The organism is Hydrogenophaga sp. (assembly GCF_019264445.1).
Classification (GTDB): Bacteria; Pseudomonadota; Gammaproteobacteria; order Burkholderiales; family Burkholderiaceae_C; genus Hydrogenophaga.
Map to the genome: position 1 here is coordinate 1 of NZ_JAHVAB010000020.1, position 48,602 is coordinate 48,602.

Consider the following 48,602-nt stretch of genomic DNA (forward strand, 5'->3'; position numbering starts at 1 on the left):
GGGCCGTCACCCCCTCGAGGGGGCAACACCTGCGGACTGGCGGAGCCAGATCCGCGGTGTTCTGAACCAACCCGCTTCGCTGCGGTCGGATGTGTGGCTTTTGTTGATGCGATAAGGTCCACCGAATGAGTACACCCCCCACTTCCCTCCCGATCCGCTTCTGGTCCCTGGGTTGGTCTTCGCTGGTGCGCGACTGGCGCGCGGGCGAGTTGCGCCTGCTGGTGCTGGCCGTCACGCTGGCGGTGGCGGCGCTCACGGCCGTGGGCTTCTTTGCCGATCGGCTGCAGGGCGGTCTCACGCGTGACGCCAGTGCGCTCATTGGCGGTGACGCTGTGGTGAGCAGCGACCATGCCTTGCCCGGCGCCTTCGAGGCACGTGCCCGCGAGCTCGGCCTGACCGCCACGCAAACGCTGGGCTTTCCCACCATGGGCCGCGCGCGCGACGAGGAGGGCGGCGCCGCCCGCCTGGTGGCCCTCAAGGCCGTCGGCGAGGGCTATCCCCTGCGCGGCACCATGCGCGTGGCCGACGCGCAGGGCGCGCCCGACATCGCCACCCGCGACATTCCCGCCCCCGGCACCGCCTGGGTCGACGAAGCCTTGCTGGTGGCGCTCAACCTCAAGATGGGCGACCCGCTGTTGCTGGGCGACACCTCGCTGCGCATTGCGCGCATCGTGGTGGTCGAGCCCGATCGCGGGGGCGGCTTCATGAGCTTTGCGCCCCGCGTCATGCTCAATGCCGCCGACCTGCCTGCCACCGGCCTCGTGCAGCCTGCCAGCCGCCTCACCTACCGCCTGGCCGTGGCGGGCGACACGGCGCGGGTGACCGACTTCAGCCGCTGGGTGGATGAGGAGTTGAAGAAGCCCGGGGCGCGCGGCATGCGGCTGGAGTCGCTCGAAGGCGGGCGGCCCGAGATGCAGCAGACGCTGGGGCGTGCCGAAAAATTCCTGAACCTCGTGGCGCTGCTGGCCGCGCTGCTGTGCGCCGTGGCCGTGGCCATTGCCGCGCGCGGCTTCGCGCAGCGACACCTGGACGACTGCGCCATGCTGCGCGTGTTGGGGCTTTCGCAAGGCACCATGGCGCGCGCCTACACGCTGGAATTCACCTTGATCGGCCTGTTCGCCAGCACGCTGGGCGTGGCCATCGGCTACGCGGTGCACCACGTGTTCGTGCTGCTGCTGGCCGGGCTGGTGGAAGCGAGCCTGCCCGCGCCCGGCATCGCGCCGGTGCTGCTGGGCCTGGGCATGGGGCTCACGCTCATGCTGGCCTTTGGGCTGCCGCCCGTGCTGCAGCTCGCGCAGGTGCCGCCGCTGCGCGTGATCCGCCGCGATGTCGGCCAGCTCAAGCCCGCCACGCTGGCCGTGCTGGGCCTGGGCATTGCCGGCTTTGCCGCGCTGCTGCTGGCCGCCAGCCGCGACCTGTTGCTGGGCGCCATCGCCGTGGGTGGTTTTGCGGGCGCCGTGTTGCTGTTCGCCGCCGCCAGCTACGCCGCCGTGCGCGTGCTGCGCGCCAGCGTGAACGAGGCCACCGCACCGCGCGCCCTCGTCATGGCCACGCGCCAGTTTTCAGCGCGGCCTGCCTATGCCGTGGTGCAGATCAGCGCGCTGGCCGTTGGCCTGCTCGCGCTGGTGCTGCTGGTGCTGCTGCGCACCGACCTGATTTCGAGCTGGCGCAATGCCACGCCGCCCGATGCACCCAACCGCTTCGTGATCAACGTGCAACCCGAGCAGGGCGATGCGTTCCAGCAAGCGCTCAAGAGCGCTGGCGTGCAGCGCTACGACTGGTACCCCATGATCCGTGGTCGCCTCGTCACGGTCAACGGCAAAGCCGTGGTGCCCGAAGACTTCACGGAAGACCGGGCGCAGCGCCTGGTGGACCGCGAATTCAACCTTTCCAACACCGCCACGCTGCCCGAGCACAACCCGGTGAGTGCCGGCCGCTGGACCGACAACGAGCCCGACGCACTCAGCGTCGAAGAAGGCCTGGCTGAAACCCTGGGCCTCAAGCTCGGTGACCGCCTGGGCTTCGACATCGCGGGCCAGATCACCGAGGGCCGCATCACCAGCCTGCGCAAGGTGGACTGGGGCTCCATGCGCGTGAACTTCTTCGTGGTGTTCCCGGTGGCCGAGGTGCCCAATGTGCCGGTGAGTTACATCAGCGCGTTTCGCGCGCCCGAGGTCGCTCCCGGCGCGACCCAGGGTTTTGACAACGCGCTGGTGCGGCAGTTTCCCAACATCACCAATGTCGACATGAGCCTCACCATTGCGCAGGTGCAGCGCGTGCTGGGGCAAGTCATCAGCGCCGTGGAGTTCCTGTTTGCCTTCACGCTCGCGGCCGGCTTGGTCGTATTGCTCTCGGCCATCACTGCCACGCGTGGCGAGCGCGAGCGCGAGTTCGCCATCCTGCGCGCGGTGGGCGCGGGCTCCAGGCTGCTGCGGCAGGTGCAGCGCATCGAGCTGCTCGGTGTGGGCTTGCTGGCGGGTTTCCTCGCGTCCGTCGTGGCGGTGGCTGTGGGCTGGGCGCTGGCGCGCTTTGTGTTCCAGTTCTCCTGGACGGCCTCTCCCTGGGTGCCGCTGGCCGGTGCGCTGGCCGGTGCGTTGCTCGCGCTCATGGCCGGCTGGTGGGGGTTGCGCAGTGTGCTGCGCACGCCCGTGGTGGAAACGCTTCGCAAGGCAGCCGCATGAACATCCCCGTGTACCAACCCCAGGAACCCACGCGCTTTGACACCCCGTTCGAATGGATCGGCGGCGAAGACAAGGTGCGCGCATTGGTGGACCGCTTCTACGACCTCATGGACATCGAGCCGGGCTACCGCGAGCTGCGCGCTGCGCATGGCAGTGCGCTGGACAACGCCCGGCAACGGCTGTTCTGGTTTCTGTGTGGCTGGATGGGCGGCCCGCAGCACTACACCGAAAAGTTTGGCCATCCCCGCCTGCGCATGCGCCACATGCCGTTTGCCATCGGCATCATCGAGCGCGACCAGTGGCTGGCCTGCATGGACCAGGCGATGGGTGAGACGGGTGTGGACCCCGCCCTGCGTGAGCGGCTGAAAACCAGCTTCTTCCAGACGGCGGACTGGATGCGCAACTCGCCGGGGTAATGGCTCGCGCCGGTCTGATGTTGGCTGTCACCCCGACCGCAGCAGCACCACCAGCGCCCCGGCCCCGCCTTCTGCCGGCCGTGCCTGCACAAAGGCCATCACTTCGCTTTTCTGCACCAGCCAGCGCAGCACGCGTTGCTTGAGCACGGGCGTGCGGCCTGGCGAGCCCAGCCCCTTGCCGTGCACCACGCGCACGCAGCGCAGACCGTTTTGATGGGCCTCGCGAATGAAACGGCCCAAGGCTTCGCGGGCTTCGTCGGTGCGCAGGCCGTGCAGGTCGATCTGGCGCTGGATGCTCCAGCTGCCTTCGCGCAGTTTGCGCACGATTTCAGGCCCCAGGCCGGGGCGGCGGTAGCTCAGCAGCTCATCCGTGTGCAGCAGGGTTTCGATGTCGAAATCGTCAGAGAGCGCCTCGCGCATCACCGAGGCTTCGTCGAGCTGGCGCTGCACGGGCACGGGCTCCACGGGCACCGGACGCGGCTCGATGCGGCCAGGATGCGGAATCGGTTGAACCGGACCGACCGCGAGCTCAAACAGCCGGCGTTCGCGCTCGCGCTGCTCGGCCGCCAGCCGCTCGGCTTCGCGCCGTGCAGCCTCTGCCGCAGCCCGCTCGGCCATGGTGCGCTTGAGCGCCTGGAGCTCGGCGAGCGTGTGGACTTTCATGCGCCGGATTGTCACCCAGCCCACGGGCGCGATCGGCCAATGCCCTCACATCAGCCCCTGCTCGGCCATGGAAGTGGCGTGGTGCCGCGTCACGATGAAATGGTCGAGCACGCGCACATCCACCAGCGCCAGGGCACTGCGCAGGGTATGGGTGAGTTCGATGTCGGCACGAGACGGCTGGGCCACGCCGCTGGGGTGGTTGTGGGCGAGCACCACCGCCGAGGCGTGGTGGTGCAGCGCGCGCAGCACGATTTCCCGGGGGTACACGCTGGCTTGCGTGAGGGTGCCGCGAAACAGCTCCTCGAGTGCGATCAGGCGGTTCTGGCTGTCCAGGAACAGCACGGCAAACACCTCGTGCGGCTTGCCGCCGAGCTGCAGCTGCAGGTACTCCCGCACGGCGCCCGGGCTCTCAAACACCGCGCGTTCCTGCAGTTGCTGCGCAAGCGCGCGCCGTGCCAGCTCCAGCACGGCCACCACCTCGGCGCGTTTGGCAGGCCCCAGGCCCTTGATCTGCTTGAGCGCATCCGCGCCGGTGTGCAGCAGGCCGCCGATGCCGCCAAAGCGGTCCAGCAGCTCCTGGGCCAACTGCAGCACGTGTTTGCCCGCAATGCCGGTGCGCAGCAGCAGGGCGAGCAGTTCGCCGTCGCTCAGCGCCGCCGGGCCGCGCGCGAGCAGCTTTTCGCGCGGGCGTGAGTCGCTCGGCAGGCCCTTGAGCCCGGGGGTGGCAAGGCCATCCATGTGTTTTTCTCCCTGGTTGTGCCTGCTTTTTACAATAGGGGCTCTTGCGGTACCCCCGCCCGTTGTCCCCTCACGCCATTCCCTCGCCATGCCCCAAGTCCAAGAAGGTTCCTTTCTCACGCTGCACTACCGCATGTCCGGTCCGCAGGGGCAGGTGATCATCAACACCTTCGACGGCCAGCCCGCCACGCTCAGCCTGGGCGCCGGCGAGCTTTCGCCCGCCATCGAGCAGCGCCTGATCGGCCTGGAAGAGGGCACGCGCACCGTGATCGAGCTCGACGCGGGCGAGGCGTTTGGCGAGCGGCAGCCCGAGATGGTGCAGTGGGTCGCGCGCAAGCTGCTCAACGAACTGGGCGACCCGCATGAGCAGTACGCCGAGGGCGATGTGGTGCAGTTCCCCACGCCCGACGGCCTGGGCAGCTACGCAGGCTCGGCCGTTGAAGTGCGCGAAGACGGGGCTGTGCTGTTTGACTTCAATCACCCGCTGGCGGGCCAGCCCGTGAGCTTCGAAGTGCAATTGATCGGAGTGCTTTGATGGCCGACTCTCAAGAAATCCTGCTGGCCGAGCCGCGCGGTTTCTGCGCGGGCGTGGACCGGGCGATTGAAATCGTCGAGCGCGCGCTGACCAAGTTTGGCCGGCCCATCTATGTGCGCCACGAGATCGTGCACAACACCTACGTGGTCAACGACCTCAAGGCCAAGGGTGCGATCTTCATCGAGGAGCTGTCCGATGTGCCTCCAGGCGCCACGCTGGTGTTTTCGGCGCATGGCGTGAGCAAGGCGATCCAGGAAGAGGCCCAGCGGCGCGGTTTTCATGTGTTTGACGCCACCTGCCCGCTGGTGACCAAGGTGCACGTCGAAGTGGCCAAGCTGCATCGCGAGGGGTTCGAGTTCATCATGATCGGCCACAAGGGGCACCCCGAGGTGGAGGGCACCATGGGTCAGCTCGACAGCGGCATTCACCTCGTGGAAGACGTGCACGATGTGGCCCGCGTGGCGCCCGCCCAGACGCAGCGGCTGGCCGTGGTGACGCAGACCACGCTGTCGGTGGACGATGCGGCCGAGATCTTGAGCGCGGTCAAGGCGCGGTTTCCGAGCGTGCGTGAGCCCAAGCAGCAAGACATCTGCTACGCCACGCAGAACCGGCAGGACGCGGTCAAGCTGCTCAGCCCGCAGGTCGACATCGTGATCGTGGTGGGCAGCCCAACCAGCTCGAACAGCAACCGCCTGCGGGAACTGGCGGTCAAGCTCGGCACGCCCAGCCACATGGTCGACAGCGCCGATGAACTCCAGCCCGAATGGTTCGAAGGCAAACACCGCGTGGGACTGACCGCAGGCGCTTCGGCGCCCGAAATCCTGGTGCGGCAGGTGATCGAGCGCATCAAGGCGCTGGGGGCGATCTCGGTGCGCACCATGGACGGACTGACCGAGACGATCAAATTCCCGTTGCCCAAAGGCCTTCGCATCGATGGCGAGAGCGCCACGCCGCTGGGACACCTGCGCTGAGCGCCCCGCGCCCGCAGAGGGCGCAAAACTACAATCGCCGCATGCTAGACATCGTTCAACTGAGAAAAGACCTCGACGGGATCGTGGCGCGCCTGCAGACCCGCAAGCAACCGCAGCCGTACCTGGATGTGCCCGCCTACAAGGCGCTGGAAGCAGAGCGCAAGGCGCTGCAAACCCGCACCGAAGAGCTGCAGAGCCAGCGCAACAGCCTGTCCAAGCAGATCGGCATGCTCAAGGGCAAAGGCCAGCACGCCGAGGCCGAGGCGGCCATGGCGCAGGTGGCGGCTTTCAAAGCCGAGCTCGAAGCCTCTGCCGCGCGCCTGGAGGTGATTCAGGCCGAGCTGCAGAACCTGCTGCTGGCCGTGCCCAACCTGCCGCACGAAAGCGTGCCCGTGGGCAGCGACGAGAGCGGCAACGTGGAACTGCGCCGCTGGGGCACGCCCCGCAGCTTCGACTTCGAGCTGCGCGACCACGTCGACATCGGTGAAAGGCTGGGCCTCGATTTCGAAACCGGTACCAAGCTCGCCGGCTCGCGCTTCACCTTCATGCGCGGGCCCATTGCGCGCCTGCACCGCGCGCTCGCGCAGTTCATGCTGGACGTGCAGACGCAGGAACACGGCTACACCGAGTGCTACACGCCGTACATCGTCAACGCCGAAACCCTGCATGGCACCGGCCAGTTGCCCAAGTTTGAAGGCGACCTGTTTGCGGTGAAAAAAGGCGGCCAGGAAGGCGAGGCTGTGCCCGACACGCAGGCGCTTTACCTCATTCCGACCAGCGAAGTGACCCTGACCAACACCGTGCGCGACACCGTGCTGGCCGAGAGCGAACTCCCCATCAAGCTCACCGCGCACACACCTTGCTTCCGCTCCGAAGCAGGCAGCGCCGGGCGCGACACGCGCGGCATGATCCGCCAGCACCAGTTCGACAAGGTCGAGATGGTGCAGATCGTGCACCCCGACCAGAGCTATGCCGCGCTGGACGCCATGACCGGCCACGCCGAAGCCGTGCTGCAGAAGCTCGGCCTGCCCTACCGCGTGATCGTGCTGTGCACCGGCGACATGGGCTTTGGCTCCACCCGCACGCATGATCTGGAAGTGTGGGTGCCTGCCCAGGCGACCTACCGCGAGATCAGCTCTGTGTCCAACTGCGAGACCTTCCAGGCCCGCCGGCTCCAGGCCCGCTTCAAGACCGCTCAAGGCAAGAACGAACTCGTGCACACGCTCAACGGCTCCGGCCTCGCCGTAGGCCGCGCGCTGGTGGCCGTGCTCGAGAACTACCAGAACGCCGACGGCAGCGTGACTGTGCCCGAGGTCTTGCGCCCTTACATGGGCGGGCTGGACCGGCTGGTTCCGGCATGAATACGCCTGCCTGACGCGCAGACCCCATCCACCCCACCGCAGAGACAGCACCACATGCGCCACCACTCCAAGCGTCTCGAACGGCTCAAGCAACTGATGATTCTCGAGACGCCTCCGGAGGCGGCCTACGACGACCTCACGCGTGCGCTGGCGGACGGGCTCGGTGTGCCCATTGCGATGGTGAACATCCTGGACCAGCACCGCGACTGGTTCAAGTCGGTGGTGGGTTTGCCGTTGCGCGAGTCTTCGGCAGCGACCTCGTTCTGCGAGGTGTTTCTACAGACCGAGGACGACCTGGTGGTGGCCGAGGACACTGCGCAGGACCCGCGCTTTGCGGCACATCCGATGGTGACCGGCGAGCCGCACATTCGGTTTTACGCCGCTGCGCGACTGGTGGTGGACGGGCAAACCATCGGCACGCTCTGTGCCTACGACACCCAGCCCCAGACGGTGAGTCCGGAAAAAGTGGCCGAGCTCAAGGTGCTCGGCGATGCGGTCATGGAACTGCTGCGCAAGCGTGACGTGTCACCAGAGTGATCGTTGACGTGGTCTTGCAGGACAAATAGCGTTCAAGCTTTGTTGCTATGAATCCGATAGTGGTGATTCCAGTCACCACTGTCCTCATAGCGCATGTTCCGTCACAACGTCTGCCTTTCTCTTTCAAGCTCCCGCGTCCGGGCAGCCCTGATCATGGCTGCCACGGTATCTTTGCTGGCCGCGTGTGGCGGCTCCTCACAGTCCCGTACGCCTACCGCGTCGGCTCCCACCTCACCGCCCGTCACGTTCAGCGTTGCCGGGCGTGTGAGCGGTCTCACGGGGTCGGGGTTGAGCCTTTCGCTCAACAGTGGTCCGGCGCTCGCCATCGCGAGCGATGGGGCCTTTGCGTTTCCCGCGGAAGCCAGCCAGCGCTTCACCGTGACCGTGACGTCACCCGCCGCCGGGCAGACATGCACCGTCTCCAACGCCACGGGGGCGAGCGCACAGACGGACGTTGATACGGTGCGCGTGCACTGCTCGTCCACGTCCTACGCCGTGCGCGGCACTGTCAGTGGACTGGCCGCGGGACAGCAGCTCACCTTGACCAACAACGGCGCCGACCCTGTGGTCGTGGCGGCCAACGGTGCCTATGCGTTTGCGGTGCGGGTCGCGCAAAACGGCGGCTATGCCGTGGCGGTGGCGAGTCAACCGGCGGGCCAGACCTGCACCGTGCGCAACGCGACGGGCGCAGGCGTCCTTGCCGACATCACCGATGTGGCGGTGCTGTGCGCCAGCACCAGCCACCGGGTGGGTGGTTCCGCTGCGGGTCTGGCGGCTGGCGCCTCTGTCACCCTGCTCAACAACGGCGCGGACGCCACCGTGTTGTCGAACAATGGGACCTATGCCTTCGCCGCGCGGGTGGCCGACCAGGCCAGCTACAGCGTCACGGTGGGCACCCAGCCCGATGGCCAGACCTGCACCGTGTCCAATGCCCGGGGCGACAACGTCGGCGCTGATGCAGGCAATGTGAACGTGCAATGCGATGCCGTGACGCACACCATTGGCGGCACGCTCAGCGGTTTGCTGGCCAACCAGCAAGTGACCTTGTTCAACAACGGAGCGGATCCGCTCACCTTGACGGCCAACGGTGCCTTCCAGTTCGAGACGCCGATTGCTGCACAAAGCGCCTACGCGGTCAGCCAGGGCGCCGCCACCTCGGGAGTGAGCTGCAGCCTGAGCAATGCCAGCGGCAGCAACGTGACCGCCAACGTGAGCAACGTGGGCCTGAGCTGCTCAACCTCGGCGGTGTCATTCCTCTACATCCCTGACTACGGCAATGCCCGCGTGCTGGGCTACCGCATCGATCGCGCCACCGGTGTGCGCACAGACCTCCCCGGTGCGCCATACGCCGCAGGCTCCAACAACCGCTGGCTGGCCATGAACCCGGCGCAGAGTTTTCTCTACAGCGCCAACGTGGGCAGCAGCAACGTCTCGGCCTACACCGTCGACAGCACCACCGGTGCGCTCACGGCGGTGGCTGGCAGCCCCTTTGCTTCGGGCGCGCAGCCCACGGCCATTGAAGTCAGCCCGGATGGTCGCTTCGCGTACACGGCCAACAGCCAGAGCGCCAACGTGAGCGGCTACAGCATCGACCAGACCACGGGCGCTCTCACGCCATTGCCTGGCAGCCCCTACGCGGCAGGCACCATCCCGACAAAGATCGCCATCACGCCCAACAGCCGTTACCTGTACGTGACCAACCAGAACAGCAACAACCTCTCGGCTTACAGCATTGACGCGACCACAGGCGCGCTCACCGAACTGGCGGGGAGTCCTTACGCACTGGCCGGGCAGCCTTATGGCATCGGCATGCACCCCTCGGGCGATTTCGTGTACCCGGTGGTTTATCAAGCAAAGCTGCACGCCTTTCGCATCGACCCGGCCACCGGTATCCTGACCGACACACAACCCGGCGGGTATGGCACCAGCGGGTCGGACTGGGAATGGCTGTCGTTCACCACCAATGGTGCGGGCACGGTGGGCTACGTGGCGACCAACCAGGGCATCCGCGCTTACGACATCAACACCACCACCGGCGCGCTGGCCGAACGCAGCCCGTTTGCGCATGCCGGCAGGTACCAGCACGTCACCACCAACCGCGCCGGCAGCCGCCTCTATGCGGGCGACTTCCACGCGATTTACACGCACATCCTGGACATCAACCCCACCACCGGCGACCTCTCGCCGATCACCGGCAGCCCGTTCTCTGTGGGAGCCCGGCCTTACAACATGGTGGTGGTCGAACGCTGAAGCATCCACGGAACCGCCGCACTCCATCGTGTTTCGGTGGGGAGCGGCGTGGATGGGCACAAACAAAAAAGCGGCCCGGAGGCCGCGATTTTGCTAACTAACTGGCGGAGAGGGTGGGATTCGAACCCACGGTAGTATTGCTACTACGCCTGATTTCGAGTCAGGTACATTCGACCACTCTGCCACCTCTCCGGGTGTTGGTCTGAATTGCAAGACGGCGAGTATAGCAGGGCCACAACGGCCAGCCGCTGCCCACCGAGGCGGGTGCAACCGCGCAGACCGGGTGAGACAATGCGCCACCGTTGTTCGCTGGTCTTCCATGCTCGTCGATACCCAACCCGCCACCTACCAGCACGTTCCCGCCTCGCCTGAGGTGCGGGATCACTGGGTCAACTCACAGCTCATTGGTGTGCTCATGGACAACATGGGCCCGTCGCTGCTGGCGGCGGTGCTCTCGCTGCCTGTGCTGGTGTACCTCATGGCCGGCCAGTCCAACACCATCGCCCTGGTGGTGTGGACGGTGTTGATGGTGGTCATGCTGGTTCTGCGCTATCGCCTCATCGGTATCTATCGGCTGCGCCACGACAGCCTGGAAGGCCCGCAGCGCATGGCTTTTGTGCGGCGCTACCGGTGGTCCTGGACGGCGATGGCATTGTTGTGGGGTGGTCCGGTGTTGTTGAGCTACCAGCATTCCACTCAGGCCACGCAGTTCGTGTGTGGGCTGGTGGTGTTGGGGCAGGGGCTGCTCACGCTCACCGCATTCAGCTCGTACTTGCCGGTGTTTCGCCAGTACGCGAACGCCCTGATCCTGTCGGTGTTTGTGGGCTTGGCCTGGAACACGCTGTTGAAACTCCACAGGCCGGAGGCGGTGCAGATCGGCTTGGTGTTGATGGCCCTGCTGTTTGTTTTCTGGGGGCTGCTGCTCATGGCAGGGCGGCGTTTGCACGAAGTCCATCGCTCCAGTTTCGAACTGCAGTTTTCCAACCAGGAGTTGATTGATTCGCTGACGTTGCAAACGCGTGCGTCTCTGCGAGCCGTGGCAACCAAGAACCGCTTTCTGGCATCTGCAGCGCACGACCTGCGTCAGCCTGTGCACGCCCTGAGCCTTTACGCCGACTGGCTGGCCACCGAACCCGAAATGGCGCGTGACATCGCTCCCCGCATCCTGCAGTCAACGAGAGCCATCAACGAGTTGTTCGACTCCCTCTTTGACCTGACACGCATCGACGCCGGAAATTACAAAGTGCGCTTGCAGCACGTCGATGTGCAGACCCTTTTCGCCGATCTGGCGATGCAGTTCGAACCGGTGGCTGTCGGCAAGTCGCTGCGGCTGCGCACGCACAGCAAGCCGTGCACGATCTGGTCCGATCCGGTGGTGCTGCGCCGCATTCTGGGCAATCTGGTCTCGAATGCGTTGCGCCATACCCAGCACGGCGGTGTGTTGCTCGGGCTGCGGCACCGAGAGGACATGCTGGTGTTCGAGGTGTGGGACACCGGTGTCGGCATCGCCAGAGAACACCAGCAGGCGATCTTTCAGGAGTTCTTCCGCGTGTCACAGCACCAGGGCACCGAAGACAGTCTGGGCCTCGGGCTCACCATCGTCTCCAAACTCACGTCGCTGATGGGCTACCAGCTGGCATTGAACTCAGTGGCCAATCGCGGCAGCGTGTTTCGGGTGATGCTGCCCGACTTCACTCAGCGCGAGCCGCTGGCGACGCATTCCGCGAAAGAGCCGAACGTCGGCTTCTGATGGTGTCAGAGGTCGAGCAGACCTGCCGTACGGGCCAAGTGGCTGGCCTGCGAACGGCTCTTGACATTGAGACGGCGGAACAGGCGCCACAGATGCACCTTGACGGTGTGCTCGCTGATCTGCAGCTGCTCGGCAATGTCGCGGTTGCTCAGGCCGCGGTCCAGCATGACCAGCAATTGCTTCTGGCGTTTGGAGAGTTTCTCTGGAATCGTGGGCGCGTTCTCGTCTTCCACTTCGTCGGCCAGAAACTCGCGGAGCACTTTGGCGATCTGCGCTGCGCCTGCGGATTTCTCCACGTAGGCGTCAGCACCGGCTTCCCTGGCCAGGTCCTCGTAGTCCGACGAGGGCGACGCCGACAACACGATCAAGGACGTGTCGGGAAGCATCTGTCGCACTTCCCTCACGCCTGACACGCCGTTGGTGTCCGGCAATTTCAGATCCAGGCAAACCAGCTCGGGCTCGCCGTGCTCTGCGATGGCCTTGCTCACAGCGGCCAGGCGCTCCAGTTCGACCACCTGCGTCGATGCGCGCAGGCGTCGCAGCAGCATGACGACGGCTTCGCGCATCAGCGGGTGGTCGTCAATAACAAAAATACTCATGTCTGGCGGGTCGGTGATAACGGAGGGGAAGCGGACAGCATATAGGCAATGTGCATGTTTGGCGATAGCCATTAGCGTGCCAATGCGGCCGTTCCTTTTACTTTAAATACCAAACACCCGGGGGTATTCGGACCAAGCGGCTCGAACCCTTGGCCGACAACGGTCGGAAGACAGCATTCTGGGCTCGCCGAACAGGTGATTGTCCCTCAAAGCGCCAAGGTGGCCAGGTAAAGCCTGGCGCTCAAGCCTGCAGCGCCGCGAAATGCGCCAGCGCTTGCGTGAGTGCTTCGCCGTCTTCCTGCAGGGTGAGTTGTTCCCGAAGGCTCGGCAGGGCCTGGCTTCCTTCTCGCTGAAGGCGTGCGATGGCCTGGGCGGCTTCCTTGCCGGAGGCAAAGCCGGTGCTCTGCAGCAGCAGGGTGCCCGTGCCATCGACGAGCTTGAAATAGAACAGGCCATCGCCCTCGCGGTACTGCTTGAACGCGGGCGCTGTCACCTTGGCCGCTTTCACCGGCGCCGCCGCCACCCTGTTGTCGAGCTGGCGCAACCCAACCGCTTCACGCAGCCGGGTGGTGAAGGGGGTGGCGATGGCACGGGCTTTCTCGGCGCCGGCCTTGAGCGTCTTTTCGATTTGCGCGGGATCCTGAATCAGCTGGTCGTATACCTCGCGCATGGGGGCAATCTCGCGGTCCAGGCGCTCGAACAGCGTCTGTTTGGCGTCGCCCCACGCGATACCCTCGGCATAGGCCTTGGCCAGCGACGCAGTTTCTTCTTCCGAGGCAAAGGCCTGAAAGAGCTGGAACAGCGCCGAGCCCTCGGTGGACTTGGGCTCGCCCGGGGCGCGCGAGTCGGTCACGATGCCCATGATGAGCTTGCGCAGCTGATCGCGCGGCACGAAAAGCGGGATCGTGTTGTCGTAGCTCTTGCTCATCTTGCGGCCGTCCAGGCCCGGAAGGGTGGCCACGTGTTCTTCAATGGCCGCTTCGGGCAAGGTGAAGTGCTCGCCGTAGAGATGGTTGAAGCTGGACGCGATGTCGCGTGCCATCTCGATGTGCTGGATCTGGTCGCGGCCCACAGGCACCTGATGGGCGTTGAACATGAGAATGTCGGCCGCCATGAGCACCGGATACATGAAGAGGCCGGCTGTGACGCCAGCGTCGGGGTCCACCCCGGCGGCATTGTTCTTGTCGACGGAGGCCTTGTACGCATGCGCGCGGTTGAGCACGCCTTTGCCTGTGACGCAGGTGAGCAGCCACGTGAGTTCGGGAATCTCCGGGATATCGGATTGCCGGTAGAACGTCACCTTCTGCGGGTCGAGCCCGCAGGCCAGCCAGGTGGCCGCGATCTCGAGTGTGGAGCGCTGCACGCGCGCGGGCTCGCCCACCTTGATGAGGGCGTGGTAGTCGGCCAGAAAGTAAAAGCTCTGCACTTCGGGCAGGCGGCTGGCGCGCACGGTGGGGCGGATGGCACCCACGTAATTGCCCAGATGCGGTGTGCCCGAGGTGGTGATGCCGGTGAGGACGCGTTGGATTTTCTTCATGAAGGAATCAGAACAGCAGCATTCGAAGGGGGGTGAGCAGCACCTCGATGGCGCTGTTGGTGAGCATCATGAGCGGGCGCAGCCAGAGTGTGCCCACCACGCCTGTGATGACCAGGGCCATCACGATGAAAAATCCCCACGGCTCCACGCGGGAGACCAGCGCCGCCTGCTTCCAGGGCAGCAGGCCCACCAGAATGCGGCCGCCATCCAGCGGCGGCAGCGGGAAGAGGTTGAAGGCGAACATGACGAGGTTGACCAGCAGACCGGCGCGGCACATCTGCAGGAAAAAGTCTTCCTCCACACCGGAGGCGACCAGCACATAAAGCAGCACCGTCCAGGCGATCGCCTGAAAGAGATTGGCGCCCGGGCCGGCCAGGGCGACCCAGATCATGTCGCGCTTGGGGTTGCGCAGGCGACCAAAATTCACGGGCACCGGTTTGGCATAGCCAAACAGGAAGGCGCCCGACGTCGCGAAGTACAGCAGCAGCGGCATCGCAATGGTGCCCAGCGGGTCGATGTGCTTCACCGGGTTGAGCGTGATGCGGCCCATCATCGCCGCGGTGTGGTCGCCAAAGTGCCGGGCCGCGTAGCCGTGCGCCGCTTCGTGCAGCGTGATGGCGAACAGCACCGGGATGGCGTAGATGGCGACGGTTTGAACGATCTGGGCGAAATCCATGGCGGGAGCTCGAAGCAAACGCGTATTGTCCCAGACAGCCGGCTGGCGGCGACTGGCGTCTGCTCAGAGACCGAGTCGGGCCAGCGCACCCTGGCCGGTGCGCAGCACCTCCGGCTCACCGCCATCCCCCATCGGGGTGAGGTCGATCACCGTGGTGGGCTCCAGGGCACAGGCCCCTGCGTCGATCACGCCGGCGAGGTCATGTTCCAGGCGGTCCCGAATGTCATGGGCGTCGTTGAGCGGGTCAGACTCGCCCGGGAGGATGAGCGTTGTGGCGAGCAGAGGAGCGTTGTGCAGGTCGAGCAGGGTCTGCAGCGTCTTGTGGTCGGGCACGCGCAGGCCAATGGTCTTGCGCGCGGGGTGGCTCACGCGGCGTGGCACTTCTTTGCTGGCTTCCAGAATGAAGGTGTAAGCCCCGGGTGTGCCCAGCTTGAGCAGGCGGTACTGGCGGTTGTCGACCTTGGCATAGCTCGCGAGTTCACTGAGGTCTCGGCACAGCAGGGTCAGGTGGTGCTTGTCGTCGACCTGGCGGACGCGGCGCAGGCGGTCTGCTGCGGCCTTGTCGTCCAGGTGGCAGACCAGCGCGTAGCTGGAGTCGGTGGGCACGGCCAGCACGCCGCCGCGCTCTAGCAATTGCACGGCCTGCTTGAGCAAGCGGGGTTGCGGGTTGTCGGGGTGGACGTCGAAGAATTGAGACATGGCGGTGACGCAGGGGTTGTGCTCAGGCTTCGGGGGGTTCGACCGGCAAGCGGCGATCGCGCGCGGTGAGCCAGCTTGCGGTGGCGCCGCACAGCACGATCATGGCGATGCCGATCAACTCGAGCTGGCCAGGTACGTGGCCGAAGACGAGCCAGCCGCAGAACATGGCAAAACCGATCTGGCCATACAGGTAGGGCGTCAACGTGGACGCCTGCGTGCGTTTGAAGGCCAGGATCAACAGGAAATGGCCCACGGTGCCCATGAGGCCGATCAGGCACAGGATGGCAAACGTGCCCGCGTCTGGGATCGTCTTCCACACCACTGGAAGCACCAGGCTGGAGAGCAGCGCACCGACCCAGCCAGTGTAGAAATGCATCGTCATGGGGTCTTCGGTGCGCGCCATTTTGCTGGTGAGGATCTGGAACCAGGCGTAGGTGAACACCATCACCAGGGGCAGCAGGCTGGCCCAGCCGATCACGTTGCCGCCAGGCTGCACCACCAGCAGCGCGCCAGCAAAACCGCCAGTGACCAGCACCCAGCGCAGCGCCGACACGCGCTCGCGCAGGAACAGCGCAGCCAGCAAAGTCACCACCAGTGGCGTGATCATGACGATGGCCGTGAACTCGCCCACGGGCATGTACTGAAGGGCGACAAAAGAGATGGCGCTCACCGCCAGCAGCAAGCTGCCACGCAGCACCTGAAAACGGGGGTGGGCCGTGCGCAACAAGCTGCGCCCGCGCAGCGGCAGCATGACAGCGGTGACCACCACCGCGTGGAACATGTAGCGAAACCACACGGCCATCAACACAGGGACAAAAGCGCCCACGTATTTCACCGAGGTGTCGAGCACGGCGAAGAACGCCGTGGCCAAGATCAGAAAAAGAATGCCCAGCGCGGCCTGCGTGGGAGGGTGTCTGGAGGGGTCGGACATCACTGCAGGATGCGCGACTGCAGCAGCTCCCAGACCGGGGTGACGCTGCCCGGCAGGTAGGGCAGCTGGCCCAGGTCGGCGTGGCTTTCCTCGGGGCTGTGGAAGTCGCTGCCCCGCGAGGCAACGAGGCCGAACTCCTGGCAGAAGCCGGTGTATTTGGCGAAGTCCGCCTGGCCGTGTGCGCCGGTCATGACTTCCACACCTTGACCACCGTGCGCCTTGAATTCGCTGAACAGGGCGAATTCCTCGTTGGGGGTGAGCTTGTAGCGCCCGGGGTGGGCGATCACCGCGACACCGCCGGCGTGCGTGATCCAGCGCACCGCGTCGGCCAGCGAGGCCCAGCGGTGTGGCACGAAACCGGGCTTGCCCTCGGTGATGTATTTGCGAAACACCTCGTTGGTGTCCCGGCACGCACCGATTTCCACCAGGTAACGCGCAAAGTGTGAACGGGAAATGAGATCGGGGTTGCCCACGTACTTCAGTGCGCCTTCGTAAACGCCCTTGATGCCCACGCGCGCGAGGTCGTCGCTCATTTCGCGTGCGCGCTGCTCGCGCCCGCCGCGGGTGGTTTGCAGGCCGGCCAGCAGCTCGGGGTGCTTGTGGTCCATGCCCAGGCCCACGATGTGCACCGTGATGCCAGCGAAGGTGACGGAGATTTCTGCACCCGTGAGGTAGGGCAGCCCAGCTGCGCGTGCTGCTTCCAGTGCGCGATCCTGTCCGCCGAGCTCATCGTGGTCGGTGAGCGCCCAGAGCTCGACGCCGTTGGCCTTGGCGCGCTGCGCCAGTGCTTCGGGCGTGAGCGTGCCATCCGAGACGACAGAGTGGCAATGGAGGTCGGCGTTGATGTAGGAGGTCACGGGGTCATTTTAGGTGGCGGTGCCGCAGGCATGTGTCAACGAGGTTTCACCCCGTGTTGCGCAGGCCGGCGGCAATGCCGTTGATGGAAATGTGAATGCCGCGGCGCACGCGCTCGTCGCGATCGGCCTCGTTTTCCCCCGCGCGGTAGCGCCGCACCAACTCCACCTGCAGGTGGTGAAGCGGGTCGATGTAGGGGAAGCGGTGTCGAATGGAGCGTTGCAGCGCCGCGTTGTTCACCAGCCGCTGCTTCTCACCGGTGATCAGCGCCAGCGCGTCGGCTGTGCGTTGCCACTCGGCCTCGATCGCGGTGAACACCTGCTTGCGCAGGCGCTTGTCGGGCACCAGCTCGGCGTAGCGCGAGGCCAGGGCCAGGTCGCTCTTGGCGAGCACCATGTCCATGTTGGAGAGCAGCGTGCTGAAGAAGGGCCACTGCTTCACCATCTTTTGCAGCAGCGCTTTCTGCGCAGCCAGGCCCTTGGGCCCGTCTCGGTGGAGGAAGGCGTGCACCGCCGAACCAAAGCCGTACCAGCCCGGCAATGTGAGGCGGCACTGGCCCCAGCTGAAGCCCCAGGGGATGGCGCGCAGGTCCTCGATCTTCTGCGTGGCCTTTCGGGAGGCTGGGCGCGAGCCGATGTTGAGTTCGGCAATTTCCCGGATGGGGGTGGCGGCAAAGAAGTAGTCGGCAAAGCGTGGGGTGTCGTACACCAGGGCGCGGTAGGCGGCCATGCTCTGGCGCGAGATTTCATCGGCTGCCGCCAGAAAGCTCGCGGGTGCGTTGCGCGTGGGCTTGAGCAAGGTGGCCTCCAGCGTGGCGGCCACCAGCGTCTCCAGGTTGCGACGGCCGATCTCGGGGTTGGCGTATTTGGAGCCGATCACCTCGCCTTGTTCGGTCAGGCGGATCTGGCCGCGCACCGTGCCAGGAGGCTGCGCGAGGATGGCCTGGAAGCTGGGACCGCCACCGCGGCCCACGGTGCCGCCGCGGCCATGGAACATGCGCAGCTGGATCGGGGCTGCGCTGCCTTTGTTGAGCGCGTCGAACAGTTCCACCAGCGCAATCTCGGCGCGGTACAGCTCCCAGTTGCTGGTGAAGATGCCGCCGTCCTTGTTGCTGTCGGAGTAGCCGAGCATGATGTCCTGCTCGCTGTAGCCGTCCGCCGCACCGCGCTGCACCATATCGCGCACGCCCGGCAGGTCCAGGTAGTCGCGCATGATGGGCGCGGCGTTGCGCAAGTCTTCAATGGTTTCGAAAAGGGGCACGACGATCAGGTCGCAGCGCGCGTCATCGGCCAGCGTGCCGCGCATCAGCCCGGCTTCCTTTTGCAGCAGCAGCACCTCCAGCAGATCGCTCACCGTCTCGGTGTGGCTGATGATGGCGTGGCGAATGGCCTGCGCACCGAAGCGCTCGCGCCCGCTGCGCGCGGCATCAAAAATCGCGAGTTCGCCCTGTGTGTGCGCCGAGTAGTCGACGCCCGGCACGCGCAGCGGCCGCGCGTCATTGAGTTGGCGCAGCAACACAGTGCGCTTGCCGGATTCGTCCAGCGCCGAGTAATTCGCCTCGATGCGCGCGGCCGCCAGCAACTCGGCGACCACTTCCTCGTGTTTGTCGGAGCTTTGCCGCAAGTCCACCGTGGCGAGATGAAAGCCAAACACCTGCACCGCGCGCATCAGCGGCTGCAGCCGCGCGCGTGCCAGGGCTTCACCATGGTGCGACTTGAGTGACGCTTCGATGGTGCGCAAGTCATCCAGCAGCTCGGCGGCTCGTGTGTACGCATCCTGGGGTGCGACAGCGTGGCGCGCGGCCTCGCCGCCCGTCAGCCGCTTGAGCGTGGCGGCGAGGCGTGCGTACATGCCGGTGAGCGCACGGCGATACGGCTCGTCCTGGCGGTGGGCATTGGTATCGGGCGAGCGCGCGGCCAGCGCCTGCATGGCCGGGCTCACCGGCGTCAGCATGGCCGAGACGGAGAGCTCAGCGCCCAGGTGGTGCAGTTGCGTGAGGTGGTGCCGCAGCACCATGTCGGCCTGGCTGTGCAAGGCCAGCTCCAGCGTCTGGGCGGTGACGTTGGGGTTGCCGTCGCGGTCGCCCCCAATCCACTGCCCCATGCGAAGAAAAGGGGCGATGGAGGCGCTTTGGTGTGCGTCGCCGAGACCCTCTTCCAGCTCGCGGTACAGGCGTGGGATCTGGGTGAGGAAGGTGGCTTCGTAATAGCTCAGCGCGTTCTCGATCTCGTCGGCCACGGTGAGTTTGGTGAAGCGCAACAGGCGCGTTTGCCAGAGCTGCGTGACGCGGGCGCGGATTTGCGCTTCGATGTCGGCGCGCTCGCGCGGCAGGCACTCTTGCGCGTCGCGCTCGCCGAGCAGGCGGGCAATGGCACGCTCGGCGTCCAGGATGCTCTTGCGCTGCACCTCGGTGGGGTGGGCGGTCAGCACGGGCGAGATGTGTGCGCTGGCCAGCGTGCGCACCACCTCGGCCGGCGCAATGCCCGCCTTGTGCAGTCGCTGCAGCGTGCGTGCCAGGCTGCCCTCCTGGGTGTCGCCGGCGCGCTCGTGCACCGCACGGCGGCGGATATGGTGCCGGTCTTCGGCCAGGTTGGCCAGGTGGCTGAAGTACGTGAAGGCGCGGATCACGCTCACGGCGCGGTTACCGCTCAGGCCCTTGAGCAGCTTTTTCAGGGCTTTGTCGGCGGACTCGTCGGCGTGGCGGCGGAACGCCACCGAAAGCTGGCGGATCTGTTCGATCAAGTCGTATGCGGCTTGCCCTTCTTGCTCACGGATCACGTCGCCCAGAATCCGTCCGAGAAAACGGATGTCGTCAATCAGCGGCTGGTCCTTGTCAGCGCGGCCAGCCGTGCTTTTGGAAACCTGGGTGGCGGAGGCGGTGCGGGGGGACTTTCGCGTCATGATGCTGGGGCTTGGGTGGGGCAGGGCGCCGGGGCAAACGGGCCATGCTAGCATCCAAAAACACCGTTCCCGTTACCAGCCGGGTACCAATTGGCCCGCGCGATTCGGCCCCTTGAGGCACCTCCCCAACATGTCTGATTCCACCTCCGCCCTGGCCATCACCATCGCTACCCGCGAAAGCCGACTCGCGCTCTGGCAGGCCGAACACGTCAAGGCCCTGCTGGAGGCACGCGGTCACCGGGTGTCTCTGCTGGGGATGACCACGCTGGGCGACCAGATCCTGGACCGCAGCCTGTCCAAGGTCGGCGGCAAGGGGCTGTTTGTGAAAGAGCTGGAGCTCGCACTGGAAGACGGCCGCGCCGACATCGCCGTGCACTCGCTCAAGGATGTGCCCATGGACCTGCCGCCGGGTTTTGCGCTGGCCTGCGTGATGGAGCGCGAAGACCCGCGGGATGCCTGGGTGTCGCCGCACTGCGCGGGGCTGAGCGACCTGCCCTCGAACGCCATCGTCGGCACCTCCAGCCTGCGCCGCCTTGTGCTGCTGCGCGCGGCCTTGAGCGCGTTGGGTCGTGATGACGTGCGCATCGAGCCGTTGCGCGGCAACCTCGACACGCGCCTGCGCAAGCTGGACGAAGGGCAGTACCACGCCATCGTGCTCGCCGCAGCAGGCCTCAAACGACTGGACCTGGGCGATCGCATTCGCCATATTTTTGAACCCGCCGACTCATTGCCCGCCGCAGGGCAGGGTGCCCTGGGTATCGAGGTGCGCGCCGATCGCACCGACCTCATCCAGGCACTGGCACCTTTGGTGCACCAGCCCACCTGGCTGCGCGTGGCCGCCGAGCGCACCGTGTCTCGGGCCATGGGGGGCAGCTGCTCGATGCCGCTGGCGGCATACGCCGACTGGCGCAGCGACGGCATGTTGCAACTCCATGCAGCCTGGGGAGACCCGGACGGTCGACACGCGCTGCTGCAGGTGGACGACCGGGCTGCGGTGAACACGCTTGCCGAGGCCGAGGCCTTGGGCCAGCGCGTGACGCTCGCCTTGCGCGCGGCGGGTGCCCATCCGCCGCCTGCGGAGACCTGACACCTTGACCGACGCCTCCGCCCCCATCCCCGGTCATGCGGGTCGGCTGGAGCGGCTCATCGTGACACGGCCTGCACCGGAGGCCGCTGCCTGGGTCGACGTGTTGCGTGGCCACGGGTGGCCTGCGCAGGCGCTCCCGCTCATCTATATCGCTCCCCCTGAAGACGAGCACGACCTTGCCACACTCGAGCATTGGCGCAGGCACTGGATGCAGGCAGACGCCATCCTGTTCGTGAGCGGGGCCGCGGTCACACATTTCTTCGCCCATGCGGAGGCACCCGTTGGCGCCCCGTTGCGCACGCGTTTCTGGGCGCCCGGTCCGGGCACGGCCCGCCTGCTCGAAAAAGCGATTGCCCCTTGGGGGCTGGGCGCCGAACGGATCGACTCACCACCGCTGGACGCGGCGCAGTTCGATTCCGAACACCTGTGGCCTGTCGTTGCCCCGCAGGTGGATCAAGGTCGACTGGTGTTGATCGTGCGTGGAAGTTCCGGGCATGGGCCGCGTGCACAAGATGCCACGGGTGTGGCCGGCGCGGGGCGCGACTGGCTGATCCAGCAATGCCTGGCCGCCGGCGCGCAGGTGCAGGGCTGTGTGGCCTATGCGAGGCGCAGCCCGCCTTTGTCCACGCTGGACCACGACCTCCTTGCCGCTGCCTGCGGTCCCCACAGCGCCTGGCTCTTCAGCAGCTCCGAGGCCCTGATCCCCTTGCAGGCGCAGCGGCCTGCCGCCGGCTGGGCGCAGGCCACCGCCATCGTGACGCATCCGCGCATCGCGGCGGCAGCCCGGCTGGCCGGCTTTGACCGCATCGTGCCGACGCGCCCGGCTCTGGACGACGTGATGCGCACTCTAGAATCAGGCTGGACCCGACCATGAGCGCCGATACCCCCCCACCCCTTTCTGCTGCCTCGCCTGCCGAGGCCAACTCCCCCCCGGCGACCGTGGTGTCCCCACGCCGCCCGGGCTCCGTGCTCCCTTGGATCGCGCTGCTGGCGGCCGCGCTGGCGCTGATGATCACCGGCCTGCTGTGGCAGAAACTGAGTTTTACCCAACAGGAACTCGCGCGCCGCAGTCAGGACACCGCAGCACAGGCCGTGGAGGCCCGCACGTTGGCGGCCCAGGCCGAAGCCCTTGCGCAAGAGTTGCAGGCGCGGCTGGCGGTGGCCGAATTGCGCCTCTCCGAGGTCACGCTGCAACGCAGCCAGCTCGAAGAACTCATGCTGTCGCTGTCGCGCTCGCGCGACGACAACCTGGTGCAGGACCTCGAGTCGGCGCTGAGGCTGGCGCAGCAACAGGCCCAGCTCACCGGCAGCGCGCAGGCGCTGGTCTCGGCCCTGCAGGCGGCCGACCAGCGCATCGCGCGCGCGGCGCAACCGCGCCTGAACCCGGTGCAGCGGGCCATTGCCCGCGACATTCAACGCATCCAGGGCGCGTCGCTGGCCGATATTCCTTCGCTGGTGCTGCAGCTCGATGAAATGGCCCGCCAGGTGGATGAATGGCCGCTGCTGAACCAGGTCGGACTGCCCGGGCCGGGCAGCAAAGGTGCGGCCGCCAAAGGCCGCAAACCCACTGTGGCCGCGGCCGCCGAGCCGGCTGGTGCACCCGAAGCACTCTCCGACAGCGGCGAACCCGCGGCTTCCGCTGCCGCAGATCAGGGTTGGCGCCGCGTGTCGGGGTGGTGGGCTTCCCTCTGGGAGCGCATCTGGGCAGACCTCACGCGCAGCGGTCGCGAACTGGTTCGCGTGAGCCGCATCGATCGGCCCGAGGCCGTGTTGCTTGCGCCTGACCAGGCGCTCTTCATGCGGGAAAACATCAAGCTCAAGCTGCTCAACGCGCGCCTGGGTCTGCTCGCCCGACACATGCAGGCCAGCCAGGCCGATCTGTTGGCCGTGGAGGCCGCGCTCGCCCGCTATTTCGATACCGCCTCCCCGCGCGTGTCCAGTGCACAGGCAGCGCTGGCCCGCTTGCGCAAAGACCTCGTCGACAGCGAGCTGCCCCGGCCAGAGGACACCCTCACGGCCTTGACCGCAGCTGCGGGAGGCCGCTGATGCCCGCCCGCTTTGGTGGCGCCATGCGCAGCGTGTTCTGGTTGCTGGGCCTCGCCGCGCTGGCCGTGGCGCTGGCCCTGCTGGTGGGGCACAACAACGCCACGCTCACGCTGTTCTGGCCGCCGTACCGGTTCGATGTCTCGTTCAACTTCGTGGTCTTCTGCCTGATCGCCGGGTTCGTCCTGCTCTATGCCGCGTTGCGTGCGTTCGCGATGTTGCGCGACCTGCCGGCGCAGGCGCAGCGCTGGCGCAGTCAGCAGGTGGAGCGATCGGTGGTGGGTGCGGTGATGGATGCGCTCTCGCATCAGCTCGCAGGTCGCTTCGTGCGCGCGCAGGCGGCAGCTCAGCAGGCGTTGGACCAGCTCAAGGGCGTACCGCCAGGGCATTGGCCCCGGCGAGACCAGCTGCAGTTGCTCGCCCATCTGTTGCTCGCCGAGAGCGCGCAGTCGCTGCAGAACCGGGAGCGTCGTGACGACAACCTGCAGGCAGCGCTCAACCCCAAACTGACAAAAAATGCGCCCGAGGCATACGAAGGCGCGCTGCTGCGCGCGGTGCGCTGGGCGGTGGAAGACCGCGATGCCGATGCAGCGCGCGCGCGCCTGGCCGAACTCCCGCAAGGCGCAGGTCGGCGCATCCAGGCGCTGCGCCTGAAGTTGCGCGTGGCCCGGCTGGGCGGTGAGAGCGCTGAGGCACTGGAGACGGCGCGCCTGTTGGCCAAACACCGTGCGTTCTCACCCGAAGCCTCGCGCAGCATCGTTCGCGGTCTGGCGCTTGATGTGCTGCGCGAGGCCCACGACATGGCGCAGCTCCAGGCTTGCTGGAACGGGCTGGATGCGCCAGAGAGGGCGATGCCGGAACTGGCGCTGGCCGCTGCGTACCGCGCCCATCAGTTGAGCGCCATCGCGGGCAGTGACCCCGACGGCGCTGAAGCGCACGCCCGTGTGTTGGCCTGGCTCGAACCGCTGTGGTCGGAGTTCGGTTCACTCGATCCGGCGCAGCAGCGCCAACTGGCACTGGCGATGGAGCCCGCCCTCGGTGCGCTCGATGCTGCAGGCCTGGCGCAGCTGGAGCAACGCCAACGCCAATGGCCGCAGAACCCGTTCTTGCAATACCTGGCTGGCCAAGCCTGCATGCGACGCCAGCTGTGGGGCAAGGCTGCACAGATGCTGGGCCAGGCGAGTCACAGTTTGAACGACCCGGCCCTGCTGCGGCGCACGTGGCGCGGCCTGGCGCAGCTCGCTGAAGAGCGGGGCGACGTGGAAGCGGCACACGTTGCATGGAAGCGGGCTGCGGCACTGGACTGAGCCAGCGCCCTTCCAGTCAGCAAGCGAAAAAAAGCCGGTCGGGTTGTTCCCGGACCGGCTTTTTTGTGCCTCAACCAGGCTGCTGCCTGTCGGGCAGCAGCCTCTTGAATCAGGCGTTCTCGAAGGGCAGTTTCATGTCGCGCAGATCCTTGCGCGTTTCCACCAGCACCAGCGGGCCTTCGTCCAGCACCACGGGCGGCTTGGGCTCGCGTGGCACATGGATGGGCTTGGGCTCGGCCGCAATGGCCGCTTGTGCCTGCGCGACCTTGTCGGCGTTGGAATTGACCCACTCCAGACCACTGGACTGGGCGACCTGGTGCAGGGCATCGAGCGACAGGGTGAATGGTTGCACCTTGGGCAGGCCATTGGCACGTGGTGCCTGCGCCGTGGCAGCGGGCGCTGCTGCGCGCGGTGCGCGAGGCGCAGCAGGCGCTGCCGTCTCGGTCGGCGCCGCTGTCACAGCCACTGGCGTGGGTGCCGGCGTTGGCGCTGCCACCGCTTCAGCTGCAGCGGCGACCGGCTCGGCAGCGGTCACCACGGCTGGCTGCACCACCACCGGCGCAGCAGCTTCGGCCAGGGGCTGTTCGGCCGGTGGCATGCTGAAGTAACTGCGGGTCGGCGCTTCGTAGGTTGAGGCCTCGGCGGTGGTGTCTGCCAGCGGCGCGGGCACGGCTTGCGCAGGCGTTTCGGCCTGTGCTTCTTCGCCTTCGGCGGCTGCGCCCTCGCGCGGGCCGCGTTCACGGCGGTCACGGCCATAGCGGTCGCGGCTGCGGCGTTCGCGGTTGCCACGAGGCGTACCGTTGTCGGCATCGCCGTCGCGCACGGCGGTTGCATCGTTCACGCCTTCAGCCACTGCTGGCTCGGCTTCAGGCGCGTCCGTGCGCGCATCCGCGCCTTCGGCGCCCGGCTGGCGGCGGCGGTTGTCACCGCGTGGGCGGCGGTCGCGCTCGCGGCGCGGCTGGCCTTCTGCCGCTTCTGGTGTGTCGCCCGCCTGCGCTTCCAGTGGCAGCGCGTTGGGGTTGACGCCTTCCGTCACCGGTGCGTCGCGGCGGCCGCCGTCGCGGCGATTGCCGCCCTGGCGGCCTTCTCCACGGCCTTCACCGCGCGCTTCGTTGCGGTTGTCGCTCCGGCCTTCCCCACGTCCCTCGCCTCGACGGCCTTCACCGCGGGGCTCGTTGCGCCCCTCGACGCGACCTGCATCGGCACGCGTCTCGACCGCACGGCCTTCACCGCCGCGGCCTCCGCTGCGTGCACCACCTTCGCGGCCTTCACGCTGGCCACGTCCGTCGGCACCGTTGCGGCCACCACGGCCACGCCCATCGCGGCCACCTTCGCGGCGGCCTTCAGGTCGGTCTTCACGCGCACCTTGCTTGGTGGCAGGTGCGGCCACCGCTGGCGCGGCAGCAGGTTTGGCCGGCGTCGGCTCGGCACCGAAAAGGCTCTTGAGCCAGCCGAAGAAACCCTTCTCGGCCGGGGCAGGTGCGGCCGGTGCCGGCGTGACGGCCACCTGGGCTGCGGCGGGGGCAGCAGCGGGTGCGGGGGTCTCGGCGCGCGGCGCGGCCACGGGGGCGGGACCATCGGGCAGCACGCCCTTGATCACGGGCTCCTGCTTGTTGGTGCGCTCCTGGCTGCGGCGCGTGAAGCTGGCGACGTCGTCCACTTCATCGGCCAGCTTGTAGCTCGCGTCGAGGTTGTCCAGACGGGGGTCGTCGTGCTTGAGGCGTTCGAGCTTGTAGTTGGGCGTGTCCAGCGACTTGTTGGGCACCAGCAGCACGCTGATGCGCTGCTTGAGCTCGATCTTGGTGATTTCGGTGCGCTTTTCGTTCAGCAGGAAGCTGGCCACCTCGACAGGCACCTGCACCAGCACGGCGGCCGTGCTGTCCTTGAGCGACTCTTCCTGAATGATGCGCAGGATCTGCAGCGCCGAGCTCTCGGTGTCGCGGATGTGGCCCGAGCCACCGCAACGCGGGCAGGGGATGGAGGCGCCTTCATTGAGCGCGGGCTTGAGGCGCTGGCGGCTCATTTCGAGCAGGCCGAACTTGCTGATGGCGCCAAACTGCACGCGGGCACGGTCCTGTCGCAGCGCATCGCGCAGGCGGTTTTCCACTTCGCGGCGGTTCTTCGACTCTTCCATGTCGATGAAGTCGATCACGATCAGGCCGCCCAGGTCGCGCAGGCGGGCCTGGCGCGCCACTTCGTCGGCGGCTTCGAGGTTGGTGCGGGTCGCCGTTTCTTCGATGTCGCCGCCCTTGATCGCACGCGCGGAGTTCACGTCCACCGCCACCAGCGCTTCGGTCTGGTCGATCACGATGGCGCCGCCCGAGGGCAGGTTCACGGTGCGGCTGTACGCGGTCTCGATCTGGTGCTCGATCTGGAAGCGGGAGAACAGCGGCGCGTCGTCGCGGTAGCGTTTCACGCGGTGCCCGTGCTCGGGCATCACGTGGCTCATGAACTGGTGCGCCTGTTCAAAGATGTCGTCGGTGTCGATCAGGATCTCGCCGATGTCGCTGTTGAAGTAGTCGCGAATCGCGCGGATCACCAGGCTCGATTCCTGGTAGATCAGGAAAGCGCCCTTGCCACCCTTGGTGGCGCCGTCAATGGCGTTCCAGAGCTTGAGCAGGTAGTTCAGGTCCCACTGCAGTTCGGCGGCATCGCGGCCGATGCCGGCGGTGCGGGCAATGATGCTCATGCCGTTGGGGTATTCGAGCTGGTCGAGCGCTTGCTTGAGCTCCTGGCGGTCCTCCCCTTCAATGCGACGGCTCACGCCACCACCACGCGGGTTGTTGGGCATCAGCACCACATAACGGCCCGCCAGGCTCACGAAGGTGGTGAGGGCCGCACCCTTGTTGCCGCGCTCTTCCTTCTCGACTTGCACCAGGAGTTCCTGGCCTTCCTTGATCACGTCGTTGATGCGGGCCTGATTGACCGGCACGCCTGCGGCGAAATACTGGCGCGAAATTTCCTTGAAGGGCAGGAAGCCATGGCGCTCTTCGCCGTAGTCGACGAAGCAGGCCTCCAGCGAGGGTTCGACCCGCGTGACCACGGCCTTGTAGATGTTGCCTTTGCGCTGTTCGCGCCCTTCGATCTCGATTTCGTAGTCCAGCAGTTTCTGCCCGTCCACGATCGCCAGGCGGCGCTCTTCGGCCTGCGTGGCGTTGATCAGCATGCGTTTCATGATGCGTTTCCTTTGTTCAAACACAAGGACGCACGGACCACGGGCCCATGCGCCGACCTGCCGTGAACCAGCGGAAAGCGCGAACGAGGGGAGGAATTGCCGGAGAGCCGTTGACCCGCGGTTCGGGTAAGGCGTTCAACACAGGCGGGCACCGGGGTGCCGCGTCGAACCGCCAGGTCAGGGCGTAGGCGCGTGGAGGTGGGTGAACAGGGAAGGCTCGATGGCTGTCAATGACATGGATCTGGCCGGTGTCTCTCTGGCTTCACTTCGTCCTCACCCAGCCACGCATGGCGGGCTGGGCGATTGGGGTATTCCGTTTTCGGGTTCGCGTTTGTTCAGCGGATTCGCCCGCCGCTTCGGCCGGTCTGTTGCCCTGCCTGGATTCGAATGTGAATGCATCAGGCAATGGCGCTGGATCCGGGTGCTGCGGGTGGCAACCCACCCGTGGCGGACGCCTTGCCTCGCAAGCTGCGGTCCCTGCCTTGGGTGACTGCCTTAAACTCAAGGCAAATCAATCACTTACGGCACACGACGGGTGTGGCGCATTATAGTCAGCTCCCCGCCACTCGTGGTGGCCTTATTCGCACCCATGCCCAGCACCCCGCCCACCGGGCAGATCCGCCACATCACGGTTGACGAGGAGTCGGCCGGGCAGCGGCTGGACAACCTGCTCGTTCGCCTGCTCAAGGGCGTCCCGAAGTCCCACATTTATCGAATCATTCGCTCTGGCGAGGTGCGTCGCAACAAGGGACGTGTTTCGGCCGATGACCGTGTGAACACCGGCGATGTGTTGCGCATTCCACCGATCCGGCTGTCCGAGCGCGCTGAAGAAAAGGCCGCCAACCCGGCCCCGCCGCGCGAATTCCCGGTGGTGTTTGAAGACGACGCTTTTCTGGCCATTGACAAGCCTGCGGGTATTGCCGTGCATGGTGGCAGCGGCGTGAGTTTTGGCGTCATCGAACAAATGCGTCAGGCGCGACCGCAGGCGCGATTGCTGGAATTGGTGCACCGGCTGGATCGGGAAACCAGCGGTTTGTTGTTGATTGCCAAGAAGAAGAGCGCGCTCAAGGCATTGCAGGACCAATTCCGGGAGCGCGAAACCGGAAAGACCTATCTGGCACTGGTCAAGGGTGTGTGGCCGGCGCGCCTGAAGGTGCTGGATCAACCGTTGCACAAATACCTTCTGCCCGATGGCGAGCGCCGCGTGAAGGTGACCACGCCCGATGACCCGGATGGCATGCGCTCGGTGACGCTGGTGAAGGTCGCCCGGCGGGTGCCGGCACCTGCCAGCCTGTTAAAGGCCGCGCCCGACGGATTCAGTCTGCTGGAGGTCACCATCAAAACCGGGCGCACGCATCAGATTCGCGTGCACCTCGCCAGTGCCGGTTTTCCCATTGCGGGGGATGACAAATACGGTGATTTCGAACTCAATCGCGATTTGGCCAAGGCTGGCTTGAAACGCATGTTTCTGCATGCCTGGCGCTTGAGATTGACACATCCTGTCACGGCTTTGCCGTTGGAATTGCAAGCTGAATTGGCCAGTGAACTGCACAAATGGGTATCTGTTGAATAGAATGGAAGCCTGCGTTGTTGGCAGCATTCCGACTCTGCGGACAGATCAAACACTTACAAGGACGATTGAAATGGCAAGCTATTCCGAACTCATGGCGCAAGCCCAGAACCTGATGGCGCAGGCCGAGCAGGCTCGCAAAGACGAACTCGCCGCGGTCATTGCTGACATCAAAGCCAAAATGAAACAGTTCGGCATTACCGCAGCCGATCTGGGTGGCACTGCCAGCACCAAGAAAACCGGCAAATCCAAATCCAGCGCACCGGCCAAATACCGTGGCCCGAACGGCGAACTGTGGGCCGGAGGCCCTGGACGCAAGCCGGAATGGGTGCGAGCGGTGCTCGCTTCGGGCAAGAGCCTGGACAGTTACCTGATCTGAGCGGCTCCGTTTCCTGATGCAAAGCCCGCTTCTGGCGGGCTTTGTTTTTGTATTTGATACCCTTGCTCGCATGTTCCAGATACTGGTCGTCTGCATGGGCAACATCTGCCGTTCGCCCATGGCCCAGAGCGTGCTGCAGGCGGATGTGGCACGGCGCGGCCTCGCGCATGCCGTGCAGGTGGATTCAGCGGGTACGTATGCGGGTCATCAGGGCGAGAAGCCGGATCGCCGCGCCATCGCGCTGGCCAAAGGCCGTGGGTACGCACAGATCGAGAAGCTGCGGGCGCGCCGTGTGCGAGAGGACGACTTCGAGCGGTTCGACCTGATTCTGGTGATGGACGACCTGAACATGGATCGCATGCGCTTTGCGTGCCCACGCGAACACCAGCACAAGTTGCACCTGTTTCTGGAATACGCGGGCGTCGAGGGCCTGCGCGAGGTGCCGGACCCTTACCGCGGCAACGCGCAGGACTTCGAGCGGGTGCTCACGCTGTGCGAGCAGGGCAGTGAAGGCGTGCTCAACCGCGTGGTGTCCGCACTGGGTTGAACACGGGCTTGAGCACTTGCTTGTGCGCGCAAGCCAGTGCCCCTGAAGGGGCTCAGTCCTTCTGCCAGATCACTTTCTTGCCGGAGGCCTCCCACGCTTCGTAGTGGCGTGCATAGAGGTCTTCGATGCGGTTGCGCTTGACTTTGAAGGTCGGGGTGATGACGTCGTTGTCCACCGTCCATGCGGTGGTGACGACCACGATGCACTGCAATTGCTCGTGGGGGTCCAGCGTGGCGTTGATGCCCTTGAGGTGGGCGGCCAGGGAGGTTTCGAGTTCGGCTCGGGCAGCGGCATCGCCGCTCACGCGCGCCACCGCTTCCGCGCCGAGCATGACGATGCCCAGCGGTTGCCCGAGGTTGGCACCGGTCACCACGCAGGCTTCGACCGCCTCGTGCATCACCAGCTTGTCCTCAATGGGTGCGGGCGCCACGTATTTGCCCTTGCCGGTCTTGAAGAGGTCCTTTACCCGGCCGGTGATGCGCAGCAGCCCTTGCTTGTCGATCGTGCCCTTGTCGCCGGTGCGCAGCCAGCCGTCTTCGGTGAAGGCCTCGCGGCTTTTCTCCGGCTCCTTGTAGTAGCCCTGCATCAGCGCCTGGCTGAGCATCTGCACTTCGCCCGTTTGCGGGTCCAGGCGGTGTTGGACGCCCGCGTAGGTCGGCCCCACCGTGCCTTGCTGGTTCTTGCCGGGTTCGGTGATGTGGGAAAGCGCGAGGTTCTCGGTCATGCCGTAGCCCTCGTTGATGTTCAGGCCGAGCTGGCTGTACCACTGCATCAAGGCCAGAGGCATCGGCGCGGCGCCGCCGGCCGCGAACTTGCACTGGTCCAGGCCCAGTGCCTTCTTGACCTTCTTGCGCACGATGCCGCCCAGGATGGGTATGCCGAGCAGGCGGTTGAGTTTGGCCGGGGGCATCTTGGCGTGAATGCCCTGCTGGAACTTGACCCACAGCCGCGGGACCGAGAAGAAGATGGTGGGGCGCGCGCGCTGCAGATCGGCGGCGAAGGTGTCGAGCGACTCGGCGAAGAACACGTGCATGCTGGTGCGCAGCCAGCCATGCTCGACCAGCATGCGCTCGACCACATGGGCCAGTGGTAGGTACGACAGCATGCGGTCGTCGCCGGAAAGCGGAATGCGCTTGACGCCCGAGTCGATGGCCCAGGCGAAGTTGCCGAAGCTGTGCATCACCCCCTTGGGCAGGCCGGTGGTGCCCGAGGTGTAGATGAGGGTGGCCAGTTCGTCAGCGGTGCGCGTGGGCTCGCCAGCCATGGGCTGGTTGCGCCCGCAGATGGCGTCCCAGCCTTCGTAGGCTTCGATGGCGTCCAGCGGTGAAAGGGCATAGCTGATGCAGGGCATGCCCGCGGGCACGCCAGGCTTCATGCCTTCCCAACCATCGAGCTTGCCGATGAAGCAGGCCTTGGTCTCACTGTGCGTGAGGATCTGGCGCACCGTCTCGGCGGCGAGCGTGGGGTACAGGGGCACCGACACGTGGCCCGCCATCCAGATGGCGAGGTCGCTCATCATCCACCACGCGCAGTTCTTCGAGAGGATGGCGACCTTGGAGCCTGGCTCCCAGCCTTGCGATTGCAGGTGCGTGGCCATGCGGCGCACCTGGTCGCCGATCTGTGCCCAGGTGAAGTCCTGCACCGCGCCATCGCCCATGGGTTGCGTGAGGGCCACCCGGTTCGGGGCGGTTTTTTCCCAGTGGTACAGGCGTTGCAGGGCCAGCAGTTCGGGCGCGACTTGGGTCATCGGGAATGTCTCCGTTGTTGTGTGAGCGAAGGGCGAATCTACCAAGCCCTCCGCTCACTGTTTAGAGGGTTTCACCTGTTCGGAGCCCCCATGCCAGAGATGGTTCAGTCGGTGAAGCGCACCGCCAGGCTGGGCAGTGGCAGGCCGAACTGCGCGGACCATTGCTCGCCGGGCAGCACGGGCCAGGCGTCGGTCCAGGTGCCGGTGGTGACCACGTCACCGGCTTTCACATCGGGTGCACCGGGGCAGTCGCGCAGCGTCTCGATGAAATGCCTGAGCGCGTGCAGCGGGCTGTCGAGCACGTTGCTGCCTCGGCCGCTTTCAACGGCCTGGCCGTTTTTGTGCAGCGTCACTTCGGCGTGGGACAACAGCGTATGGAGCGCGTGCGCGTCGCTGGCCAGTTCGAGGATGGGGACGCGTCGACCTATCAGCAGGCGGGCATGCAGGCCGCCATCGGCCACGGTGTCCGCGGGCAGAAACTTCCAGTCGGGCAGGTGGGACTGCACCACTTCGAAGCCGGGTGCGATCCAGTCGATGGCGTCGAAGATGTTGTCCAGCGTGGCCTGAGGCTTCGGCGTGGCCTTCAGGCCGAACACGGTTTCGGGTTCGATGCGGGGCTGGCACGCCCGCGCGAGCGAGACCTGACCTTCGTCGTCGGCCTGCGTGAGCGTGGTGTCCCAGACGGTGCCCCAGATGGGCGCGAACACGTTGTAGCGCGGCCAGATGGTGCGGTTGGTGAAACCCACCTTGTAGCCGCGCGGGTGTTCGCCGCGCGCCATGCGCAGCCGCCGCACCTCCAGCGCCTTGGCATAGGCCGCTTCGAGGTCAAAGCTGTTGTTCGCAGTGAGTGGGGCGGACCAGAGGCGGCCCTCGTCCAGGTGGTCGAGCAGGGTGTGAGGTGTCATGGCGCCATCGTACTCAGGGTGCTGGCTGTGCGCGGCCAAACAGCCGGTGCACCTGCGCGCGGATCCACTGGTGTGCCGGGTCTCTGGCCGTGCTGGCGTGCCAGACCAGACGAACGTCGTACGTGGGCGCGGCGGCGCGCGGCAGTTCCCACACGCGCATGTCCAGCCGCTGGCCGACGTTGGCTGCGTACATCTGCGGCACGATGGTGAGCAGGTCTGTGTTGAGCGCGAGCTCGGGCAGGGCGCCGAAGTGGCGTGCGCGGATGACCACGCGGTCGCTGAGTTTCAGGCGCACCAGCATCTGCTCCACGCTGCCATGAAAGGTGGCGGTGGGCGCGGCCACCACGAGCGACGACTCCGCGAGCTGCTGTGCGCTGAGCGTGCGCCCGGCCTTGCCGCTGGCCGGTCGCCAGCGCGGCGAGGTCATGGCCACGTAATGCTCGCGAAAGAGCAGGTCGGCGCGCACGCCGCGGTGGCGCGGTTGCAGGATGCCGATGGCGAAATCGATCTCGCGCGATTCGAGCGCCGCCGGCACGTCCTCTGCAGCCACCGACACGTTGGTGAGGTGCGATTGCGGCGCCTGCTGGCGCAGGGCCGCAGCCAGCGGTGGCAGAAACATCATTTCCCCCAGGTCAGAGAGCGACAGGCGCCAGCGCATGTCGCTGTGCGCGGGGTCGAACGCGTCGCGCACCGTGACGGCGGTCTCCAGCATCTGCAGCTGGGCCTGCACTTCGGGCGCGAGCCGCTCGCACAACCGCGTGGCCTGCAGGCCGCCGGGTGAGCGCACAAACAGGTCGTCCTGAAAGTAGTCGCGCAGCCGCGACAGCGCATTGCTGGTGGCCGGTTGTGACAGCGACAGCGCCTTGCCCGCTGCGGTGACGGAGCCGGTGCGGTGGATCGCCGCAAGCACGCGCAGCAGGTTGAGATCGAGTTGCCGGAAGTTCATCGTGGGCCTCTAAGGGTTGTCCCGAATTATCCATTTCGTGAATGCACCACATCCGATCAATCCATTGGTCAGATGGTGCCCCAAGCACTAGATTGCGGGCACAACACAAGGAGACCCACGATTGGAACGTTCATTTCACAGCGAGATTGAGGCGCTCAAGCTCGGCCAGGGCGAGACCTTTCAGGGCGAGGGCATCCTGGCGGTGACGAAGGCGCTGCTGCAGTCGGGCGTGACGTACGTGGGTGGCTACCAGGGTTCGCCGATCTCGCACCTGCTCGATGTGATGGTGCAGGCCAAGCCCTACATGGACGAGCTGGGCGTGCACGTGGAAGCCTGCACCAACGAGAGCTCGGCCGCGGCCATGCTGGCCGCTTCCATCATGTACCCGGTGCGTGGCGCGGTCACCTGGAAGTCGGTGGTGGGCACCAATGTGGCGTCGGATGCGCTGTCCAATTTGGCGTCTCCCGGTGTGATGGGCGGTGCGGTGATCGTGGTGGGCGAGGACTACGGCGAAGGCGCCAGCGTGATCCAGGAACGCACGCACGCCTTCGCCATGAAATCGGCGCTGTGGCTCATGGACCCGCGCCCGAACCTGCCCACCATCGTGCGCATGACCGAGAAGGCGTTCGAGCTGTCCGAGGCATCGAACACGCCGGTGATGATCGAGCTGCGCATTCGCGCCTGCCATGTGCAAGGCAGCTTCGTGGCCAGTGACAATATCGCGCCAGCCATTTCCAGCCGCCACTTGCAGCAGCAGGCGGCGGGGTTCAGCTACGACCGCCTCTCGCACCCACCTTCCACCTTCCGGCACGAAAAGCACAAGTACGAGGTGCGCATGCCGGCGGCGCGCCGCTTCATCGAGGAAGCGGGCCTGAACGAGCGCTTTGACGGCCGGCACGGCGCGGTGGGCCTGATCGTGCAGGGTGGCCTGTACAACACGACCATCCGTGCGCTGCAGCAGGCGGGCCTGGCCAATGGCCTGGGCGAGACCGATATCCCGATGCTGGTGCTCAACGTCGTGTACCCGCTGGTGCCCGAGCAGATCGCGGCCTTCTGTGCGGACAAGCGCGCGGTGCTGGTGATTGAAGAAGGCCAGCCGGAATTCATCGAGCAGGACATTGCCACGCAGCTGCGCCGGGCCGATCTGCAGACGCGTCTGCATGGCAAGGACCTTCTGCCCATGGGCGGCGAGTACACGGCAGAGATTCTGCTCAAGGGCCTCACGGCTTTCGCGGCCGAGCACCTGCCTTTGCTGGATCTGTCGCCCGCCAACCGCTTCAGCACCGAGCTGGCCGAGGTGCGCGAACGCGCGCTGGCCGAGCTCGGCGGCGGCGTGCCGGCGCGCCCGCCCAACTTCTGCACCGGCTGCCCGGAGCGCCCGGTGTTTGCCGCGCTCAAGCTGGTCGAGCGCGATGTGGGCAAGCTGCACATCTCGACCGACATCGGCTGCCATTCGTTCGCCACCTTCGAACCCTTCTCGTTCGGCAACTCGATCCTCGGCTACGGGATGAGCATGGCGTCCAGCGCGGCGGTCAAGAACTTCTCGGCCAAGCGGCCCGTTGCGATCATGGGCGACGGGGGCTTCTGGCACAACGGCCTGCTCTCGGGGGTGAGCTCGACACTGCTCAACCAGGGCGATGGCGTGCTGGTGATCATGAAGAACGGCTACACCTCGGCCACCGGCACGCAGGAAACCATGTCCACGCCCGCGTCGGAGGCCAAGCGCGTGGCCGAAGGCTCGAGTGCCACCGCCGGCGAGATGACGATCGAGAACACGCTGCAGGGCATGGGCGTGAAGTGGGTCAAGACAGTGCACAACTACCGCGTCTCGAAAGTGCGCGACCTGCTCAAGGAGGCGGTGAACTCGCCTTTCAAGGGGCTGAAGGTGGTGATTGCGGAAGGCGAATGCCAGCTCGAGCGCCAGCGCCGCCTCAAGCCCATTCGCGCGCGCCGCCTCAAGGAAGGCCTGCGCAGCGTGCGCACACGCTACGGTGTGGACGAAGACACCTGCACCGGCGACCACTCGTGCATTCGCCTCTCGGGCTGCCCCACGCTCACCGTCAAGCCCGCCAGCGATCCGCTGCGGCGCGAGCCGGTGGCGCACGTCACCAATGGCTGCGTGGGCTGCGGCCTGTGTGGCGAGGTGGCCGACGCGGCGGTGCTGTGCCCGTCGTTCCACAAGATCGAGATCGTGACCCACCCCGGCTGGTGGGACCGCGTCACCGACCGTTTCAACCGCTTCTTCATCGGCCTGCTGCAGCCGGCCTGACCCATGAATTCACAAGACAACGCCTACGGCATCTTGATCGCTGCACTCGGTGGCGAGGGCGGCGGTGTGCTGGCCGACTGGCTGGTGCAATGCGCGCTGCGCCACGGGCTGCCGGTGCAGGCCACTTCGGTGCCCGGTGTGGCCCAGCGCACGGGTGCCACGAGCTACTACATCGAGCTGCTGCGCGAGCCGGCGCCTGCCGGCGCCACGCCTGTCTTTGGCCTCACGCCGGTGGCGGGCCGTGTGGACGTGGTGGTGGCCAGCGAGCTGCTGGAAGCCGCGCGCATGGTGGAGCGTGGCTTCGTCACCGCGCGCACCACGCTGCTGGCATCCACCCACCGCATCTACACCACGGTGGAAAAGATGCACATGGCCGATGGCCGCCAGAACCCGCAACGCCTGGCCGACGCGGCGCGTGCACTCGCACGCAAGACCGTGCTGTTCGACATGGAGGCCGTGACGACCCAGGCCGGCACCGTGATCTCTGCGGTGATGTTTGGCTCGCTGGCAGGTGCCGGCGTGCTGCCCTGGCCGCGCAGCGTGTGTGAAGACGTGATCCGCGCATCGGGCAAGGGCGTGCAGGCCAGCCTGGCTGGCTTTGCCGCCGCGTTTGACGAGGCCGCAGCGCCTTCGAGCGCGTCCCCCGAGATGTCGAAAGACGCGCTGCAGGTGCTGGCCGATGGGGGCCTGCCGCAGGCACTGCAGGGCGAATGGGCGCAGCGCCTGCAGCCCTGGCCCGCGGCGGTGCAACTGCTCGCCGCGCATGGCGCACTGCGCTGCCGCGACTACCAGAACGGCGCTTACGCCCAAGCCTTTCTGGACCATGTGCAAGCGCTCGTGAGCGCTGCCACGCCCGAGGCCAGTGCCGCGCTCGAAGAGGCGGTGCGCCACCTGGCGCTGTGGATGTGCTTCGAAGACGTGATCCGTGTAGCCGACCTGAAGACGCGGCGCAGCCGCTATGCGCGCGTGACCAGCGAATCGCAGGCCCAACCGGGCGACATCGTCCGCGTGACCGAACACTTCAAGCCCGGCGTTGACGAAGTGGCGGCCGTGCTGCCGCGTGCGCTGGGCGAGTGGCTGGTGGCGCTGGCGACGCGGCGTGGCTGGATGGGCAAGGCGCATGTGGGTTTGCACATCCGCTCTACCAGTCTCTGGGGCTACCTCATGCTGCGCAGCCTGGCGTGGCTGCGGCCTTTGCGGCCGCGCTCCCTGCGTTACGCGCAGGAGCACGAAACCCTGTCGGTGTGGCTCGCAGCCATGCGCCAGGTGTTGCGCGAGTCGCCAGCGTTCGCGCTGGTGCTCGCCGGCTTGCCGCAAGTGCTCAAGGGCTATGGCGACACGCAGGCACGCGGCCGGCTGAACTACGCCCGCCTGTGGTCCACCCACGTGGTGCCAGCCCTGAGCGGTGCGCCTGGCGCACCGCAGGCCGCGAGCGACTTGAGCGCAGCGCTCAAAGCCACGCTGGCTGACCCTGAAGGCAAACTCAACCAGGCGCACCGCGCGCCCGCCTCGAACACGCACCCGGTGTTCTGGGCCGCCAAGGCGCCGCACCGGGAAACTACGCTCACCCCTCGCGCATGAATGCCTGCACCATGCGCCTTCCCTTGAAAAACGTCATTACCCAGGAGACAAACATGAAATCCCGCAACCGTTCTTCCCTTCGCGCCGTGGCCATTGCCACCTTGCTGCTGGGTGCACTCGGCGCACAGGCGCAGGACAAGGCCGTCGAACTCAAGTTCGCGCACTGGCTGCCGGCCTCGCACCCGCTGGCCAAGCTCGGTTTCGAGCCCTGGGCGAAATCGGTGGAAGCGGCGTCCAAGGGGTCCATCAAGGTTGCGCTGTTCCCGGCGCAGCAGCTGGGCAAGGCCGCTGACCACTACGACATGGCGCGCGACGGCATTGCCGAGATGACCTGGGTCAACCCGGGCTACCAGGCCGGCCGTTTCCCCATGATCGCTGCGGGCGAGTTGCCCTTTCTGATCGGCAAGCCCGGCCCAGGCTCGGCCGCGCTCGACCAGTGGTACCGCCCCTACGCCGCGGCCGAAATGAAGGACGTGAAGTTCTGCTTCGCCCACGTGCACATCGGCACCTTCCACGCCAAGAAGCCGATCACCGAACCCGGCCAGCTCAAGGGCATGAAGATCCGCTCGGCCAACGGCACCGTGGCACAGACCATGACGCTGCTGGGCGCCACCAACGTGCAGGTGTCCGCGCCAGAAGCGCGCGACGCGCTCGACAAGGGCGTGGCCGATGCCATCACCTTCCCCTGGAATTCGATCGTTTCCTTCGGCATCGACAAGGCCGTCAAGTTCCACAGCGACATGCGCTTCTATGCCTCCGACTTCGTGTGGGTGCTCAACAAGCCCTGGTACGACAAGCTCGCCGCAGGCCAGAAGAAAGTGATCGACGACCACTGCAACAACGAGTGGGCCGGCAAGGTGGGCGCCGCCTGGGGCGACGAGGAAGACTCGGGCCAGGGCAAGCTGGAGAAGACTGCGGGCCACACCATCGTGCCGATCTCGCCCGCGCAGATCGACGTCTGGAAAAAGGCTGTGGAGCCCGTGTACGGCCAGTGGGTGAAGGCCGCTGACGCCGCCGGCAACAAGGGCCAGGCCGCACTGGACGACCTGCGCAAGGAACTGGCCAGCCGCAAAGCCAACTGATGAAGCGCCTGTTCTCGGCCATCGAAACGGTGGCCGCGCTGTTCCTGCTGCTGATCGCGTTGTTGACCGCAGGCAATGTGCTGCTGCGCTACGTGTTCAGCGTGCAGATTCCTGACTGGTTCGATGGCACGCAGATGCTGCAGGGCATCGCCATGTTCTGGGGCATCGCCCTGGCCACTTACTACGGCACGCACATCGGTGTCGACATCTTGTGGGAACACCTGGGCCCGCGCGGCAAGCGCCGCGTGGACCTGCTCGCCACCGCCATCACCGCTGCCTTCCTTGTGCCCCTGGCCTGGATGGTGTGGGTGAAAGTGGGCGGCACCGGCAGCCAGGGCACCATGGACCTGCGCCTGCCGCTGCAGTGGTTCTACAGCGTGGGCGCTGCGGGCGCCACGGTGGCCGCGGTGCTGGCGGCGGTGCGGCTGGTGCAGCTCTGGCAAGGCCGTGAGGCCAGCCCTGAGCCGGTGGACGACGACGCACCAGGAGCAGCCCATGGATCGTGATGTGGTGGCCCTGCTGGGCTTCGTGGGCATGTTTGCCCTCATGGCCATTCGTGTGCCCATCGGCATTGCCATGGGCATTGCGGGTGTGGGCGGCTTTGCGCTGCTCTCGGGCACCAAGCCCGCGCTCAACCTGCTGGCCAATGTGCCGCTGTCGGTGCTCACCGACTACAACCTCAGCGTCATCCCGATGTTCATCCTGATGGGCGCTTTTGCGTCGCACTCGGGCATGAGCGCCGAGCTGTTCAAGGCCGGACGGGCCTGGCTCGGGCATCGGCGCGGCGGGCTGGCGCTGGCGTCCATTGCCGCGTGCGGCGGCTTCTCCGCCATCAACGGATCTTCCGTGGCCACGGCCGCCACCATGACGCAGGTGGCACTGCCCGAAATGCGCCGAGCAGGCTACAACCCGGGCTTCTCCGCCGGGCTGATCGCCGCTGGCGGCACACTGGGCATCATGATCCCGCCCTCGGTGATCATGGTGCTCTACGGGATCATGACCGAGACCGACATCACCAAACTGTTCGCCGCCGGCATCATCCCCGGGATCATGGCGATTGCGTTCTACAGCGTGGTGGTGGCCATCGTGGCCCGCCTGCGGCCCGATGCCATGCCGCGCGGCGAGCGCGTGGGCTGGGCGGAGCGGTTCCGGTCGCTGCGTTCCCTGTGGGCCGTGGTCCTGCTGTTCGTGTTCGTGCTCGGCGGTATCTACGGCGGCCTGTTCACGGTGCAGGAAGGCGCGGGCGTGGGGGCCATCGGCACGCTGCTCATCGGCCTGCTGCGCGGGCGCCTGGGCTGGAAGCAGATCAAGGCCGCCCTGATCGGTGCGCTGCGGGTGTCGTCTTCCATCATGCTGATCGTGGTGGGTGCCTACCTGTTTGGCTACTTCCTCACCATCACGCAGTTCACGCAGAACGCGGTGGAAACGCTGGTGCACCTGCCGGTCGGGCCGTATGGCGTGCTCGCGCTCATCATGGTGGGCTACCTCATCCTGGGCGCGGTGATGGACGAGCTCGCCATGATCCTGCTGACGGTGCCCATCGTCTTCCCGGCCATGATGCAGCTGGGCTTTGACCCGGTGTGGTTTGGCGTGATCGTGGTGATGGCGGTGACCTTCGGCATGATCTGCCCGCCCGTGGGCATGAACGTGTTCGTCATCAGCTCGATCGCGCGCGACGTGCCCCTGGGCGCGATCTACAAGGGCACCATGCCCTTCATCGCGGTCGATGTGGTGCGCTTGTTGATCCTGTGTGCGTTCCCGGCCCTGTCGCTGTGGTTGCCGGGGTTCATCGAATAGCGCGCTGGCGTGCGGCATGGCGCCCTCGGGCGCTATGCTGCGCCCATGAACACCTCCTCCCTCGAACTCCTTGAGATGGTGAGTGGCGACGATCCCGCCGCCACGCCCGTCGCCTCCATCATCGTGCTGCATGGCCTGGGTGCCGACGGCAACGACTTCGTGCCCATTGCCCACGAGCTCGACCTGAGCGATGTCGGCCCGGTGCGCTTCGTGTTCCCGAGCGCGCCGGTGCGCCCGGTCACGATCAATGGCGGCTACGTCATGCGCGCCTGGTACGACATTTACCCACCCAGCACCCAACCCGCCGTGCCGCGCCGTGAAGACAGCGAAGGCTTGCGGGCCTCGCAGGCCCTGGTGCAGGCCCTGCTGGAGCGCGAAGCCCAGCGCGGTGTGCCCGCGCACCGCACGGTGCTCATGGGGTTTTCCCAAGGCTGCGCCATGACGCTCATGGCCGGCCTGCGCGCGCCGCAGCGCCTGGCCGGGCTGGTCGGTCTCTCGGGCTACCTGCCGCTGGCCGAGACCACCGCCACCGAGCGCAGCGCAGCCAACCGCGAGGTGCCCATCTTCATGGCACATGGCGAACACGACCCGGTGGTCACCATCGACCGCGCCACCGCGTCGCGCGACCTGCTCCAGACCCTGGGGTACGGCGTGCAATGGCAGGCGTACCCGATGGAGCACTCGGTGTGCGCCGAAGAGGTGGATGACCTGAACGCGTGGTTGCTCAAGGTGCTGTCGGCTGGCTGAACCTGTTGTTTTGTGGTGGGTGAGCCTTTTGGTGTGAATAAATTGAAGTTAAAGTCGCCGGCTCGTTAAAAAACGAGTTCTTTGGTGTGAAGTGTGTACTTAAAAAACCCTGACACTCAGGACATAAAAAAACCGGCTCAAGGGCCGGTTTTCTTTTGGGGCGATGGTGCTGGTGCCTTGGGTGGCTTCGGCTTCGGCGGTGTGTTCAGCATCCGCCGCAGGACGTCGTCTTCCGAAGGTTTATCAGTGTTCGTCGTCATCGTCTACCAGTGGCTTCCGAGACTGGGCTGCTTCAGGCGCGACAACGCTGCGCTTGATCTTTCGTTTCAAGATGGCCAGCCAATCATCGAAGTCTTGGTAGCTGTCTGGGCTTAGAACTTCTGGCCACTGGATGGTCACATCGCCCTCGGCGAGGGCAAAAACTTCTTGTCGCATTCCGGCTCCTTTTGGCGGCAAAGCCGCTTTGCCCGGAGGCACTGGCGGATGGACTAATCCGGCCGGTGCCGGTGGGGTTTGGGGTGCAGACGATTGTACCGGAACTACCTTTTCACTAACAGCCCCGGCTGGCGCGTCGCTTTCGTGCTTTTTTTCTACAGCCTCTTCCATAAGGCCGGCAAATTGCACGGACCGCTTGTAGTTTGTCAAGAATCCGTCCACTGTCGACTCGTTGAACCCGTGATCGAAGATCAATGTAGAACGCATTGACTCCGGCATCTCCGCGCCAAAAAGATCCCAGCAAAGTTTGTACGCCTTCGGAGACAAGCATGCATCCCGGATCGCTTGCCTGCGCTCAATCGAAGAAGGGTTATCGACCAATATTCGGTACGCGCGATCCGTGATCTTGATGGTTTCTGCCTTATCGGATGACTCTGCAATATCAGCAAGACCATAGTAGCGAAGCGCCGCAACCGTCTTCTGCGCAGTGCTGCTGGTGGGGCTGTACTCCCACTTGTCTTTCACAACAGCCCCCAGATTGGCTGGAGTGCGTTTCGTGTACTCATACAGCTTCCGCGTCAGCTCAACGGCAGCCTCAAGATTCATGTACGGGTAGGCAGGTCCACGGGCCATTGCAGTTCTCCTAAAAGTCCCGCCATGATACCGCCAAAACCATCGCTTTGCGTATTTTTCGCAAAGCGATGTTGCGCTTAGGCGCGAAACTGGTATAGTTCGGCGTCGAAGGAGATCAATATGCGGAGAGCTTTCGGCCCCGGTGATCTGGCTGCTGCAGCCGGGGCGGAAAAAGGAAAACCCTCGTAGTGCTCATCCCGGAAAGAAGGGGCGCTACGAGGGTCTTAGGCAGCCGACTACTACGAGCAGCTTTGTCTGCACTTCACCAAGGCTGGCGCCTTGGGCAAGCGACCAGCACTGCGGAAACAGTGCTGGATTTGATGGCAAGTTCTGTGGCCCTGAAAGCCATCCTGAACCGTTCATCACTCTTGAGCGAGTGAGGGCATTTTACCCTCTGGTGGACATTCAGACAAGGATGGGCTTCGCCGTTCTTGAAGGAGATGGCCATGCGCTATCGCCGTGTCAAGGATGTGTTCGTGCGCGCCTATCGCCGCTTCCGCTTTGGGAAGTGGGAGGACGTGTGCCAGCACTTCCGCAGTCACCCGGGCCAGCTTGAGCTGTTCCCGTTCTAAACGGTAAACCGTTTCCCCGCCCCGGACTCACGTCTTGGGCGGGTTTTTCATGAGCTTGATCAGCAGCGTCTCAAACGTCGGTCGCTTGCTGCTTCCCACCAATCCGCCGATAGGTCAGGCGCTTACCGGTGATGCCCTTAAGCGCTGCAGTGGTGCGGTCGGTGTCGCTGAAGCCCTGCGACTGGCGCGTGTTCCAACGGAAGTCGAACTCGTTGCAGTAGCGCTGTAGGTGCTTTTCGCTCACGCTGTGAAACGTGCCGATTAGGCCACGCTTGAGGATGGCGAAGGATGCCTCGACAGTGTTGGTCGTCACATCGCCGCGAGCGTATTCGCCTCGGCCATGGCTCACGGATTCATGCTGTGCAAACGTTTTGCCGATGGCCTTGTACCAGCGGGCTTCGTCGGTCACAAGGCGGGCCTTCTCGCTGATCTGAGATTGAAGAACTGCGCCAAGGGTTTTGCCGTTGACGGTGGGGATGTGGAAAGAACGCTTGTTGCCGTCGCGCTCAACAAGAGAGACGACCATCATCTTGTGACGGAAGCCGCCGCGAGCGGTTTTCTTCTCGCCGCTTTCGGTGGTGGCTGTGCCCCAGAACGTTTCATCAGCCTCAACAACACCCGACGAACCGGGGCCGCCAAGCATCGTGGAGTTGTCCCCCGTCATGGCTTCGCGGATGCGATGCGACATGAACCACGCGGTTTTGTAGGAAACACCAAGCATGCGCTCGAGCTGCTTGGCGGAAATTCCCTTCTTGCTGGCGCACATCAGATGGACAGCCTGGAGCCAGACATTCAGGGCGATCTTTGAACGCTCGAACACGGTTCCCACGGTGACGGTGAACTGCTCATAGCAGTCCTTGCACTTGAACAAGCCCGGGCGGTACGACTTGCCTTCAAGCGCCAGAGGGGCGCGAACCGAACCGCAGTGGGGGCACACAGGCCCGTGAGGCCAGCGCAGAGCCTCAAGGTGCTCGCGTGCCTTGTCTGCGTCTTGGAAGTGGGGCTGGTTCAGGATTGCTTCGGCCATGGTTTGCTTTCGGTATGGCTGAAGTATCGGATAGTTCTAAGGGTTCGTCAAGTACATACTTCACTCTTTGGTTTTAACTTTATTCATTCATCAGGAGGTTTTCATGGATTCACGTTCGTTGTTCTCGGTGGCCTTGTTGGGCCTGGCAGCCATCGCCGCTGCCCCCGCCGCTGCCGAGGGCTTCATTCTGGAGGCGGCGGTCGGCTCCAGCAAACTCACCTCAGACAACAGCACGCTGCAAGACCGGGCCACCGCCATTGGCATCGTGGGGCGCTGGGGCGGCGGCAAGGGCCTGGGCATGGAAGCCGGCGTGCGCGGTCACGGCGAATGGGCGGTGAACGACGCGGCAGGCACCTACCGTTTCGCCGGCACCAGCTTGCTCGCGGGCGTGACATATGACATTCCGCTTGGCCCTGTGACGCTGGGCGCGCGCGTGGGTGGGCACGCCTGGCGCGTCAATGGTCAGGTCATCGGCGTGGGCAGCACCGTGCTGACCAAAACCGAAGACTCGGGTGCGGGCCTTTACTACAGCCTGGGCGCCAGCTACGCCGTGAGTGAACGCCTGTCGATCGGCACCTACTACAACGTGTTCAACCTGGAAGACGGCATCCGCGTCAAGGCGGTGGATGTGCGCCTGAGCTACGCCTTCTGAAATCCGGAACTGGCTGGGCAAAGTAAAGCTTTTTGACGCTTCCCAGGCGGGCGCGGTCCCCAGAATTCAAGTGCTACGGGGTGTGACCGATATGGATTGACATCCTTCGGGATCCCTGTTCAACCACGTCACTTCTGGAGTTCTCATGAAACTGAACCGCGTCCTCATGCTGGCTGCGCTGGCCGTCTCTGCCTCCTTCGCCCATGCCAACGACCCCAAGGCCACCATTGCCGACCTCGACGGTCGCCTGAGCAAGATTGGTGCACCTCGCATCGATGGCACCGACAGCGTGGCTGGCAAGACGGTGCCCGCCCTGTTCTTCGGCGAGCGCAAGATCAACAACAACTTCGACGTGGTCGACGGCATCCGCAAGACGCACCAGGCCACGGCCACCGTGTTTGTCAAAGAGGGTGACGAGTTCGTGCGCGTCAGCACCAACGTGCTCACGCCCGAAGGCAAGCGCGGCGTGGGCACGCAGCTGGCCCGCAATGCCGCCTACGACTCCGTGAGCAAGGGTCAGCAGTACTGCGGCCCCATCGACGTGCTGGGCACCGCCTTCGACGCCTGCTACAACCCCATCAAGGACGCCGGTGGCAAAGTGATCGGCGCCAGCTACATCGGTCACAAGAAGTGATGGCGGCGGCGCGATGAAAAAACTTCCCAATCCATTTGGCTGGCTCCGTCGACTGACGGTGGGTCAGCAGCTCTTCGGCGCGTTTGCGTCCATCCTGGTGTTGACGGCCGCTCTGGGCGCCACTGCTCTGGTGGGGTTGAAGAGCGTGGATGGCGAAGCCATCGCGCTGTCTGAAAAATGGCTCAAGGGCGTGGGCGCGTTGTCGGACGCACGCTCGCTGGCGGTCGAGTACCGCGAGTTCGAGATCAAGCACAGCCGCACCGCAGACGGCAGCTACCACGCCGAATACGAAGACAAGATGAAAGAGGCAGGCAAGTCGCTGCAGGCCTTGTTCACCGGCTACCAGGGCCGCGTCTCGGGCGATGAGGAAACCGCGCTCACTGCGAAGTTGATCGGCACCTGGACCGCTTACCAGCAGGCCAGTGAAAAGGTCATCAAGCTGGGGCGCGACAAACAGCAGGCGGACGCCGCAGACATCGCCGACGGCCTCTCCAGCATGGCGTTCGAAGAAGTGGTCTCGTCCCTCAACGGATTGATCCAGTTCAACTACGACGGTGGAGAGTCCTCTGCCGGGCACGTCAAAACCGTTTACGACCAGGCAAGGTGGGCCGTCATCGGGTTGCTGGGCATGTCGTTGGCGATCGGCGTTGGCCTGGCAGCCATGATCACCCGCAACATGCTCCGCCAGCTCGGCGGTGAGCCGCGAACCGCGGTCAACATTGCACGAGCTGTGGCCGAAGGCGATCTCACCACGCCGATCCACCTGAAGACCGGCGACACCGACAGCTTGCTGGCCTGGTTGCAGACCATGCAGGAGGGCTTGTCCAAGGCCGTCACCGATGTGCGCCGCAGCTCCGACTACGTGTCACACGCCAGCGGTGAGATTGCCTCCGGCAACCAGGACCTCTCGGCCCGCACGGAGCAGCAAGCCAGCGAACTGCAGGAGACCGCGGCCACCATGGAACAGCTGGGTACGACCGTGCGCAACAACGCCGACAACGCACGCCAGGCCAGCGACTTGGCCCAGCGCGCGTCCAGCGTGGCGGTGCAGGGGGGCGATGTCGTGGGCAGCGTGGTGCAGACCATGAAAGGCATCAACGAAAGCAGCCGCAAGATCGGCGACATCATTGGTGTGATCGACGCCATCGCGTTCCAGACCAACATCCTGGCGCTCAATGCGGCCGTGGAAGCGGCGCGTGCAGGCGAACAGGGTCGCGGGTTTGCGGTGGTGGCGGGTGAGGTTCGCAACCTGGCCCAGCGCAGCGCCGAGGCTGCCAAGGAAATCAAGACATTGATCGGCGCCAGCGTCGAGCGTGTCGAGCAGGGTTCGGCGCTGGTGGACCAGGCCGGCACCACCATGAAGGAAGTGGTGGCGTCCATCCGCCGTGTGAGTGAAATCGTCGGCGAGATCTCTGCCGCGAGTTCCGAGCAAAGCTCAGGCGTCGCCCAGGTTGGGCAGGCCATCACGCGCATGGACCAGGGCACGCAGCAGAACGCCGCGCTGGTGGAGCAAAGCGCCGCCGCAGCCGACAGCCTGAAGCAGCAGGCGCTGCAGCTGGTGGAATCGGTGGCGGTGTTCAAGACGCGAAACGCCCGGGCCTGAACTGAGGGGCGCACGGCGCCATTGCTTGTGCGCAGCGCGTCAAGGCGCGCGTTGGAGCGGTGGCACGGTCAGGTGGTGTCGCGAAGCCAGTAGCCTGGCTTGGCGTAGACCTTCTTCAGGTGCTCGATGAAAAAACGCACCTTCGCCGGCAGGTGCCGCTGCTGGGGGTAGACGGCCAGGATGTCGTAGGCGGGCAGGGCGAATTCGTCGAGCACCGTGACGAGTTCGCCGCGCTGGAGCTGGGCCTGGATTTCCCAGGTGGAGCGCCAGCCCAGGCCCATGCCTTCGCTCACCCAGCGGTGCAGCAGCTCGCCGTCGTTGCAGTCCAGGTTGCCTTCCACGCGCACCGTCACGGTCTTGCCCCCTTGCTGAAAGTACCAGCCCCGTTGCTGCCCGCCTTGCAGGTTGAAGGCCAGGCAGTTGTGCTGTTTCAGGTCGTCCAGTGTTTTCGGTTTGCCGTGCTTGCGAAAGTAGGCCGGCGTGCCGCAGACCACGCGCTGGTTGGTGGCGAGCTGGATGGCCACGAAGTTCGGGTCGATCGCGCCGCCAATGCGCAGGCCCAGGTCGTAGCCCTCGCGCACGAGGTCGACCACGCGGTCGGTGAGGTTGAAGGAAAGCTTCACCTCCGGGTTGGCTTTCAGGAAGGCGCTGGCGTGTGGCGCCACATGCAGGCGGCCAAATGCTGCCGGGGCCGAAACGACGAGGTGGCCGCTGGCCCGGTGTTTCTGCGCCGATACGGTGGCTTCGGCGCTGGCCCATTGCGTCAGCAGCGTGCGGCACTCGTCCAGAAAGCCCGCGCCCTGGTCGGTGAGGGCGAGGCGGCGCGTGGAGCGGTGAATGAGCTGCGTGCCCAGGCGGCGCTCGAGCGCGTCGATGCGCCGGCCCAGCATCACCGGTGTGATGCCGGCATGCAGCGCGGCGGCGGCCAGGCTGCCGTGCTCCATGGCCAGCACGAAAGCCTCGATTTCCTTGAAGCGGTCCATGGCGGCATGGTAATGCCGCAGACGGCCCATTGCATACCTGGGGTATCGAATCAACGTACCGCCACTGGCATTCTCAAGAGAGGAGCTTCTCCCTAGCATCCCTACCAGTCCATCAACCCAGGTAAGGAATCGCATCATGGCCCGTATGACTGCGGCACAAGCCGCCATCTGTGTGCTGGAGAAGGAAGGCATCTCGCAGGCCTTCGGTGTGCCCGGCGCTGCCATCAATCCGTTCTATGCCGCCATGCGCCAGCGCGGCAGCATCGGCCACATCCTGGCGCGCCATGTGGAGGCCGCGTCGCACATGGCCGAGGGCTACACGCGCGCCCGCGCCGGCAACATCGGCCTGTGCATCGGCACCAGCGGCCCCGCCGGCACCGACATGATCACGGGCCTGTATTCCGCGCAGGCCGACAGCATCCCCATCCTGTGCGTCACGGGCCAGGCGCCGCGCGCGCGGCTCTACAAGGAAGACTTCCAGGCGGTGGACATCGAGAGCATTGCCAAGCCGGTCACCAAGTGGGCGGTGACGGTGCGCGAGCCCGCGCTCGTGCCGCGCGTATTCCAGCAGGCGTTTCACCTCATGCGCTCGGGCCGCCCCGGCCCGGTGCTCATCGACCTGCCGTTCGACGTGCAGATGGCCGAGATCGAGTTTGACCCCGACACCTACGAGCCGCTGCCCATCTACAAGCCGGCGGCGAGCCGCAAGCAGATCGAAAAAGCGCTGGACATGCTGGCCGCGTCCACCAAGCCACTGATCGTGGCCGGCGGCGGCATCATC

Annotated in this window: 42 protein-coding genes and 1 tRNA gene; 26 read left to right on the top strand and 17 right to left on the bottom strand. The window is 65.7% G+C overall.

Annotation, left to right across the window (positions count from 1 at the left end; genetic code table 11):
- Positions 1 to 125: 125 nt before the first annotated feature.
- Together KXJ60_RS02275 and KXJ60_RS02280 are read left to right on the top strand one after the other, a co-directional pair.
- Complete coding sequence (locus KXJ60_RS02275) at positions 126 to 2,681, top strand: FtsX-like permease family protein (RefSeq protein ID WP_291123787.1); 2,556 nt, start codon at positions 126 to 128, stop codon at positions 2,679 to 2,681.
- A complete protein-coding gene (locus KXJ60_RS02280; protein WP_291123788.1) occupies positions 2,678 to 3,097 on the top strand; it encodes a group II truncated hemoglobin in 420 nt (139 codons plus the stop codon). Before KXJ60_RS02275 ends, KXJ60_RS02280 begins: the two co-directional genes overlap by 4 nt.
- Before the next feature lie 27 nt (positions 3,098 to 3,124).
- Here the strand turns inward: KXJ60_RS02280 and KXJ60_RS02285 are convergent, their stop codons facing one another.
- Together KXJ60_RS02285 and radC are read right to left on the bottom strand one after the other, a co-directional pair.
- Positions 3,125 to 3,760, bottom strand: coding sequence for a Smr/MutS family protein (locus tag KXJ60_RS02285; protein WP_291123789.1), 636 nt, complete (start codon positions 3,758 to 3,760; stop codon positions 3,125 to 3,127).
- 45 nt (positions 3,761 to 3,805) lie between these two features.
- Positions 3,806 to 4,498 (bottom strand): DNA repair protein RadC, encoded by a 693-nt coding sequence (gene radC / locus KXJ60_RS02290; protein WP_291123790.1) that lies wholly within the window; start codon positions 4,496 to 4,498, stop codon positions 3,806 to 3,808.
- Positions 4,499 to 4,586: 88 nt separating this feature from the next.
- On the opposite strand from radC, the gene KXJ60_RS02295 reads away from it, so the two are divergent.
- The 5 genes from KXJ60_RS02295 to KXJ60_RS02315 all read left to right on the top strand — a co-directional run bounded on the left by KXJ60_RS02295 (position 4,587) and on the right by KXJ60_RS02315 (position 10,152).
- Entirely contained in the window at positions 4,587 to 5,033 is a 447-nt protein-coding gene (locus tag KXJ60_RS02295; RefSeq protein ID WP_291123791.1) for an FKBP-type peptidyl-prolyl cis-trans isomerase, read from the top strand.
- The gene (ispH, locus tag KXJ60_RS02300) at positions 5,033 to 6,004 is read left to right on the top strand and encodes a 4-hydroxy-3-methylbut-2-enyl diphosphate reductase (RefSeq protein WP_291123792.1); all 972 of its coding nucleotides are present in this window, start codon (positions 5,033 to 5,035) and stop codon (positions 6,002 to 6,004) included. Before KXJ60_RS02295 ends, ispH begins: the two co-directional genes overlap by 1 nt.
- Positions 6,005 to 6,045: 41 nt before the next feature.
- Positions 6,046 to 7,365: a serine--tRNA ligase gene (serS, locus tag KXJ60_RS02305; RefSeq protein ID WP_291123793.1), complete on the top strand. Its 1,320-nt coding sequence runs from the start codon at positions 6,046 to 6,048 to the stop codon at positions 7,363 to 7,365.
- A 54-nt stretch (positions 7,366 to 7,419) separates the two neighbouring features.
- Positions 7,420 to 7,902 carry a GAF domain-containing protein gene (locus KXJ60_RS02310; RefSeq protein ID WP_291123794.1) on the top strand — a complete coding sequence of 161 codons (483 nt, stop codon included), beginning with the start codon at positions 7,420 to 7,422 and terminating at the stop codon, positions 7,900 to 7,902.
- Between the two features lie 288 nt (positions 7,903 to 8,190).
- On the top strand, positions 8,191 to 10,152 hold the full coding sequence (locus KXJ60_RS02315; protein WP_291123795.1) for a beta-propeller fold lactonase family protein: 1,962 nt from the start codon (positions 8,191 to 8,193) through the stop codon (positions 10,150 to 10,152).
- A 102-nt stretch (positions 10,153 to 10,254) separates the two neighbouring features.
- On the opposite strand, the gene KXJ60_RS02320 is transcribed toward KXJ60_RS02315, so the two are convergent.
- Positions 10,255 to 10,344 (bottom strand) — tRNA-Ser (locus KXJ60_RS02320).
- 127 nt (positions 10,345 to 10,471) lie between these two features.
- Between KXJ60_RS02320 and KXJ60_RS02325 the strand changes: the two genes are divergently transcribed.
- A complete protein-coding gene (locus tag KXJ60_RS02325; RefSeq protein WP_291123796.1) occupies positions 10,472 to 11,902 on the top strand; it encodes a HAMP domain-containing sensor histidine kinase in 1,431 nt (476 codons plus the stop codon).
- Between the two features lie 5 nt (positions 11,903 to 11,907).
- On the opposite strand, the gene KXJ60_RS02330 is transcribed toward KXJ60_RS02325, so the two are convergent.
- The 7 genes from KXJ60_RS02330 to ppc form a co-directional block, all read right to left on the bottom strand.
- Positions 11,908 to 12,501: a response regulator transcription factor gene (locus KXJ60_RS02330; protein WP_291123797.1), complete on the bottom strand. Its 594-nt coding sequence runs from the start codon at positions 12,499 to 12,501 to the stop codon at positions 11,908 to 11,910.
- A gap of 241 nt (positions 12,502 to 12,742) precedes the next feature.
- A complete protein-coding gene (locus tag KXJ60_RS02335) occupies positions 12,743 to 14,038 on the bottom strand; it encodes a tryptophan--tRNA ligase (protein ID WP_291123798.1) in 1,296 nt (431 codons plus the stop codon).
- Positions 14,039 to 14,045: 7 nt separating this feature from the next.
- Positions 14,046 to 14,714, bottom strand: a complete 669-nt coding sequence (locus KXJ60_RS02340) for a site-2 protease family protein (RefSeq protein ID WP_291123799.1) — start codon at positions 14,712 to 14,714, stop codon at positions 14,046 to 14,048.
- 63 nt (positions 14,715 to 14,777) lie between these two features.
- Positions 14,778 to 15,413 carry an L-threonylcarbamoyladenylate synthase gene (locus KXJ60_RS02345; RefSeq protein ID WP_291123800.1) on the bottom strand — a complete coding sequence of 212 codons (636 nt, stop codon included), beginning with the start codon at positions 15,411 to 15,413 and terminating at the stop codon, positions 14,778 to 14,780.
- Positions 15,414 to 15,435: 22 nt separating this feature from the next.
- Positions 15,436 to 16,344: a DMT family transporter gene (locus KXJ60_RS02350; protein ID WP_291123801.1), complete on the bottom strand. Its 909-nt coding sequence runs from the start codon at positions 16,342 to 16,344 to the stop codon at positions 15,436 to 15,438.
- On the bottom strand, positions 16,344 to 17,201 hold the full coding sequence (locus KXJ60_RS02355) for a 3',5'-nucleoside bisphosphate phosphatase (RefSeq protein WP_291123802.1): 858 nt from the start codon (positions 17,199 to 17,201) through the stop codon (positions 16,344 to 16,346). Before KXJ60_RS02355 ends, KXJ60_RS02350 begins: the two co-directional genes overlap by 1 nt.
- 46 nt (positions 17,202 to 17,247) lie before the next feature.
- The gene (ppc, locus tag KXJ60_RS02360; protein ID WP_291123803.1) at positions 17,248 to 20,100 is read right to left on the bottom strand and encodes a phosphoenolpyruvate carboxylase; all 2,853 of its coding nucleotides are present in this window, start codon (positions 20,098 to 20,100) and stop codon (positions 17,248 to 17,250) included.
- A gap of 130 nt (positions 20,101 to 20,230) precedes the next feature.
- Between ppc and hemC the strand changes: the two genes are divergently transcribed.
- The 4 genes from hemC to KXJ60_RS02380 are packed head-to-tail and all read left to right on the top strand — an operon-like array spanning position 20,231 to position 24,537.
- Positions 20,231 to 21,187 carry a hydroxymethylbilane synthase gene (hemC, locus tag KXJ60_RS02365; protein ID WP_291123804.1) on the top strand — a complete coding sequence of 319 codons (957 nt, stop codon included), beginning with the start codon at positions 20,231 to 20,233 and terminating at the stop codon, positions 21,185 to 21,187.
- Between the two features lie 4 nt (positions 21,188 to 21,191).
- Positions 21,192 to 22,061, top strand: a complete 870-nt coding sequence (locus tag KXJ60_RS02370) for a uroporphyrinogen-III synthase (protein WP_291123805.1) — start codon at positions 21,192 to 21,194, stop codon at positions 22,059 to 22,061.
- Positions 22,058 to 23,233 carry a uroporphyrinogen-III C-methyltransferase gene (locus KXJ60_RS02375; RefSeq protein WP_291123806.1) on the top strand — a complete coding sequence of 392 codons (1,176 nt, stop codon included), beginning with the start codon at positions 22,058 to 22,060 and terminating at the stop codon, positions 23,231 to 23,233. The genes KXJ60_RS02370 and KXJ60_RS02375 overlap by 4 nt, the downstream gene beginning before the upstream one ends.
- Before the next feature lie 23 nt (positions 23,234 to 23,256).
- Positions 23,257 to 24,537, top strand: coding sequence for a heme biosynthesis HemY N-terminal domain-containing protein (locus tag KXJ60_RS02380; protein ID WP_291123828.1), 1,281 nt, complete (start codon positions 23,257 to 23,259; stop codon positions 24,535 to 24,537).
- Between the two features lie 109 nt (positions 24,538 to 24,646).
- Here the strand turns inward: KXJ60_RS02380 and KXJ60_RS02385 are convergent, their stop codons facing one another.
- A complete protein-coding gene (locus tag KXJ60_RS02385; protein ID WP_291123807.1) occupies positions 24,647 to 27,712 on the bottom strand; it encodes an Rne/Rng family ribonuclease in 3,066 nt (1,021 codons plus the stop codon).
- A gap of 589 nt (positions 27,713 to 28,301) precedes the next feature.
- Between KXJ60_RS02385 and KXJ60_RS02390 the strand changes: the two genes are divergently transcribed.
- The 3 genes from KXJ60_RS02390 (at position 28,302) to KXJ60_RS02400 (ending at position 30,208) form a co-directional block, all read left to right on the top strand.
- Positions 28,302 to 29,285 (top strand): RluA family pseudouridine synthase, encoded by a 984-nt coding sequence (locus KXJ60_RS02390; protein WP_291123808.1) that lies wholly within the window; start codon positions 28,302 to 28,304, stop codon positions 29,283 to 29,285.
- Positions 29,286 to 29,355: 70 nt separating this feature from the next.
- Positions 29,356 to 29,661 (top strand): H-NS histone family protein, encoded by a 306-nt coding sequence (locus KXJ60_RS02395; RefSeq protein ID WP_291123809.1) that lies wholly within the window; start codon positions 29,356 to 29,358, stop codon positions 29,659 to 29,661.
- A 70-nt stretch (positions 29,662 to 29,731) separates the two neighbouring features.
- Positions 29,732 to 30,208 carry a low molecular weight protein-tyrosine-phosphatase gene (locus tag KXJ60_RS02400; RefSeq protein ID WP_291123810.1) on the top strand — a complete coding sequence of 159 codons (477 nt, stop codon included), beginning with the start codon at positions 29,732 to 29,734 and terminating at the stop codon, positions 30,206 to 30,208.
- A 52-nt stretch (positions 30,209 to 30,260) separates the two neighbouring features.
- On the opposite strand, the gene KXJ60_RS02405 is transcribed toward KXJ60_RS02400, so the two are convergent.
- The 3 genes from KXJ60_RS02405 to KXJ60_RS02415 form a co-directional block, all read right to left on the bottom strand.
- Complete coding sequence (locus KXJ60_RS02405) at positions 30,261 to 31,955, bottom strand: AMP-binding protein (protein ID WP_291123811.1); 1,695 nt, start codon at positions 31,953 to 31,955, stop codon at positions 30,261 to 30,263.
- Positions 31,956 to 32,059: 104 nt separating this feature from the next.
- Positions 32,060 to 32,860, bottom strand: coding sequence for a hydratase (locus KXJ60_RS02410; protein WP_291123812.1), 801 nt, complete (start codon positions 32,858 to 32,860; stop codon positions 32,060 to 32,062).
- A gap of 13 nt (positions 32,861 to 32,873) precedes the next feature.
- On the bottom strand, positions 32,874 to 33,806 hold the full coding sequence (locus KXJ60_RS02415; protein WP_291123813.1) for a LysR family transcriptional regulator: 933 nt from the start codon (positions 33,804 to 33,806) through the stop codon (positions 32,874 to 32,876).
- Positions 33,807 to 33,927: 121 nt separating this feature from the next.
- Between KXJ60_RS02415 and KXJ60_RS02420 the strand changes: the two genes are divergently transcribed.
- The 6 genes from KXJ60_RS02420 to KXJ60_RS02445 are packed head-to-tail and all read left to right on the top strand — an operon-like array spanning position 33,928 to position 41,282.
- Entirely contained in the window at positions 33,928 to 36,075 is a 2,148-nt protein-coding gene (locus tag KXJ60_RS02420; RefSeq protein ID WP_291123814.1) for an indolepyruvate ferredoxin oxidoreductase subunit alpha, read from the top strand.
- Between the two features lie 3 nt (positions 36,076 to 36,078).
- Positions 36,079 to 37,656 (top strand): indolepyruvate oxidoreductase subunit beta family protein, encoded by a 1,578-nt coding sequence (locus KXJ60_RS02425; RefSeq protein ID WP_291123815.1) that lies wholly within the window; start codon positions 36,079 to 36,081, stop codon positions 37,654 to 37,656.
- A 53-nt stretch (positions 37,657 to 37,709) separates the two neighbouring features.
- Positions 37,710 to 38,738 (top strand): TRAP transporter substrate-binding protein, encoded by a 1,029-nt coding sequence (locus tag KXJ60_RS02430; RefSeq protein ID WP_291123816.1) that lies wholly within the window; start codon positions 37,710 to 37,712, stop codon positions 38,736 to 38,738.
- A complete protein-coding gene (locus KXJ60_RS02435; protein ID WP_291123817.1) occupies positions 38,738 to 39,244 on the top strand; it encodes a TRAP transporter small permease in 507 nt (168 codons plus the stop codon). Before KXJ60_RS02430 ends, KXJ60_RS02435 begins: the two co-directional genes overlap by 1 nt.
- Positions 39,234 to 40,535, top strand: a complete 1,302-nt coding sequence (locus tag KXJ60_RS02440) for a TRAP transporter large permease (protein WP_291123818.1) — start codon at positions 39,234 to 39,236, stop codon at positions 40,533 to 40,535. Before KXJ60_RS02435 ends, KXJ60_RS02440 begins: the two co-directional genes overlap by 11 nt.
- Positions 40,536 to 40,580: 45 nt before the next feature.
- Positions 40,581 to 41,282: an alpha/beta hydrolase gene (locus KXJ60_RS02445; protein ID WP_291123819.1), complete on the top strand. Its 702-nt coding sequence runs from the start codon at positions 40,581 to 40,583 to the stop codon at positions 41,280 to 41,282.
- A gap of 243 nt (positions 41,283 to 41,525) precedes the next feature.
- Here KXJ60_RS02445 and KXJ60_RS02450 read toward each other — a convergent pair whose 3' ends face one another.
- On the bottom strand, positions 41,526 to 42,350 hold the full coding sequence (locus tag KXJ60_RS02450) for a hypothetical protein (protein ID WP_291123820.1): 825 nt from the start codon (positions 42,348 to 42,350) through the stop codon (positions 41,526 to 41,528).
- 446 nt (positions 42,351 to 42,796) lie between these two features.
- On the opposite strand from KXJ60_RS02450, the gene KXJ60_RS02455 reads away from it, so the two are divergent.
- Positions 42,797 to 42,922 (top strand): hypothetical protein, encoded by a 126-nt coding sequence (locus KXJ60_RS02455; RefSeq protein ID WP_291123821.1) that lies wholly within the window; start codon positions 42,797 to 42,799, stop codon positions 42,920 to 42,922.
- A gap of 70 nt (positions 42,923 to 42,992) precedes the next feature.
- On the opposite strand, the gene KXJ60_RS02460 is transcribed toward KXJ60_RS02455, so the two are convergent.
- Positions 42,993 to 43,949: an IS1595 family transposase gene (locus KXJ60_RS02460; RefSeq protein WP_291123822.1), complete on the bottom strand. Its 957-nt coding sequence runs from the start codon at positions 43,947 to 43,949 to the stop codon at positions 42,993 to 42,995.
- Between the two features lie 103 nt (positions 43,950 to 44,052).
- On the opposite strand from KXJ60_RS02460, the gene KXJ60_RS02465 reads away from it, so the two are divergent.
- The 3 genes from KXJ60_RS02465 to KXJ60_RS02475 all read left to right on the top strand — a co-directional run bounded on the left by KXJ60_RS02465 (position 44,053) and on the right by KXJ60_RS02475 (position 46,838).
- A complete protein-coding gene (locus KXJ60_RS02465; RefSeq protein ID WP_291123823.1) occupies positions 44,053 to 44,601 on the top strand; it encodes an outer membrane beta-barrel protein in 549 nt (182 codons plus the stop codon).
- A 145-nt stretch (positions 44,602 to 44,746) separates the two neighbouring features.
- Positions 44,747 to 45,235, top strand: a complete 489-nt coding sequence (locus KXJ60_RS02470; protein WP_291123824.1) for a Cache 3/Cache 2 fusion domain-containing protein — start codon at positions 44,747 to 44,749, stop codon at positions 45,233 to 45,235.
- A 13-nt stretch (positions 45,236 to 45,248) separates the two neighbouring features.
- A complete protein-coding gene (locus tag KXJ60_RS02475; protein WP_291123825.1) occupies positions 45,249 to 46,838 on the top strand; it encodes a methyl-accepting chemotaxis protein in 1,590 nt (529 codons plus the stop codon).
- A 68-nt stretch (positions 46,839 to 46,906) separates the two neighbouring features.
- On the opposite strand, the gene KXJ60_RS02480 is transcribed toward KXJ60_RS02475, so the two are convergent.
- Positions 46,907 to 47,821 carry a LysR family transcriptional regulator gene (locus tag KXJ60_RS02480; RefSeq protein WP_291123826.1) on the bottom strand — a complete coding sequence of 305 codons (915 nt, stop codon included), beginning with the start codon at positions 47,819 to 47,821 and terminating at the stop codon, positions 46,907 to 46,909.
- Positions 47,822 to 47,957: 136 nt separating this feature from the next.
- Between KXJ60_RS02480 and KXJ60_RS02485 the strand changes: the two genes are divergently transcribed.
- A partial coding sequence (locus KXJ60_RS02485; protein WP_291123827.1) for a thiamine pyrophosphate-binding protein occupies positions 47,958 to 48,602 on the top strand: 645 nt, incomplete at its 3' end.

Excerpts from the sequence above, each read along its gene's own strand:
- KXJ60_RS02445 (WP_291123819.1), top strand. The coding sequence starts at position 40,581 with ATGAACACCTCCTCCCTCGAACTCCTTGAGATGGTGAGTGGCGACGAT.
- KXJ60_RS02425 (WP_291123815.1), top strand. The coding sequence starts at position 36,079 with ATGAATTCACAAGACAACGCCTACGGCATCTTGATCGCTGCACTCGGT.
- KXJ60_RS02440 (WP_291123818.1), top strand. The coding sequence starts at position 39,234 with ATGGATCGTGATGTGGTGGCCCTGCTGGGCTTCGTGGGCATGTTTGCC.
- radC (WP_291123790.1), bottom strand. The coding sequence starts at position 4,498 with ATGGATGGCCTTGCCACCCCCGGGCTCAAGGGCCTGCCGAGCGACTCA.
- KXJ60_RS02450 (WP_291123820.1), bottom strand. The coding sequence starts at position 42,350 with ATGGCCCGTGGACCTGCCTACCCGTACATGAATCTTGAGGCTGCCGTT.
- KXJ60_RS02285 (WP_291123789.1), bottom strand. The coding sequence starts at position 3,760 with ATGAAAGTCCACACGCTCGCCGAGCTCCAGGCGCTCAAGCGCACCATG.
- KXJ60_RS02350 (WP_291123801.1), bottom strand. The coding sequence starts at position 16,344 with ATGTCCGACCCCTCCAGACACCCTCCCACGCAGGCCGCGCTGGGCATT.
- KXJ60_RS02465 (WP_291123823.1), top strand. The coding sequence starts at position 44,053 with ATGGATTCACGTTCGTTGTTCTCGGTGGCCTTGTTGGGCCTGGCAGCC.
- KXJ60_RS02395 (WP_291123809.1), top strand. The coding sequence starts at position 29,356 with ATGGCAAGCTATTCCGAACTCATGGCGCAAGCCCAGAACCTGATGGCG.
- KXJ60_RS02380 (WP_291123828.1), top strand. The coding sequence starts at position 23,257 with ATGCGCAGCGTGTTCTGGTTGCTGGGCCTCGCCGCGCTGGCCGTGGCG.
- KXJ60_RS02475 (WP_291123825.1), top strand. The coding sequence starts at position 45,249 with ATGAAAAAACTTCCCAATCCATTTGGCTGGCTCCGTCGACTGACGGTG.
- KXJ60_RS02325 (WP_291123796.1), top strand. The coding sequence starts at position 10,472 with ATGCTCGTCGATACCCAACCCGCCACCTACCAGCACGTTCCCGCCTCG.
- serS (WP_291123793.1), top strand. The coding sequence starts at position 6,046 with ATGCTAGACATCGTTCAACTGAGAAAAGACCTCGACGGGATCGTGGCG.
- hemC (WP_291123804.1), top strand. The coding sequence starts at position 20,231 with ATGTCTGATTCCACCTCCGCCCTGGCCATCACCATCGCTACCCGCGAA.
- KXJ60_RS02340 (WP_291123799.1), bottom strand. The coding sequence starts at position 14,714 with ATGGATTTCGCCCAGATCGTTCAAACCGTCGCCATCTACGCCATCCCG.
- KXJ60_RS02410 (WP_291123812.1), bottom strand. The coding sequence starts at position 32,860 with ATGACACCTCACACCCTGCTCGACCACCTGGACGAGGGCCGCCTCTGG.
- KXJ60_RS02415 (WP_291123813.1), bottom strand. The coding sequence starts at position 33,806 with ATGAACTTCCGGCAACTCGATCTCAACCTGCTGCGCGTGCTTGCGGCG.
- KXJ60_RS02405 (WP_291123811.1), bottom strand. The coding sequence starts at position 31,955 with ATGACCCAAGTCGCGCCCGAACTGCTGGCCCTGCAACGCCTGTACCAC.
- KXJ60_RS02295 (WP_291123791.1), top strand. The coding sequence starts at position 4,587 with ATGCCCCAAGTCCAAGAAGGTTCCTTTCTCACGCTGCACTACCGCATG.
- KXJ60_RS02335 (WP_291123798.1), bottom strand. The coding sequence starts at position 14,038 with ATGAAGAAAATCCAACGCGTCCTCACCGGCATCACCACCTCGGGCACA.
- KXJ60_RS02455 (WP_291123821.1), top strand. The coding sequence starts at position 42,797 with ATGCGCTATCGCCGTGTCAAGGATGTGTTCGTGCGCGCCTATCGCCGC.
- KXJ60_RS02385 (WP_291123807.1), bottom strand. The coding sequence starts at position 27,712 with ATGAAACGCATGCTGATCAACGCCACGCAGGCCGAAGAGCGCCGCCTG.
- KXJ60_RS02345 (WP_291123800.1), bottom strand. The coding sequence starts at position 15,413 with ATGTCTCAATTCTTCGACGTCCACCCCGACAACCCGCAACCCCGCTTG.
- KXJ60_RS02400 (WP_291123810.1), top strand. The coding sequence starts at position 29,732 with ATGTTCCAGATACTGGTCGTCTGCATGGGCAACATCTGCCGTTCGCCC.
- KXJ60_RS02390 (WP_291123808.1), top strand. The coding sequence starts at position 28,302 with ATGCCCAGCACCCCGCCCACCGGGCAGATCCGCCACATCACGGTTGAC.
- KXJ60_RS02275 (WP_291123787.1), top strand. The coding sequence starts at position 126 with ATGAGTACACCCCCCACTTCCCTCCCGATCCGCTTCTGGTCCCTGGGT.
- KXJ60_RS02280 (WP_291123788.1), top strand. The coding sequence starts at position 2,678 with ATGAACATCCCCGTGTACCAACCCCAGGAACCCACGCGCTTTGACACC.
- KXJ60_RS02430 (WP_291123816.1), top strand. The coding sequence starts at position 37,710 with ATGAAATCCCGCAACCGTTCTTCCCTTCGCGCCGTGGCCATTGCCACC.
- KXJ60_RS02470 (WP_291123824.1), top strand. The coding sequence starts at position 44,747 with ATGAAACTGAACCGCGTCCTCATGCTGGCTGCGCTGGCCGTCTCTGCC.
- ppc (WP_291123803.1), bottom strand. The coding sequence starts at position 20,100 with ATGACGCGAAAGTCCCCCCGCACCGCCTCCGCCACCCAGGTTTCCAAA.
- KXJ60_RS02375 (WP_291123806.1), top strand. The coding sequence starts at position 22,058 with ATGAGCGCCGATACCCCCCCACCCCTTTCTGCTGCCTCGCCTGCCGAG.
- KXJ60_RS02460 (WP_291123822.1), bottom strand. The coding sequence starts at position 43,949 with ATGGCCGAAGCAATCCTGAACCAGCCCCACTTCCAAGACGCAGACAAG.
- KXJ60_RS02435 (WP_291123817.1), top strand. The coding sequence starts at position 38,738 with ATGAAGCGCCTGTTCTCGGCCATCGAAACGGTGGCCGCGCTGTTCCTG.
- KXJ60_RS02310 (WP_291123794.1), top strand. The coding sequence starts at position 7,420 with ATGCGCCACCACTCCAAGCGTCTCGAACGGCTCAAGCAACTGATGATT.
- KXJ60_RS02480 (WP_291123826.1), bottom strand. The coding sequence starts at position 47,821 with ATGGACCGCTTCAAGGAAATCGAGGCTTTCGTGCTGGCCATGGAGCAC.
- KXJ60_RS02330 (WP_291123797.1), bottom strand. The coding sequence starts at position 12,501 with ATGAGTATTTTTGTTATTGACGACCACCCGCTGATGCGCGAAGCCGTC.
- ispH (WP_291123792.1), top strand. The coding sequence starts at position 5,033 with ATGGCCGACTCTCAAGAAATCCTGCTGGCCGAGCCGCGCGGTTTCTGC.